This window comes from Micromonospora sp. NPDC005163, from assembly GCF_053599835.1.
Genome location: NZ_JBSFYP010000059.1, coordinates 1 through 42,530 on the forward strand (window position 1 = coordinate 1; position 42,530 = coordinate 42,530).

The 42,530-nt window shown below is 71.8% G+C and carries 43 protein-coding genes and 1 pseudogene; 30 read left to right on the top strand and 14 right to left on the bottom strand.

All coding sequences use genetic code 11. The features are described 5' to 3' along the window. Positions 1-40: 40 nt before the first annotated feature. Positions 41-1,006, bottom strand: coding sequence for a COX15/CtaA family protein (locus ACWD6N_RS29295; RefSeq protein ID WP_450005422.1), 966 nt, complete (start codon positions 1,004-1,006; stop codon positions 41-43). Between the two features lie 98 nt (positions 1,007-1,104). Between ACWD6N_RS29295 and ACWD6N_RS29300 the strand changes: the two genes are divergently transcribed. From ACWD6N_RS29300 to ACWD6N_RS29350, 11 genes are all read left to right on the top strand, one after another. Then, positions 1,105-1,905 (top strand): helix-turn-helix transcriptional regulator, encoded by an 801-nt coding sequence (locus ACWD6N_RS29300; protein ID WP_387330360.1) that lies wholly within the window; start codon positions 1,105-1,107, stop codon positions 1,903-1,905. Beyond that, entirely contained in the window at positions 1,902-3,332 is a 1,431-nt protein-coding gene (gene sufB / locus ACWD6N_RS29305) for a Fe-S cluster assembly protein SufB (RefSeq protein WP_074312771.1), read from the top strand. The genes ACWD6N_RS29300 and sufB overlap by 4 nt, the downstream gene beginning before the upstream one ends. A 97-nt stretch (positions 3,333-3,429) precedes the next feature. After that, positions 3,430-4,575 (top strand): Fe-S cluster assembly protein SufD, encoded by a 1,146-nt coding sequence (sufD, locus tag ACWD6N_RS29310; protein WP_450005424.1) that lies wholly within the window; start codon positions 3,430-3,432, stop codon positions 4,573-4,575. After that, a complete protein-coding gene (locus tag ACWD6N_RS29315) occupies positions 4,575-4,901 on the top strand; it encodes a non-heme iron oxygenase ferredoxin subunit (RefSeq protein ID WP_074312767.1) in 327 nt (108 codons plus the stop codon). Before sufD ends, ACWD6N_RS29315 begins: the two co-directional genes overlap by 1 nt. After that, positions 4,901-5,674: a Fe-S cluster assembly ATPase SufC gene (gene sufC, locus ACWD6N_RS29320; protein ID WP_354968147.1), complete on the top strand. Its 774-nt coding sequence runs from the start codon at positions 4,901-4,903 to the stop codon at positions 5,672-5,674. The genes ACWD6N_RS29315 and sufC overlap by 1 nt, the downstream gene beginning before the upstream one ends. A 20-nt stretch (positions 5,675-5,694) precedes the next feature. Further along, entirely contained in the window at positions 5,695-6,999 is a 1,305-nt protein-coding gene (locus tag ACWD6N_RS29325; RefSeq protein ID WP_354968146.1) for a cysteine desulfurase, read from the top strand. Next, a complete protein-coding gene (gene sufU / locus ACWD6N_RS29330; RefSeq protein ID WP_354968145.1) occupies positions 6,999-7,472 on the top strand; it encodes a Fe-S cluster assembly sulfur transfer protein SufU in 474 nt (157 codons plus the stop codon). Before ACWD6N_RS29325 ends, sufU begins: the two co-directional genes overlap by 1 nt. Beyond that, positions 7,469-7,930 carry a metal-sulfur cluster assembly factor gene (locus tag ACWD6N_RS29335; protein ID WP_450005426.1) on the top strand — a complete coding sequence of 154 codons (462 nt, stop codon included), beginning with the start codon at positions 7,469-7,471 and terminating at the stop codon, positions 7,928-7,930. Before sufU ends, ACWD6N_RS29335 begins: the two co-directional genes overlap by 4 nt. Before the next feature lie 198 nt (positions 7,931-8,128). Beyond that, positions 8,129-8,737 carry a TIGR03086 family metal-binding protein gene (locus ACWD6N_RS29340; protein ID WP_450005428.1) on the top strand — a complete coding sequence of 203 codons (609 nt, stop codon included), beginning with the start codon at positions 8,129-8,131 and terminating at the stop codon, positions 8,735-8,737. Positions 8,738-8,986: 249 nt separating this feature from the next. Then, positions 8,987-9,622, top strand: coding sequence for a LysE family transporter (locus tag ACWD6N_RS29345; RefSeq protein WP_450005430.1), 636 nt, complete (start codon positions 8,987-8,989; stop codon positions 9,620-9,622). 173 nt (positions 9,623-9,795) lie between these two features. Next, entirely contained in the window at positions 9,796-10,479 is a 684-nt protein-coding gene (locus tag ACWD6N_RS29350) for an acVLRF1 family peptidyl-tRNA hydrolase (RefSeq protein ID WP_450005432.1), read from the top strand. A 138-nt stretch (positions 10,480-10,617) separates the two neighbouring features. Here ACWD6N_RS29350 and ypfJ read toward each other — a convergent pair whose 3' ends face one another. After that, positions 10,618-11,538, bottom strand: a complete 921-nt coding sequence (gene ypfJ / locus ACWD6N_RS29355) for a KPN_02809 family neutral zinc metallopeptidase (protein ID WP_450005434.1) — start codon at positions 11,536-11,538, stop codon at positions 10,618-10,620. Positions 11,539-11,801: 263 nt separating this feature from the next. Between ypfJ and ACWD6N_RS29360 the strand changes: the two genes are divergently transcribed. Then, a complete protein-coding gene (locus ACWD6N_RS29360; RefSeq protein WP_450005436.1) occupies positions 11,802-13,406 on the top strand; it encodes an ABC-F family ATP-binding cassette domain-containing protein in 1,605 nt (534 codons plus the stop codon). A gap of 86 nt (positions 13,407-13,492) precedes the next feature. Here the strand turns inward: ACWD6N_RS29360 and ACWD6N_RS29365 are convergent, their stop codons facing one another. Beyond that, positions 13,493-14,092: a cadmium resistance transporter gene (locus ACWD6N_RS29365; RefSeq protein WP_354968138.1), complete on the bottom strand. Its 600-nt coding sequence runs from the start codon at positions 14,090-14,092 to the stop codon at positions 13,493-13,495. A 219-nt stretch (positions 14,093-14,311) separates the two neighbouring features. Between ACWD6N_RS29365 and ACWD6N_RS29370 the strand changes: the two genes are divergently transcribed. From ACWD6N_RS29370 to ACWD6N_RS29380, 3 genes are all read left to right on the top strand, one after another. Beyond that, positions 14,312-14,539, top strand: coding sequence for a helix-turn-helix domain-containing protein (locus ACWD6N_RS29370; RefSeq protein WP_007462679.1), 228 nt, complete (start codon positions 14,312-14,314; stop codon positions 14,537-14,539). A 46-nt stretch (positions 14,540-14,585) separates the two neighbouring features. After that, entirely contained in the window at positions 14,586-15,353 is a 768-nt protein-coding gene (locus ACWD6N_RS29375) for an enoyl-CoA hydratase/isomerase family protein (protein WP_354968137.1), read from the top strand. Positions 15,354-15,466: 113 nt separating this feature from the next. After that, positions 15,467-17,443 (top strand): ABC transporter ATP-binding protein, encoded by a 1,977-nt coding sequence (locus ACWD6N_RS29380; protein WP_354968165.1) that lies wholly within the window; start codon positions 15,467-15,469, stop codon positions 17,441-17,443. 26 nt (positions 17,444-17,469) lie between these two features. On the opposite strand, the gene mug is transcribed toward ACWD6N_RS29380, so the two are convergent. The 4 genes from mug to tnpA are packed head-to-tail and all read right to left on the bottom strand — an operon-like array spanning position 17,470 to position 19,825. Further along, complete coding sequence (gene mug, locus ACWD6N_RS29385) at positions 17,470-18,075, bottom strand: G/U mismatch-specific DNA glycosylase (RefSeq protein ID WP_354968136.1); 606 nt, start codon at positions 18,073-18,075, stop codon at positions 17,470-17,472. After that, a complete protein-coding gene (locus ACWD6N_RS29390) occupies positions 18,072-18,833 on the bottom strand; it encodes an SDR family oxidoreductase (RefSeq protein ID WP_354968135.1) in 762 nt (253 codons plus the stop codon). Before ACWD6N_RS29390 ends, mug begins: the two co-directional genes overlap by 4 nt. Further along, the gene (locus ACWD6N_RS29395; RefSeq protein ID WP_354968134.1) at positions 18,818-19,378 is read right to left on the bottom strand and encodes a hypothetical protein; all 561 of its coding nucleotides are present in this window, start codon (positions 19,376-19,378) and stop codon (positions 18,818-18,820) included. The genes ACWD6N_RS29390 and ACWD6N_RS29395 overlap by 16 nt, the downstream gene beginning before the upstream one ends. A 51-nt stretch (positions 19,379-19,429) precedes the next feature. After that, positions 19,430-19,825 (bottom strand): IS200/IS605 family transposase, encoded by a 396-nt coding sequence (tnpA, locus tag ACWD6N_RS29400; RefSeq protein ID WP_354968133.1) that lies wholly within the window; start codon positions 19,823-19,825, stop codon positions 19,430-19,432. A 41-nt stretch (positions 19,826-19,866) separates the two neighbouring features. Between tnpA and ACWD6N_RS29405 the strand changes: the two genes are divergently transcribed. Further along, the gene (locus tag ACWD6N_RS29405) at positions 19,867-21,057 is read left to right on the top strand and encodes an RNA-guided endonuclease InsQ/TnpB family protein (RefSeq protein ID WP_450005438.1); all 1,191 of its coding nucleotides are present in this window, start codon (positions 19,867-19,869) and stop codon (positions 21,055-21,057) included. Here the strand turns inward: ACWD6N_RS29405 and ACWD6N_RS29410 are convergent. From ACWD6N_RS29410 to ACWD6N_RS29420, 3 genes are all read right to left on the bottom strand, one after another. Beyond that, positions 21,054-21,872 carry a DUF692 domain-containing protein gene (locus ACWD6N_RS29410; protein WP_354968132.1) on the bottom strand — a complete coding sequence of 273 codons (819 nt, stop codon included), beginning with the start codon at positions 21,870-21,872 and terminating at the stop codon, positions 21,054-21,056. The genes ACWD6N_RS29405 and ACWD6N_RS29410 overlap by 4 nt on opposite strands. Next, positions 21,869-22,801, bottom strand: coding sequence for a TIGR04222 domain-containing membrane protein (locus ACWD6N_RS29415; protein ID WP_450005440.1), 933 nt, complete (start codon positions 22,799-22,801; stop codon positions 21,869-21,871). The genes ACWD6N_RS29410 and ACWD6N_RS29415 overlap by 4 nt, the downstream gene beginning before the upstream one ends. A 104-nt stretch (positions 22,802-22,905) precedes the next feature. After that, positions 22,906-23,478 (bottom strand): TetR/AcrR family transcriptional regulator, encoded by a 573-nt coding sequence (locus ACWD6N_RS29420; RefSeq protein WP_354968130.1) that lies wholly within the window; start codon positions 23,476-23,478, stop codon positions 22,906-22,908. A gap of 89 nt (positions 23,479-23,567) precedes the next feature. Here ACWD6N_RS29420 and ACWD6N_RS29425 point away from each other — a divergent pair, with 89 nt between their 5' ends. The 3 genes from ACWD6N_RS29425 to ACWD6N_RS29435 all read left to right on the top strand — a co-directional run bounded on the left by ACWD6N_RS29425 (position 23,568) and on the right by ACWD6N_RS29435 (position 26,273). Next, the gene (locus ACWD6N_RS29425) at positions 23,568-24,425 is read left to right on the top strand and encodes a carbon-nitrogen hydrolase family protein (RefSeq protein WP_450005442.1); all 858 of its coding nucleotides are present in this window, start codon (positions 23,568-23,570) and stop codon (positions 24,423-24,425) included. Between the two features lie 65 nt (positions 24,426-24,490). Further along, positions 24,491-25,135, top strand: a complete 645-nt coding sequence (locus ACWD6N_RS29430) for an HAD family hydrolase (protein WP_450005444.1) — start codon at positions 24,491-24,493, stop codon at positions 25,133-25,135. A gap of 205 nt (positions 25,136-25,340) precedes the next feature. Further along, positions 25,341-26,273 (top strand): serine protein kinase RIO, encoded by a 933-nt coding sequence (locus ACWD6N_RS29435; protein ID WP_354968127.1) that lies wholly within the window; start codon positions 25,341-25,343, stop codon positions 26,271-26,273. A 48-nt stretch (positions 26,274-26,321) separates the two neighbouring features. Here ACWD6N_RS29435 and ACWD6N_RS29440 read toward each other — a convergent pair whose 3' ends face one another. Beyond that, positions 26,322-26,570, bottom strand: coding sequence for a DUF2630 family protein (locus ACWD6N_RS29440; protein ID WP_328418721.1), 249 nt, complete (start codon positions 26,568-26,570; stop codon positions 26,322-26,324). 451 nt (positions 26,571-27,021) lie between these two features. On the opposite strand from ACWD6N_RS29440, the gene ACWD6N_RS29445 reads away from it, so the two are divergent. From ACWD6N_RS29445 to ACWD6N_RS29490, 10 genes are all read left to right on the top strand, one after another. Further along, the gene (locus tag ACWD6N_RS29445; protein ID WP_387330345.1) at positions 27,022-28,344 is read left to right on the top strand and encodes a cytochrome P450; all 1,323 of its coding nucleotides are present in this window, start codon (positions 27,022-27,024) and stop codon (positions 28,342-28,344) included. After that, positions 28,341-29,252: a terpene synthase family protein gene (locus ACWD6N_RS29450; protein ID WP_354968125.1), complete on the top strand. Its 912-nt coding sequence runs from the start codon at positions 28,341-28,343 to the stop codon at positions 29,250-29,252. The genes ACWD6N_RS29445 and ACWD6N_RS29450 overlap by 4 nt, the downstream gene beginning before the upstream one ends. Continuing rightward, a complete protein-coding gene (locus ACWD6N_RS29455) occupies positions 29,249-30,868 on the top strand; it encodes a prenyltransferase (protein ID WP_450005446.1) in 1,620 nt (539 codons plus the stop codon). The genes ACWD6N_RS29450 and ACWD6N_RS29455 overlap by 4 nt, the downstream gene beginning before the upstream one ends. A gap of 109 nt (positions 30,869-30,977) precedes the next feature. Beyond that, positions 30,978-33,581: a sensor histidine kinase gene (locus ACWD6N_RS29460; protein ID WP_354968123.1), complete on the top strand. Its 2,604-nt coding sequence runs from the start codon at positions 30,978-30,980 to the stop codon at positions 33,579-33,581. Between the two features lie 90 nt (positions 33,582-33,671). Continuing rightward, a complete protein-coding gene (locus ACWD6N_RS29465; RefSeq protein WP_354968122.1) occupies positions 33,672-34,094 on the top strand; it encodes a roadblock/LC7 domain-containing protein in 423 nt (140 codons plus the stop codon). 5 nt (positions 34,095-34,099) lie between these two features. After that, positions 34,100-34,486, top strand: a complete 387-nt coding sequence (locus ACWD6N_RS29470) for a DUF742 domain-containing protein (RefSeq protein ID WP_354968121.1) — start codon at positions 34,100-34,102, stop codon at positions 34,484-34,486. Beyond that, complete coding sequence (locus tag ACWD6N_RS29475; protein ID WP_354968120.1) at positions 34,467-35,078, top strand: GTP-binding protein; 612 nt, start codon at positions 34,467-34,469, stop codon at positions 35,076-35,078. Before ACWD6N_RS29470 ends, ACWD6N_RS29475 begins: the two co-directional genes overlap by 20 nt. Before the next feature lie 94 nt (positions 35,079-35,172). Next, positions 35,173-35,508 (top strand): YciI family protein, encoded by a 336-nt coding sequence (locus ACWD6N_RS29480; protein ID WP_387330337.1) that lies wholly within the window; start codon positions 35,173-35,175, stop codon positions 35,506-35,508. Positions 35,509-35,566: 58 nt separating this feature from the next. Continuing rightward, positions 35,567-36,793 carry an RNA polymerase sigma factor gene (locus ACWD6N_RS29485; protein ID WP_387330348.1) on the top strand — a complete coding sequence of 409 codons (1,227 nt, stop codon included), beginning with the start codon at positions 35,567-35,569 and terminating at the stop codon, positions 36,791-36,793. 78 nt (positions 36,794-36,871) lie between these two features. Continuing rightward, positions 36,872-37,417 (top strand): N-acetyltransferase family protein, encoded by a 546-nt coding sequence (locus tag ACWD6N_RS29490; RefSeq protein WP_450005448.1) that lies wholly within the window; start codon positions 36,872-36,874, stop codon positions 37,415-37,417. 56 nt (positions 37,418-37,473) lie between these two features. Here ACWD6N_RS29490 and ACWD6N_RS29495 read toward each other — a convergent pair whose 3' ends face one another. Together ACWD6N_RS29495 and ACWD6N_RS29500 are read right to left on the bottom strand one after the other, a co-directional pair. Next, positions 37,474-38,565, bottom strand: a complete 1,092-nt coding sequence (locus ACWD6N_RS29495; protein WP_450005450.1) for a winged helix DNA-binding domain-containing protein — start codon at positions 38,563-38,565, stop codon at positions 37,474-37,476. 106 nt (positions 38,566-38,671) lie between these two features. Further along, positions 38,672-41,524: an aconitate hydratase gene (locus ACWD6N_RS29500; RefSeq protein ID WP_450005452.1), complete on the bottom strand. Its 2,853-nt coding sequence runs from the start codon at positions 41,522-41,524 to the stop codon at positions 38,672-38,674. A 190-nt stretch (positions 41,525-41,714) separates the two neighbouring features. On the opposite strand from ACWD6N_RS29500, the gene ACWD6N_RS29505 reads away from it, so the two are divergent. Further along, the gene (locus ACWD6N_RS29505) at positions 41,715-42,371 is read left to right on the top strand and encodes a DedA family protein (protein ID WP_387330342.1); all 657 of its coding nucleotides are present in this window, start codon (positions 41,715-41,717) and stop codon (positions 42,369-42,371) included. A 65-nt stretch (positions 42,372-42,436) separates the two neighbouring features. Here ACWD6N_RS29505 and ACWD6N_RS29510 read toward each other — a convergent pair. Further along, positions 42,437-42,530: pseudogene (locus ACWD6N_RS29510) on the bottom strand (C39 family peptidase); the annotation flags it as partial.

Here is a 42,530-nt window from a genome sequence, read left to right on the forward strand (position 1 = left end):
CGCGGGGCGCGGGGCGCGGGGCGCGGGGCGCGGGGCGCGCTCAGGCGGTGGCCGGGACGGCTTCGGTGTCGGCGGGGGTGGTGGCCCGGGGTGCGGGGGCGACCGGGCGGCGTTCGCGGGTGGACCACTGCACCGAGAGGGTGGCCAGCAGCACCAGGCAGGAGCCGAACATGTGTGCGCCGACCAGGATCGCCGGCACGTGGGTGAAGTACTGCACGAAACCGATGAGGCCCTGACCCAGCTCCACCGCGAGCAGGACGACGGCGGCCCGGGTGGCCCGCTGTGCGCCGACCGCGCGGAACGCGAAGATCAGCGCCACCGAGAGACCGATCAGCAGGAAGACGCTGTCGGCGTGCACCTGGGAGATCGACTCCGGGTCCAGGCCGTTGCGGGCCGCGCCCTGGTCGCCGGCGTGCGGGCCGCTGCCGGTGACCCAGGTGCCGATGACCAGCACGGCGACGCCGACGCCCGTGGTGACCCGGGCCAGGGTGCGCAGCGGCGCCGGGACCACGGCCACCGTCGGCCCGTCCGGGTCGGCGATCCGCCGCCAGAGGGCGTACGCGGCGGCGATCACCCCCATCGAGGCGAGGAAGTGCAGCCCGACCACCCACGGGTTGAGGTTGGTGAGCACGGTGATACCACCGATCACCGCCTGGGCGGGAATGCCCAGGAAGACCGCGACGGCCAGCGCCAGCAGACCGGGCCGGCGTGGCCGGTGTGCCAGCACCGCCAGCACGGTGGCCAGCGCGATCAGGCCCACCGCGAAGGTCAGCATCCGGTTGCCGAACTCGATCACGCCGTGCCCGCCCATTTCCGACGTCGCGACGTACGACGCGTCCGTGCACCGGGGCCAGGTGGGGCAGCCGAGGCCCGAGGCGGTCAACCGGACGGCCCCGCCGGTGACGACGATGCCCACGTTCGCGATGATCGAGGTGAGCGCGAGGCGGCGCAGCAGGGTGCCGGAGACCGGACGGACGTATCGGTTCACGGCGCAAATCCTACGCACCGTAGTGATCGAGGTTCGTCCGACTCCGCCAGGTCGGTGGTTCGGATCACCGGGGCCCGGGTTTGCGACCCTCCGGGTAATTACGTAACGTTGGCGTTGTGAAAAACGTGGCGGCGCTCTCCGGGCAGCAGCCGACGGCCGGTCCGGCCGTCGGTGCGAGCGCGTCCGCGCCGGTCGTGACCACGTCAGCCGCGCTCAGCGGCACCGCGCCGACCGAGGTCTCCACCCGGGACCGGGTCACCCAGCTGCTGCTGGAGCGGGGGGCCACCACCGCCGCGCAGCTCGGGGAGGCGCTCGGGCTCAGCCCCGCCGCGATCCGCCGGCATCTGGACGCCATGCTCGCCGACGGTGACGTGGTCGCCCGCGAGCAGACCGTGCAGGGCAGCCGCGGTCGGGGGCGTCCGGCCAAGGTGTTCCTGCTGACCGAGGCCGCCCGGGTCCGCTGTGGCACCCACCACTACGACAACATGGCCACCGCCGCGTTGCGCTGGATCGCCCGCAGCGGCGGCTCGGGCGCGGTCGAGGCGTTCGCCACCGAGCAGGTGGCCGCCCTGGAGGCGCGTTGTCGGACCGCCATGGAGGACGCCGGCGACGACCCGCTCGCACGGGCGGAGGCACTCGCCGGAGCGCTCACCGCCGAGGGTTACGCTGCCAACGCGACCACGATCGCCTCCGGCGGCCAGCTCTGCCAGCACCACTGCCCGGTGGCGCACGTGGCCGCCGAGTTTCCTCAGCTGTGCGAGGCCGAGACCGCGGTGATCTCCCGTCTGGTCGGCACCCACGTGCAGCGCCTGGCCACCATCGCGCACGGCGACGGTGTGTGCACCACGCACATTCCGACCCAGCCGGGCCGCGTCCAATCCGGTAATCCCGTCACCACTGTGAGGACAGATAGATGACCGAGCAGATCGTCCAGCCCCTGACCCAGGAAGAGCAGCTCGCCGCTCTGGGTCGCTACGAGTACGGCTGGTCCGACCCGGACGCCGCCGGGGCGGTCGCCCAGCGCGGCATCAACGAGGCGGTGGTGCGGGACATCTCGGCGAAGAAGAACGAGCCGGCCTGGATGCTCGACCTGCGCCTGAAGGGTCTCCGGCTGTTCGGCCGCAAGCCGATGCCGGCCTGGGGCGCCGACCTCACCGGGATCGACTTCGACAACATCAAGTACTTCGTGCGGTCCACCGAGAAGCAGGCCACCAGCTGGGAGGACCTGCCCGAGGACATCAAGAACACCTACGACCGGCTGGGCATCCCGGAGGCGGAGAAGCAGCGGCTGGTCGCCGGTGTCGCGGCGCAGTACGAGTCCGAGGTCGTCTACCACAAGATCCGTGAGGACCTTGAGGAGCAGGGCGTCCTCTTCCTGGACACCGACACCGCGCTGCGTGAGCACGAGGACGTGTTCAAGGAGTACTTCGGCACGGTGATTCCGGTCGGCGACAACAAGTTCGCCGCGCTGAACACCTCCGTATGGTCCGGTGGCTCGTTCATCTACGTGCCGAAGGGTGTGCACGTGGAGATCCCGCTGCAGGCCTACTTCCGGATCAACACGGAGAACATGGGCCAGTTCGAGCGGACGCTGATCATCGTCGACGAGGGTGCGTACGTGCACTACGTCGAGGGATGCACCGCGCCGCTCTACTCCTCCGACTCGCTGCACAGCGCGGTCGTGGAGATCATCGTCAAGAAGAACGCGCGCTGCCGCTACACGACCATCCAGAACTGGTCGAACAACGTCTACAACCTGGTCACCAAGCGCGCCGTGTGCCACGAGGGCGCGACCATGGAGTGGGTCGACGGCAACATCGGCTCCAAGGTGACTATGAAGTACCCGGCGGTCTACATGACCGGCGAGCACGCCAAGGGCGAGGTGCTCTCGGTGGCCATGGCCGGCGAGGGCCAGCACCAGGACGCCGGCGCCAAGATGGTGCACGCTGCGCCGCACACCTCCTCGACCATCGTGTCGAAGTCGATCGCCCGGGGCGGTGGCCGCACCTCGTACCGGGGTCTGGTGCAGGTGCTGGAGGGTTCGCACCACAGCCGGAGCACGGTCAAGTGCGACGCGCTGCTGGTCGACACGATCTCCCGCTCGGACACCTACCCGTACGTCGACATCCGCGAGGACGACGTGTCGATGGGGCACGAGGCGACCGTCTCCAAGATCAGTGACGACCAGCTCTTCTACCTGATGAGCCGCGGCCTGAGCGAGGACGAGGCGATGGCCATGATCGTGCGTGGCTTCATCGAGCCGATCGCCAAGGAACTCCCCATGGAGTACGCCCTGGAGCTGAACCGGCTGATCGAACTCCAGATGGAGGGCGCGGTCGGCTGACCCGGCCGGCCGTCGCGCGGCGGCCCCGACCCGCCGCGCCGCGCCGGGACCAGCTCGACCGACCCTCCGATTAACCGCAGAACAGACCAAGGAAGACATGACTACCCAGGCTTCCGCGCCGCCGCCCAGCACCAAGTCGCAGGCGCTGCGCTCGTACGACGTCGCCGACTTCCCGGCCCTCACCGGCCTGGAGGAGGACTGGCGTTTCACTCCGCTCAAGCGGCTGCGCGGCCTCGCCGGTGAGGCGCTGGCCGCCACCGGCACGGTCCGGCACGAGTACGGCGACCTGCCCGAGGGCGTGGCCGTCGAGCGGATCGGCACCGACGACCCGCGGGTGGGCAGCGTGCTCACCCCGGTCGACCGGGTCAGCGCGCTCGCCTACGGCGGTGCCGGTCAGGCGCTGCTGCTCAGCGTGGCCAGCGACGTCGTGGTGGGTGCGCCGGTGAGCCTGCGGGTGGTCGGCGACAACGCCGAGGGCGTGGCCTTCGGGCACACCTTCGTCGAGGTGGGCCGGTTCGCCGAGATGACCCTGGTGCTGGAGCACGTCGGCTCGGTGACCCTGGCCGACAACGTCGAGGTCTCCGTGGCCGACGGGGCGAAGCTGACCCTGGTCACCGTCGCGGACTGGGCCGACGACGCGGTGCAGGCACAGCACCTCAAGATCAAGCTGGGTCGGGACGCCCGGGTGACGCACGTCCAGGTCAGCCTCGGCGGTGACCTGGTCCGGCAGTACACGTCGGTGGAGTACACCGGCCGCGGCGGCGAGGCCGAGCTGTACGGCGTCTACTTCGCCGACTCCGGCCAGCACCTCGAGCACCGGCAACTGGTGGACCACAGCGTGCCGGACTGCCGCAGCTACGTCGGTTACCGGGGCGCCCTGCAGGGCGAGAACGCGCACACCGTCTGGGTGGGCGACGTGCTGATCCGGGCCGAGGCGACCGGCACCGACACGTACGAGATCAACCGGAACCTGTTGCTCACCGACGGCGCGCGGGCGGACTCCGTACCCAATCTGGAGATCGAGACCGGCGAGATCGCCGGCGCCGGCCACGCCAGCGCGACCGGCCGCTTCGACGACGAGCAGCTCTTCTACCTGATGGCCCGGGGCATCCCGGAGGGCGAGGCCCGCCGCCTGGTGGTTCGCGGCTTCTTCGCCGAGCTGATCAACAAGATCCCGGTGGAGTCACTGCGGGAGCGTCTTGGCGACGCGATCGAGGCCCGGCTGACCAAGGCTGGCGCCTGATGATCCGGATCTGCTCCACCGAGGATGTGCCGAAGGGCACCGCGATCAGCGCGGACGTCGACGGCACCCCGATCGCGCTGGTGCACGGCGAGGACGGCCAGTTCTACGCCGCCTACGACGAGTGCTCGCACGCCTCGGTCGCCCTCTCCGAGGGTGAGGTCGACGGCTGCACACTCGAGTGCTGGCTGCACGGCTCGCGTTTCGACCTGCGCACCGGGCAGCCCTCCGGGTTGCCGGCCACCGAACCCGTACCCGTCTACCCCGTCGAAGTCCGCGACGGCGACATCTACCTCAGCCTGACGCCGAGTAATGGAGTGACCCGATAATGAGCACCCTGGAGATCCGCGACCTGAAGGTGTCGGTCAAGCTGCCCGAGGGTGAGCTCAAGCCGATCCTGTCGGGCGTCGACCTGACCGTCCGCTCCGGTGAGACCCACGCGATCATGGGCCCGAACGGCTCCGGCAAGTCCACCCTGGCGTACTCGATCGCCGGCCACCCCAAGTACGAGATCACCGGCGGCACGGTGACCCTCGATGGCGAGGACGTGCTCGCCATGACCGTCGACGAGCGGGCCCGCGCCGGCCTCTTCCTGGCCATGCAGTACCCGGTCGAGGTCCCCGGCGTCTCGGTGGCGAACTTCCTGCGCACCGCGAAGACCGCCATCGACGGCGAGGCCCCGAAGCTGCGCACCTGGGGCGGCGAGCTGCGCGGTGCCATGGAGCGCCTCCAGATGGACCCGGCGTTCGCCCAGCGCAACGTCAACGAGGGCTTCTCCGGTGGTGAGAAGAAGCGGCACGAGATCGTCCAGCTGGAGCTGCTCAAGCCGAAGATCGCGATCCTCGACGAGACCGACTCCGGCCTCGACGTGGACGCGCTGCGGGTCGTCAGCGAGGGCGTCAACCGGGTCCGTGACACCGGCGACACCGGCGTGCTGCTGATCACCCACTACACGCGGATCCTGCGCTACATCAAGCCGGACTTCGTGCACGTCTTCGTGGCCGGCCGGATCGTCGAGCAGGGCGGCCCGGAGCTGGCCGACAAGCTCGAGGCCGAGGGCTACGAGCGGTACGCCGCCGGGGCCGGCACGGCCCGGGCCTGAGCGGGAGAGGCGCTGCCGAGATGACCAGCATCGCGATCCCTTCGGGGATGCCGCAGTACGACGACGTGCCGCGTTTCGACGTGGCCCGGGTGCGCGCCGACTTCCCGATCCTGGAGCGGGAGATCAACGGGCACCCGCTGGTCTACCTCGACAGCGCCAACACCTCGCACAAGCCACGGCAGGTGCTCGACGTGCTCGGAGAGCACTACGCGCGGCACAACGCCAACGTGTCGCGTTCGGTGCACACCCTGGGCTCCGAGGCCACCGAGGCGTACGAGGGGGCGCGCGCCAAGGTCGCCGCGTTCCTCAACGCGTCGAGCTCGGACGAGGTGGTGTTCACCAAGAACTCCACCGAGGCGATCAACATCGTGGCGTACGCCTTCTCCAACGCCTCGCTGCGCCCGGACGCCGACCCCCGGTTCCGGCTCGGGCCTGGCGACGAGGTGGTGATCTCCGAGATGGAGCACCACTCGAACATCGTCCCGTGGCAGCTGCTCTGTGAGCGGACCGGCGCGACCCTGCGCTGGTTCCCGGTCACCGATCAGGGCCGGCTCGACGAGTCGGGCCTCGACGACCTGGTCACCGAACGGACGAAGATCGTCTCTTTGGTGCACATGTCGAACATCCTCGGCACGATCAACGCCACCGCCCGGATCACCGCGCGGGTCCGTGAGGTGGGGGCGCTGCTGCTGCTGGACTGCTCGCAGTCGGTGCCGCACCTGCCCGTCGACGTGGTCGACCTGGACGCCGACTACATCGTCTTCACCGGGCACAAGATGTGCGGCCCGACCGGCATCGGCGTGCTCTGGGGCCGGGCCGAGCTGCTGGCGGCGATGCCGCCGGTGTTCGGCGGCGGCTCGATGATCGAGACGGTCACCATGGCCCGGTCGACGTTCGCCGCTCCACCGGCCCGGTTCGAGGCCGGCACCCCGCCGATCGCCGAGGCGGTCGCGCTCGGCGCGGCGGTGGACTACCTCACCGGGATCGGGATGCAGGCCATCCAGTGGCACGAGAAGGAGCTGACGGCGTACGCGCTGGACGCCCTCGGTTCGGTGCGCGGCCTGCGGATCTTCGGCCCGACCGTGCCGGTGGGTCGGGGCGGCACCATCTCGTTCGCGCTGGGTGACGTGCACCCGCACGACGTGGGTCAGGTGCTCGACTCGCTCGGCGTGCAGGTGCGGGTGGGCCACCACTGCGCGAAGCCGGTGTGCAGCCGGTTCGGTGTCCCGGCGATGACCCGGGCCTCGTTCTACCTCTACACCACCACCGAGGAGATCGACGCTCTGGTGGCCGGTCTGGAGCAGGTGCGGAAGGTGTTCGACTGATGCAACTCGACCAGCTCTACCAGGAGATCATCCTGGATCACTACAAGCACCCGCACGGGCGTGGCCTGCGTGATGCCGACGACGCGGGCGACCAGGTCGCCGAGGCGCACCACGTCAACCCGACCTGCGGCGACGAGGTCACCGTCCGGGTGGCCACCGACGGCGCCGTGCTGCACGACATCTCGTACGACGGGATGGGCTGTTCGATCAGCCAGGCGTCGGCGAGCGTGCTGCACGAGTTGCTGCGCGGTCGGGGCGCTGGGGAAGCTTTCGAGGTGCACGAGGCGTTCGTGGAGTTGATGTCCGGGCGTGGTCAGGTCACGCCGGACGAGGACGTGCTCGGTGACGGGGTGGCTTTCGCGGGTGTGGCCCGCTACCCCGCCCGGGTCAAGTGCGCGCTGCTGCCGTGGATGGCGTTCAAGGACGCCGCGGCACGCGCCGGTGTGGGCGTGAGCCCGGAGGTGAAGGCATGAGCGAGAACACCGCTACCGCAGCGACGCCGGAGGCCGGTGACGCCACCGAGGCGGCGCAGACCGACGCCGTGACGACCGACGGTGCCGCGACGGCGGGTGCCGGCGACGCCGCCACCCCGACGACCGGCGTCAGCAAGGCCATGATCGCCGACGTCGAGGAGGCGATGAAGGACGTCGTCGACCCGGAGCTCGGCATCAACGTGGTCGACCTGGGCCTGGTGTACGGGGTGCACGTCGACGACGAGAACGTCGCGACCCTGGACATGACGCTCACCTCGGCGGCCTGCCCGCTGACCGACGTGATCGAGGACCAGGCCCGGCAGGCGCTGACCACCGGCCCCGGCGGCGGCCTGGTCAACGACATCCGGATCAACTGGGTGTGGCTCCCGCCGTGGGGTCCGGACAAGATCACCGACGAGGGTCGGGACCAGCTCCGTTCCCTCGGCTTCAACGTCTGACCCGTTTTCGTCTCACCTTCGTCGAGCGCGGCGCCCGTTTGGGTGCCGCGCTCGATGCGTTCTGAACCAGTGCGAACCAATAGTGGAACGGACCGTTCCGGTCTGATAGGCTGGTCTCAACACAACGGAGCGGAACATTCCGCTCCGCAGGCGAGTGGGAGTCGCTCGTTTGACGGCGTCGGCGGAGAGGTCAGGACGATGAGCGAGATGGCAGCTGGGCAGTGGCGGACCGTGCTCGACGAGGCGCACCAGGCGCTCCGGACGGTTGTCGAGAGGGTTCCGGCCGACGCCTGGGATCGGCCCACCCCGTGCGAGCGGTGGACGGTCACCCAGGTGCTTCAGCACGCGACCGGAGACCAGATCGCCTTCGCGGCGGCGATCGTCGGCGGGCCGGGGCCGGCGGAGGACCCGTTCTCACCCTCCGGCCGCGTCGACGGTGACAAGCTGGTCGGCCTACGCGCCGCCCTCGACGCGTCCGCACGAGCCTGGGCAGGTGTCGCCGACGACGACCCGCAGGTGCCCACGCCGCTGCCACAGGGCAAGCTGTCGGCCCAGGTTGGTGCCGTCGCGTGCGCCCTCGACGCGGCAGTGCACGCCTGGGACATCGCGGCGGCCACCGGGCAGCCGTCTCCGCTCAGCGACGAACTGGCTCGCCCCCTGCTGGTGGTCGCCCGGCAGATCGTCGAGCCGCTGCGAGCCTATGGCGCGTACGCCCCGGCGATCGATCCCGGGCCGGAGGCCGACGACGTCAGCGTCCTGCTCTCCTACCTCGGTCGCCACCCTCAGGGGCTCGCCGGAAGGCCCTGATCGGCCTGCCGGCCCAATCGGATCCCATGATCGTGCTCGATCCCGGAAAGAGTGCCTACCGCCAGTTGACGAGGCCACTACTTCCTGGATCGAGCACGATCTTGGCGCGGGGCGCGGAAATCCGGTGGCGGGGCGCGACCTCGGCGCGCAGGATGCGCGTGTGATTGAGGCGTACCCGAAGCAGGTTCCTGTCCGCGCGGCCACCGCCGCGCGCCGACAGCGCACCGTGCCCGGGCTCGCCTCGATCCGTTGCCCGTCGTCGTGAGCGGGGCGTTCCTCGCCGGCCTCGTGGCCGGCTACGGGGTCGCCATCCCCGTCGGCGCGATCGCGATCCTCATCCTGGGGCTCACCGCCCGTACCTCGTTTCGGGTCGGCGCGGCCGGCGCGCTCGGCGTCGCGACCGCCGACGGCCTGTACGCGGCTGTCGCCGCCGTCGCTGGTGCGGCTGTCGCGAGCGTCGTCGAACCGGTGGCCGGTCCACTGCGGATGGTGGCCGCCGCAGTGCTGCTCGCGCTCGCCGCGCACACCGCGTGGCGCGCCCTGCGGCCCGCGCCGGTGACCGATGCGCGGAGCCGTCGCGGGCTGGACACCCCGTTGCGCGCCTTCGCCGGCATTCTCGCGCTGACACTGCTCAACCCGGCGACGGTGTTTTACTTCGCCGCGCTGGTGCTCGGCCGGGGCGACGCCGCCGATCCGGGTGTGTCGACGGCTGTGCTGTTCGTGCTCGGCGCGTTCATGGCATCGGCAAGTTGGCAGCTACTCATCGCCGGCGGCGGCACCCTGGTCGGCCGGATCCTCACCAGCCCCCGCGGCCGACGGGCGACCGCCCTCACGTCCAGCGCCATCATCGCCGTCCTGGCCCTGACCGTCCTCCTCTCCACCTGACCCCACCCGGCCCGGCTCTGACCCCCTACCGTTGATCATGAAGTTAGCGTCCTCGATCTCGGCGTGTCGCGACGCTAACTTCATGATCACCGGTGGAAGCCCCGCGGGACGCAGCGCGGGGGACAGCGCGGGGTGGGGTCGGGGGTAGGGGGGTGGTGCCGTAGGTTCGGGGGATGTCCAGCCGACCTGCTGCCGGTGGTGGGCGTTGGGTGGAGGTTGATCCGGCTCGACTCGGTCGCTGGGTCGACGGCTTCGCCGAACGGCACGGTCCGCCCGCCGCGACCGCCCAGGGGTACGGTCTGCTGCTCACCGCCCCCGACGGCGCCACCGCGGAGCTGCACGCCCCGCCCGGCGCCGCCGGCGACCTTGCGTCTCCGGGCGCGGGGATCGGCGGGGGCCTGGACGGCTTTCTCGCCGCTGCCGCCGCGCCACGGCGGATCGGCCTGTTGCTGGCGCGCAAGAGCGCGGTGGCCATGGGCGTGGCGGCGGGGGAGGACCTGGTGGTCTCCAAGGTGGACAGCCGATACGTGCAGGGCCGTACCGCCGCTGGTGGCTGGTCTCAGCACCGCTTCGCCCGCCGGCGGGACAACCAGGCGAAGGCCGCCCTCGGCGAAGCGGTCGAGTTGGCGGTACGCCTGCTGCTGCCGGAGGCCGGCACGCTCGACGCCGTGGTGGCCGGCGGTGACCGGCGTACGGTCGACGGTATCCTCACCGATCGGCGCCTGGCCCCGCTCGCCGCGCTGCGGGCCGACCGGCTGCTCGACGTTCCCGAGCCCCGGCACGCTGTGCTGGTCGCCGCGGTGGCGGCTGCCCGGGCCGTCCGCGTCCTGGTCCGCGATCCCGCCCCGTCCGACTGACCTGCCGCACCACCGGCCGCAACGAGTGGTGCGGGAAACATCCGAGGAGGTTCCGGGTCGTCGCCCCGCCGGCTGCCTGGTCATGCGAAGGGCGCCTCGACGGTCGGTCCGGCCGTCGAGGCGCGCGCCGTGGATCCGTCAGAGCTGGTTGGTGCCGAAGGTGTCGCAGGTGTTCGGGTCGCCGCGGTCGTAGCCCTGCCGGAACCAGCGCTGCCGCTGCTCGGAGGTGCCGTGGGTGAACTGGTCGGGGTTGATCCGACCGCCGGAGCGCTGCTGGATGGTGTCGTCACCGATCGCCTCGGCGGTCTGGACCGCCTCGCTGATGTCGGTCTCGGTGACCGACTTGAACAGCGGCTCCTGGCCCGTCTTGTCCTTACTCTCGGTGGCGTGCTTCGCCCAGGCGCCGGCGTAGCAGTCGGCCTGCAGCTCCAGACGTACGGAGGCGGAGCGGGGCCCGCTCTGGTCGCCCTGGCCGGCCCGCTCGTTGGTGCCGAGCAGGTTCTGGACGTGGTGGCCGTACTCGTGGGCGAGCACGTACGGCGCGGCGAACTCGCCCTTGGCGCCGAACCGGGAGGCCAGCTCGTTGTAGAAGCTCAGGTCGATGTACACCTTCCGGTCGGCCGGGCAGTAGAACGGGCCGACGCCGGAGTCTGCCTGGCCGCACCCGGTGTTGACCGCGGCCTCGAAGTAGTTGGTGGTGGTCGGCTCGTACGTCCCCTTGCCCAGCTCCGGGTACGCCTTCTCCCAGTAGTCCTGGATGCTGTTGACGTAGAGCAGGTTGCGGCAGCGCACGTCCTCGAAGCGCTGGGCGTTGCTCGTGTCGCACCCCTCCAGCTGGGTGCCGCCGGCCTGCCCGCCGTCGTCGCCGTTGGTCATCGCGTTCAGGCCGAACCCGCCGCCGAGCAGCGCGACCAGCACGGCCACCACGATGCCGATGATCCCGCCCCGACCGCCGCCGCCGGGGATCGGGATGCCGATGCCGCCGCCGGATCCGCCGCCGCCCCGACCGAGGTCGTTGACCTGGGAGGTGTCGAGTTCGGCCCGCTCGTTGAGTTCCATGCTGACCCCGATCGCCGTATGCCGGTGATTGTCGTGTGAATGTCGTTGTGTCGCCTCAGTGCCGGACTGGTCCGGATAGCCGTTACCCGTACCCGATGATCTTGGCTGGTAATCCGGGCGGGACGTCCAGGAGCGCCCGGTACACTGGTTGGGTGCTGCGCTGCGAAGGCTGAACCGCCCCGCGCCGTCGGGCCACCGAGCCCGCCGGCCGTTTCGCGTGCCCCGAGTCAGCCTTCCAGACCCCGAGAGCGAGCCCCGAACAGATGATCACTGCCACCGGCCTGGAACTGCGTGCCGGCTCCCGGATCCTGCTGTCCGACACCACCCTGCGTGTGCAGCCCGGTGACCGGATCGGCCTGGTGGGCCGCAACGGCGCCGGGAAGACCACCACGCTGAAGGTGCTCGCCGGCGAGGGTCAGCCGTACGCCGGGCAGATCGACCAGCGCAGCGCCATCGGCTACCTGCCGCAGGACCCGCGCACCGGCGACCTGGAGGTGACCGGCCGCGACCGGGTCCTCTCCGCGCGCGGCCTGGACGTGCTGATGTCCCAGATGCAGGAGGTCGAGGCCCGGCTCGCCGAGGACGCCGACGAGAAGCTGGTTCGCCGCTACGGCGCGCTGGAGGACCAGTTCGCCGCCCTGGGCGGGTACGCGGCCGAGGCCGAGGCCGCCCGGATCTGCGCCAACCTCGGCCTGCCGGACCGCGCGCTGGCGCAGACCATCGGCACCCTCTCCGGCGGTCAGCGGCGGCGCATCGAGCTGGCCCGGATCCTGTTCCGGGACGCCGGCGAGAACGGCGGCGGCATCCTGCTGCTGGACGAGCCGACCAACCACCTCGACGCCGACTCGATCACCTGGCTGCGCGGCTTTCTCGCCAACCACAAGGGCGGCCTGATCGTGATCTCCCACGACGGCGCGCTGCTGGAGTCGGTGGTCAACAAGGTCTGGTTCCTCGACGCCACCCGGTCCGTGGTCGACGTGTACAACCTGGGCTGGAAGGCCTACGTGGAGGCGCGTGAGACCGACGAGCGGCGCCGCCGCCGGGAGCGGGCCAACGCGGAGAAGAAGGCCGGCGCCCTGATGGCGCAGGCCGACAAGATGCGGGCCAAGGCCACCAAGACCGTCGCCGCGCAGAACATGGCCCGCCGGGCCGAGAAGCTCATCTCCGGCCTGGAGGAGGTGCGGGTCGCCGACCGGGTGGCCAAGGTGCGCTTCCCCAGCCCCGCGCCCTGCGGCAAGACCCCGCTCACCGCGACCGGCCTGTCCAAGTCGTACGGCTCGCTGGAGATCTTCACCGACGTCAACGTGGCGGTGGACCGCGGCTCGCGGGTGGCCATCCTGGGGCTCAACGGCGCCGGCAAGACGACGCTGCTGCGAATGCTCGGCGGCCTGCTCACCCCGGACACCGGCGAGGTGCACGCCGGGCACGGGCTGCGGTTAGGCTACTACGCCCAGGAGCACGAGACGCTGGACGTGGAGCGGACGGTGCTGGAGAACATGCGCGCCGCCGCCGTCGAGCAGTCCGACACCGACCTGCGCAAGATCCTCGGCGCGTTCCTCTTCTCCGGCGACGACGTGAACAAGCCGGCCGGGGTGCTCTCCGGCGGCGAGAAGACCCGGCTGGCCCTGTCCACCCTGGTCTGTTCCGGCGCCAACGTGCTGCTGCTCGACGAGCCGACGAACAACCTCGACCCGGTCAGCCGGGAGCAGGTGCTGGACGCGATCGCCAACTACCCGGGCGCGATCGTGCTGGTCACGCACGACCCGGGCGCGGTGCTGGCGCTCAAGCCGGACCGGGCCATCCTGCTGCCGGACGGCGACGAGGACGCCTGGAGCGACGACCTGCTCGAGTTGGTCGAGCTGGCCTGACCGCTCCCGGTCGCTGCCTGTTAGGAAGGGCCCCTTCTTATCGCGAGGCGATAAGAAGGGGCCCTTCCTAACATCCGGGGCCGCCCTCAGCCGAGCAGGTCGACCAGCCGGCCGAGCACGCCGGAGCTGACCAGGATCACCACCCCGATGCCGACGAAGATCGCCGGCACCAGCCAGTGGCCGGCGCGCTCGACCAGCCGGACGATCCTGGGATGCCCGCCCAGCCAGGCCGCGACGGCGCACCACAGCGCGATGAGCAGCACGAAGACCAGCAGGAAGACCGCGCTGTCGGCGGGGCCGAGGGCCCGGAACACGGGTACGTAGACGGCCACGTTGTCGGCGCCGTTCGCGATCGTCACTCCGGCCACCCCGAGTGTGGAGGACACCACGACGGGTTCCTCGTCGCCGTCGCGCTGAACGAGAGCGCGGACCCCGAGCGCGATCGGCAGCAGCCCGAGCAGCCCGGTCCACGGGTCCGGCACCACCAGCAGGCCCGCGGCGACCACCACGCTGGCCAACGCCAGCGTCCCGATGCCGAGGTACTGCCCGGCCACGATCTGCCGGACCCGCAGTCGGCCGGTGCGGCGGGCGGTGACGAAGAACAGCGTCAGGATGACGATGTCGTCGATGTCGGTGGCCGCGAAGACCACGGCCGCCCCGGCCGCGGTGCCCAACAGGTCGGTCACGACCGCAGGGTACGGGTCGTCGACGGGCATCGTCGCGCGGCGATGGTGGTACGCCCGGCCGGTGCGGCGGGACCGATCGCCAGGATCACTCTATCGGGAAGCTGACATTGCATAGCGTGTCGGTTGGCGAAGAGTTGATATCTGGCGCATGATCGTTCGAGGCGGTCTAATAGGTGGGACCGTATCCGAACCGCACAGTCTGGGACGTGAGGACACAGCATGGCAGCCACTGGCACAGCCACCAGCACTGAGAAGGGTCGCCGGATCGTCGGAGCCGAGCGTCAGACGCTCGCCAAGGACCTGGTAAAGCGGTACACCTCGGGGGAGAGCATCCGCGCGCTGGCGGCCTCGACCGGCCGTTCCTACGGGTTCATCCACCGAGTGCTCACTGAGTCCGGGGTGCAGCTGCGCCAGCGCGGCGGTGCCCGGCGCCGCAAGAAGGCGTGACCCGCCCCCCAGCGTCGTCCGACAGCTCCGCTCCCCGGGCCGCCCGGTGACCGCCGAGGCGACCGGGGTCCGGCTGACCTGCGACGGGCCGGTCGCCACGGTGACGTTGTGCCGGCCCGACGTACTCAACGCCCAGACTCCCGCCATGTGGCGGGCGATGAGCGACTTCTCCCGCGACCTGCCCGGTGACGTGCGGGTGGTCGTCGTCCGGGGCGAGGGGCGTGCCTTCTCCGCCGGTCTCGACCTCTCCGTCGCTGGCGCTTCCGGCCCGGGGTCCTTCGCCGAGCTGGCCACGCTGCCCGAGCAGGAGTGCGCGGACCGGATCGCCGAGTTCCAGGCCGGTTTCACGTGGCTGCACCGCCCGGATGTCATCTCTGTCGCGGCCGTGCAGGGGCACGCGATCGGCGCCGGGTTCCAGCTCGCGCTCGCCTGTGACCTGCGGGTCCTGACCACCGACGCGAAGCTGTCGATGGCCGAGGTGACCCTCGGTCTGGTGCCCGACCTGGCCGGCACGAAGCGGCTCGTCGAGCTGGTCGGCTATGCCCGGGCGCTGGAGATCTGCGCGACCGGCCGTCGGCTGGACGCCGCCGAGGCGGACCGGATCGGGCTGGCCACCCTCGTCGTGCCGCCGATCGACTTGGACGGCGCGGTCCGTGACCTGACCGCCGGCCTGCTCGCGGGCGCCCGGGACGCGGTGGTGGAGATCAAGGCGTTGCTCGCCGGGGCCGCCGGGCGGTCGCACGCCGACCAGCAGCGCGCCGAGCGGGAGGCACAGACCCGCCGGCTGCGTGATCTCGCCGGCCAGGGAGAATAGTAAGGACCGTACGGGAAGATCCGGGTTACGACCGAGGTTGTCACAGTCGTCGGGAGAATTGACCTGACGATGCGGTCTGCCCGACAACCCGGAGGTGAACGGTGTCCAACCCGATGTCCGGCGGTGGCATGGCGGGCTGGAGCATGCTCCGGTCGATGCGTAACCGGGACGAGGTCTCCACCCACCGGCTGAAGCACGGGGTGGCCAGGCGGATCGTCGCCTTCGCCCAGCCCTACCGGCGCGACATCGTGGTCTTCCTGGCCACCGTGGTGCTGGCCGCCATCATCGGCGTGGCCACCCCGGTGCTCGCCGGCGACGTGATCAACGCGATCAACCGGGGCGGCACCGAGGCCGGTCGGCTGGTGGTCAAGCTGGCCCTGTTCATCGCCGCGCTGGCGGTCGCCGACGCGCTGCTCTCGCTGGCCCAGCGCTGGTATTCCGCCCGGATCGGCGAGGGCATCATCCTCGACCTGCGCACCCGGGTCTACGACCACGTGCAGCGGATGCCGCTACAGTTCTTCACCCGCACCCAGACCGGCGCGCTGGTGAGCCGGCTCAACAACGACGTGCTCGGCGCCCAGCGGGCGTTCACGTCCACCCTGTCCGGGGTTGTCAGCAACGTCATCCAGCTGGTGCTCACCGCCGCGGTGATGTTCACGCTCTCCTGGCAGATCACCGCGCTGTCGCTGGTGCTGCTGCCGATCTTCATCATTCCGGCCCGCCGGGTGGGCCGGCGGTTGGCCGACATCACCCGCGAGGCGTACAACCTCGACGCCAAGATGAACGCGACGATGACCGAGCGGTTCGGGGTGGCCGGCGCGCTGCTGGTGAAACTCTTCGGCCAGCCTGAGATCGAGGCCCGCCGGTTCGCCGGCCGGGCCGAGCGGGTGCGCGACATCGGCATCCAGTCCGCCATGTACTCGCGGACGTTCTTCGTGGCGATGCTGCTGGTCGCCTCGCTGGCCCAGGCGCTCACCTACGGCCTCGGCGGCTGGCTCGCGGTGACCGGCGGTGTCAGCGCGGGCACGGTGGTGACCCTCGCGCTGCTCCTCACCCGCCTGTACGGCCCGCTCACCGCGCTCTCCAACGTCCGGGTGGACGTGATGAGCGCGCTGGTCTCCTTCGACCGGGTCTTCGAGGTGCTGGACCTGAAGCCGGGCATCGTGGAGAAGCCCGACGCGGTGCCGGTGCCCCGAGGCACCGGCCGGGTCGACTTCCGCGACGTGCGGTTCCGCTACCCGAGCGCCGCCGAGATCTCCCTCGCATCACTGGAGGAGGTCGCGACGCTCGACCGCACCGTCAACGAGCCGGTGCTCAAGGGTGTCTCGTTCAGCGTCGAGCCGGGGCAGATGGTCGCCCTGGTCGGCCCGTCCGGCGCCGGCAAGTCGACGCTGTCCATGCTGATCTCCCGGATCTACGACGTCACCGACGGGCAGGTGCTGGTCGGCGGGGTGGACGTGCGGGACGCGACGCTCGCCTCCCTGCGCGACGAGATCGGCGTCGTCACCCAGGATTCGCACCTGTTCCACGAGACGATCGCCGAGAACCTGCGCTACGCCAAGCCGGACGCCACCGACGACGAGATCTGGGCCGCGCTGGCCGGCGCCCAGGTCGCCGACCTGGTCCGGTCGCTGCCCGACGGGCTCGACACCACCGTGGGGGAGCGCGGCTACCGGTTCTCCGGCGGCGAGAAGCAGCGCATCGCCATCGCCCGGCTGCTGCTCAAGGCCCCGTCGATCGTGATCCTCGACGAGGCGACGGCACACCTGGATTCGGAGAGCGAGGCGGCGGTGCAGCGGGCGCTGTCGGTGGCGCTGGCCGGGCGAACCGCGCTGGTGATCGCGCACCGGCTCTCCACCGTCCGCGACGCCGACCAGATCCTGGTTCTGGACGGCGGGCGGATCGTGGAGCGCGGGCGGCACGAGGAGTTGGTCGCGGTCGGCGGGCTCTACGCCGAGCTGTACCGGACCCAGTTCGCGATCGCCGACTCGCCCACCCCGTACGTGGACGCGACCGGCCCCGAGCCGGTGATCATGCCGCTGGGCACCTACGTCGCCGACGAGGCGCTGCCGCCCGCGGCGGCGAACTGACCCACCGGCCCCGGCGGCGCGCCGGCTCAGCCCGGGCGGCGGTCCGGCAGCCCGGTCGCCAGGCGCAACTCGGCGAACGCGACGCCCAGGGTCACCGGCGTGAAATGTGCGTTCAGCCCGCTCGGGTTGGGCAGTACCCACAGCCGTGCCCCGGCCAGCGACTCCGGCTGCGGCCCGAAGGTGGCCTTCGGCCGGCCGAACCCGATCCGGTACGCCGTCACACCCACCACCGCCACCCAGCGCGGCCGGTACCGGTCCACCGTGGCGGTGAGCAGCCGGGCACCGTCGAGCAGTTCCTCGGTGGTCAGCTCGTCGGCGCGGGCACTGGCCCGGGCGGCCATGTTGGTGATGCCGAGGCCGAGAGCGCGCAGCTCGTCCTGCTCGCTCGGGTGCAGCAGTCGAGGGGTGAACCCTCCCCGGTGCAGCGCCGGCCAGAACCGGTTACCGGGCCGGGCGAAGTGCCAGCCGGTCGAGGCCGACCAGAGACCGGGGTTGATGCCGACGAAAAGCACCGCCATCCCCGGCGCGAGAACGTCGGGGATGGTCCGGTCCGCGGCGGCGGCCAGCTCCGCCCGGGTCGGCCGGGGGTGCCCGGCCGCGTCGCTGGCTCGCCGGAGCGCGTCGGGCGTCACAGCCCGCGCAGCGCGCCACCGTCGACCGGCACGGTGAGGCCGGTCAGGTAGCTCGCGGCGGGGGAGAGCACGAACGCGGCCACGCGACCGAACTCGGCCGGGTCGCCGATGCGCCGCAGCGGGATGCCGGCCTCCGCCTCCGTTCGGGCCCGCTCCGGGTCGCCCGTCAAGGCGAACAGCTCCCGGTTGCGGTCGGTCAGGATACGGCCGGGCAGCAGCCCGACCACCCGCACTCCACGCGGGCCGTAGTCGTCGGCAACGTCCTTGGCGACCCCCACCAGACCGGGCCGCAGGCCGTTCGAGATGCCCAGGCCGGGCACCGGGCCGCGGGCCGAGGTGGAGAGCACCAGCCCGATCGCGCCGCCCTCGGGCAGCGCGTCAGCGACCGTGCGTACCGCGCGGACGGTGCCCAGGAAGACGGTCTCGAAGGACTGCCGCCACTGCTCGTCGGTGACCGACGCGGCGTTGCCCGCGGGCGGGCCGCCGACCGAGATGAGTGCGCCGTCGAGCCGACCGAAGTGTTCCCGGGCCGCCGCGACGAGCTGACCGGGGGTCTGTGGGTCGGCCAGGTCCGCGGCCAAGCCGACCGCCCGCTCCGGGCCGCCCAACCGCTCGGCGGCGGCGGCCACCGCGTCGGCGTCCCGGGCCGAGAGCACCACCCGGGCCCCGTCGGCGACCAGGCACTGCGCCGTCGCGTAACCCAGGCCGCGGGAGGCGCCGGTGAGCACGTACACCCGGTCGGTCAGTCCGAGATCCATGCCGCCGATCCTGCCGCATCCGGTACGCCGTCGCCACCGGCGGGCTGCGGCGCCGGGGGACGCGGGGCAGGCCGCAGCAGGCGTACCCGGCCGGCGATCTGCACCGCGACGGCGCCGCCGGCGCGGGCGACCGCCGGCAGCCGACGGGGACGCGGCGCCTGATGCCCGTCGTAGCGCAGGCGCGACTCCCGGACGGCCAGCTCCTCGGCGGCCGCCGGGGGCAGCGCACGCTGCTCGTCCAGCGCACGGGCCAGGTCCCAACCGTCGCACAGCGACCCGGCGGTAGGTCGCCGGTCGGCCCAGCCGGCGAATGTCGTCGACCACCCGGCGCCGAGGCCGGCGGCGAGCAGTGGCCAGTGCCGGGCCACCTCGCCGGCACGTTTGCGCAGCAGGGCCGCCCGCGTGGCGGCGAGCTGGGTCGGTGCGAACCCCGGCGGTGGCGGCCCTCCGCCGACCAGGGTCGCCACCAGCTCCGCCTGCCGGTCGGCGAGCCTTGTGAGATCGACGGGTGGCCGCGTGCCGGTGCCGTCGCGTGCGTCGGTCATCGGGTCGGTCCCGAGAAACCCGGCTTTTGCCGTGAGAGGTAAGAGACCGTTTCACACGTCGCGCTGGTTTTCGACATAGCGTTTGACCACCTCTGAGGTCGCGCCGCCGGTTGTGGCGACGAAGTAGCTGTTGGTCCACAAGGTCGGAAGCCTGGATTTGAGGTGCGGAAATTCTTGCCGCAGAAGTCGCGACGACCTGGCCTTGATCTGCTTGACGAGTCGGTGGATGCCGTACTGCGGGTCGCAGACGACCAGCAGGTTGACCTGATCGGGCATGGTCTCGATTGCCTCGATGGGAGCGTCTCGTTCGGCGCACACCTCGCGAATGATCTGTCTGAGCCGGTCGTCCACTGCCCCGGTGAGGACGGGGCGGCGGTACTTCGGGCACCACACGACGTGGTATTTGCAGCGGTAGACGACGTTGTTGTTGGATCTGACCTCATCCATCCCGGCACTATATAGCGCTGTGCTTTATAGTGATTGTTGTGATGGAGACAGTGCGCTACACCTACCGGCTGCGCCCCGGCGCGACCGCGACGGCCGCACTGCTCGCCGAATGGGGTCGCTGCCGATTCCTGTGGAACGAGGCTGTGCACCAGCAGAAGATCGGTGCGAAGCCCACCTTCGGCGGCCTGTCCAAGATGCTCACCGAAGCCCGTGCCCGAAACGTGTGGTTGCGTGACGGCTCGCAAGTCGTCCAGCAACAAGCGCTGCGCACCTACGCGGGCGCGCTGCGCCACTCGTTCACCGTGAAAGGCCGTGGGCGGCCGACGGTGAAAACCCGCAAACGGTCGCTGCCCAGCATGGAATACACCCTGCGTGGCTTCACCGTCGCCGACGGGCGGCTGCGTCTTGCCGGTGGCATCCTCGTGCCCGTCGTGTGGTCGCCGGATCTGCCGTCCCCGCCGACCAGCGTGCGCGTCTACCAAGACAGCCTCGGGCACTGGTACGCGTCGTTCGTCGTGCGCCGCGAGGTGGCCGCCACGCCCGCGGTGTCCGGGGCGATCGGTATTGACTGGGGTGTGAAGACCACCGCCACAACCACCGACGCCCGATTCGACCTGCCGCACCTCGGGCATCGCAAGCGGTGCGCCGCCGAACTGGCCAAAGCGCAGCGAAAGATGTCCCGTCGCCGCCGACCCAACGGGCATGGACAGTCCAACGGCTACCGCAGGGCCAAGCGTGCGGCGGCGAAGCTGCACAAGAAATCCGCCCGGCAGAACAGCCACGACTCCCGGCAGTGGGCGAAACGGATCGTCGACCACCATCAGGTGATCGCCGTGGAGGATTTCAAACCGACGTTCCTGGCCAGGTCCACGATGGCACGTAAGGCCGCTGACGCCGCGATCGGCGCGGCCAAGCGGGAACTGATCCAGCAGGGCATGCGGGCGGGCCGGAAGGTGGTGCTGGTTCCGCCCGCCTACACGACCATGACGTGTTCCTCGTGCGCGGCGAGAGCCAAGCAGCGCATCGGGTTGAATGTCAGAGTGTTCGAGTGCGCGGCCTGCGGTTTCACCGCCTGCCGTGACCTCAACGCCGCAAGGACGATCCTCGCCACGGTAGAGCGCGACCGTGCCGGTGCTGACGACGTGAGACATGCGATCACCTCCCTACGGGATGAGGGGTCGAATGCGGTCCGAGCCGGAAATCCCCCGGATTCATCCTTGGGGAAGCGTTAAGTCACGACCGGGAAGCTCGCGGCGGCGGACAGGGCGTCCAGCTCGGTGCGGAGCCGGGCCGCGGGCGGGTAGTCACCGTCGCGCTCCAGCAGCAGCGCCGGCGGTCGTCGCCGGGCGCAGAGCGCGCCGACCAGCTCCAGCACCGCCGGCGGCACCGGGTCGGTGTGCGTGTCGTGGTAAAAGCCGCCACGCTCCGCGCCCCCGGCCACATGCACGTATCCGACCCGGTCCAGCGGCAGCCGATCCAGCAGAGCCAGCGGGTCGGTGCCCCGGTTGCGGGCGTTGGCGTACACGTTCGCCACGTCCAGCAGCAGCAGCGCCCCGGTCCGGTCCAGGATCTCGGTGAGGAAGTCCGCCTCGTCCAGCTCGTCGTCGGGCCAGTCGACCAGTGCGGCGATCGGCTCCAGCGCGATGGGCACCGGCAGGTCGGCCTGTGCACGGGCGACGTTGGCGCAGACCGCGTCGACCGCCTCCCGGCTGCGCGGCAGCGGCAGCAGGTGCCCGGCCTCCAGGCCGCCGGCCCGGACGAAGGCGATGTGCTCGCTGACCAGCGGGGCGTCGACCCGCTGCGCCACCGCGGCCAGGTGGGCGACCCGGGCCGGATCGACCGGCTCAGCGCCGCCGAGGGAGAGCCGCACCCCGTGCGGTACGACGGTCACCGCGCGCTCGCGCAACTGCGCCAGGCCCGGTGGCAGTGGCCCGGTCGCGGACACCGACTCGGCCACCACCTCGACGAAGCGCAGGCCGGGCAGCTCGGCCACGAAGCCGGCGATCTCCGGGCGCCAGCCGATGCCGACGCCGTACGGACCGGTCATCCGCCGCACCCCCCGCCGCCGCATCCACCGCCACCGCCACCGCCGCACGAGCTGCCACCATTGCACGAGCTGCCCCCGCCGTCGCCCGACGTGCCGCCGCTGGAGCCCGACGACCAGCCGCTGCTGGACGCCGCCGCCTGGCGCTGGATCTCGGCCTGCTCGGCGAAGCCCGGGTCGAGGGCCCACAGCGACACGGTGCCGTACAACGCCACGCCCATCGCCGCGCCCGCCGCACCGTAGGTGGCGAACGCGGGGGACGAGGCGGGGGACAGGTGGGCGTGCTGACGTCGCAGGTCGCGCAGTGCGGCCCGACCGGCCCGGGTAAGGTTCGGCACCCGCCACAGCACCAGCGCCGCCGCCAGCACCGCGACCATGGCGAGCAGCAGGTAGCCGACCGGGCGTCCGTTGGAGAGCCCGGCGAAGAGCCGGTATCCGCCGATGGCCAGCAGGCCGACGAGGCCCAGGGTCCAGTGCCGGGCTGCGGCGCGCCGCTCGTGGCTCAGCAGCAGTCCACGCTGTTCCAGACCGGCGCGGAGCTGGTCGAGCGCGGTGCGGACCCGTTGGTCCCCAGGCAGGTCGCCGGCTCGGGCGCGCTGGTGGGCGGCCCAGTGCACCGCCTGGTCCAGTGGGGTGAGCCCGGTCGGCGCCGGGCCGGTGGTGAGCAGCCGGCGGTCCGGGCCGACGCCGATCGCGCCAGCGCCGCGCAGGCCGCCGACCGCGGCGTGCACGGCGAGGCGGGGACCGCCGTTGAGGTACGCGGCCTGCTGCGGACTGAGCGGCTCCGACACGCTGACCGAGGCGCTGGCCGGCCGGCGGAACCGGTGCCACACCGCGAGCGCGACCATCACGGCGGTCGCCACGAGGTAGAGCCGGAGGAAGGTCGGGCCGGGGATGCCCCAGGTGTCGCCCGACGCGGCGAGGTCGGTCATTGGCTGCTCCTGTCGCCGGAGGGATCGGCGGCCTCATTGTGGAGCAGCGCCGCCACGGTCGGGGACCCGGCGTCCGGGCTGGACGCTCAGCGGCGGCGGTCCGCTCAGCGGCGGCGGACCGCCTCCTCGACCAGGTCGAGCACGGGGCCCAGGTCGCCGGCCGGTCGGCCCATCGCCAGGTGCAAAACCAGGCCGTCGTAGGCCAGCTCGAGGAACTGGGCCAGCACGTCGATCGGCACGTCCTCGCGCAGCACCCCGGCGTCGCGCTGGCGGGCCAGCCGGTCCCGGGTCGCCTCGGCGATCGCCGCGGACCGCTCCGCCCAGCGCCGGGCGAACGCCGGGTCGGTGCGCAGCCGGCGGGAGACCTCCAGCTGGCTGCCGAGCCAGCCGGTGGTGTCGGGTGACACGGCGCCGGCCAGCAGGTCGCGCATCACCTGCACCAGACCGTTGCGGGCCACCGTCTCGACCATCGCCGCGGCGTCGTCCTCGGCGACGGCGAGGAAGAGGGAGTCCTTGTCCCGGAAGTGGTGGAAGATGGCACCCCGGGAGAGCCGAGTGGCCTCCTCGAGGCGGCGTACGGTCGCCCCCTCGTAACCGTGCCGGGCGAAACAAGCCCGCGCGGCGGCGAGGATTTCCTGCCGGCGCGCGTCGAGCTGGTCCTGGCTTACTCTGGGCACGCGTCGATCGTCGCAGGTCACCCCGCGTCACGCAAACCGTACGTACGGCTTGGTATATCGCCCCGAGTCGGCACCGCTACCATCGCCCGGTGACCCCGCCCCGCACCCCCGCTGCCCCGCTGACCGTCGCCACCGTCCAGGCCACGCCGACTCCCGGCGACGTCGCCGGCAACGCGGTCGCCGCCGCCGATTTGGTCCGCCGGGCCGGTGGGCAGGGCGCCCGGGTGGCCGTCCTGCCGGAGCTGTACCTCTGCGCGTACCACCCGCCGACCCTCGCCGCCGATCCGGCCGGCACCGACGTCACGGTCGATGCGGCCGGGGCGGTCGCCGACCCCCGGCTCGATCCGCTGCGCGCGGCGGCGCGCGAGGCCGGCGTCACCGTCGTCGTCGGCGCCGCGGCCCGGCACGCGGACGGCCGGCGGACCATCGCCGCGCTGGTGATCGACCGGGTCGGCGTGGTCCGCGTCGGGTACGACAAGCAGCAGCTGTGGGGCGGTGAACGCGACCTCTTCAGCCCCGGTGGGCGGGGCGCCACGCTGCTCGTCGACGACTGGCGGCTCGGGCTGGGCATCTGCTACGACGGCTGCTTCCCCGAGCACGGCCGCGCCGCCGCCCTCGACGGCGCGCACGGTTACCTGTGCCCCAGCGGCTACCTGGCCGGCTCCGAGCACCGCCGGGACCTGTACTACGCCGCGCGCGCTCTGGACAACACGATGTTCGTGGTCTTCGCCAACGCGGTCGGGGGCGTCGACCCGTGGCGCTTCAACGGAGGCGCGGCGATCTACGACCCGCAGGGGCGGGCGTTGGCCCGGGGCGCCGACGAGGGCACGGCGGTGCTGGTGGCCACGCTGGATCCGGCCACGCTCGCCGCCACCCGCGCGGCCCATTCGATGCTCGCCGATCGACTGCCGGACCAGGGCGGCCAGCGGGTGTCGATGTCCGGTTGAGCCCACCGTCAGGTCGACACCCGCCGGCCCTGTTGGCGGACACGTCGGTCCCGTAGGGTGCCCGAGTGCCACTGCTCCTGCTGGACCTGGACAACACCCTGTTGGATCGGGCTGGGCCGTTCCGCCGCTGGGGTGTGCGCTTCCTGGACGGCATCGGAGCGCCCCCCGCCGACATCGACTGGCTGGTCTCGATCGACGCCGACGGGTTGACCGACCGCTGGGATCTGGCCGACGCCATCCGGGACCGCTACGAGCTGCGCATTCCCTCGATCGATCTGGTGGAGGAGCTGCACGACGGGGTGGTGGCGCAGACCCGGCTCGATCCGCTGACCGCATGCGCCCTGCGGATCGCCGACGACGCCGGCTGGGTGCCGGTGGTGGTCTGCAACGGCACGGTACGCGTGGAGGACGCCAAGATCCGCCAGACCGGCCTGGACCGCTACGTCGCCGACTGGGTGATTTCCGAGGAGGCCGGGGTCAGTAAGCCGAACCCGCGGATCTTCGCGCTCGCCGCGCAGCGGGTCCGGATGCCGCTGCGCGGCGCCTGGGTGATCGGCGACGGCCCGGAGGCGGACATCGGCGGCGCCGCCGCGGTCGGACTGCCCAGCGTCTGGCTGCACCGGGGGCGTACCTGGTCGGACACCCGGTTCGCGCCGAGCCGATCCGTGGACGGGCTGATCGCCGCGGTCGCCATCGTGCTCGGCGGCTGACGGGCCGCCCGCGCGTCGCCGCCCGTGCCGCTCGCGGTGGGGTTTCGGTAATTCGGTTGACCGGCTGCCGTGGCGACGGCGAGCATGGTCGACGCATCGTGCACCCGGGCGTGCGCCCGGTCGAGGAGAGGGGGTCGGTCATGGCCGTCTTCGCAGGTCGCTTCCAGCTGCCTTCATCAGCCTCGACCAAGGGAACCTCACCACAGTGCGCGATCATGACCTTCCGGCGCTGGAGCGCCGGACCCGCGGCAAGAGTCGTTTCGACGACGACGAGCCGCAGTTTCTGAAGCGCGGGCGGCCCACTGAGCCGCCCGCCGACCCGGACGGCGAACCTGACCCGGACACCGGCGACCACTGGTCGACCTGGGACGACGCCGTGCACGGCCCGCAGCCGTACCCGGACTGGCTGGTCACCGAGCTGGCCGCCAAGGACACCGAGCTGGGTGTTCTCAAGACCGGCAAGGAGGCGGACGTGCACCTGGTCCGTCGGGCGGTGCCCGACACGGACCGGTCCTGCCTGCTGGCGGTCAAGCGCTACCGGGACGCCGAGCACCGGCTGTTCCATCGGGACGCCGGCTACCTGGAGGGCCGGCGGGTGCGCCGGTCCCGCGAGAACCGGGCGATGGCCGGCCGGACGGCCTTCGGCCGGCAGATGATCGCCGGGCAGTGGGCAGCGGCCGAGTTCACCGCCCTGGCCCGGCTCTGGGAGATCGGCGCCGGCCACGACCGGATCGCCGTGCCGTACCCGGTGCAGCTGCGGGGCACCGAGTTGATGTTGGAGTTCGTCGGCGACGCCGAGTCGGGGCAGGCCGCGCCCCGGCTGGCCCAGCTGCGGCCCGGTCCGGCCGAGCTCCGCGACCTGTGGGGCCAGCTGGTGGAGGCGCTGCGGGTGCTGGCCCGGGCCGGCTACGCGCACGGCGACCTGTCGCCGTACAACCTGCTCGTGCACGACGGCCGGCTGGTCGTGATCGACCTGCCGCAGGTGGTCGACGTGGTGGCGAACCCGCAGGGGCCCGAGTTCCTGGCCCGGGACGTGCGCGTGGTCGGCACCTGGTTCGTGGCCCGGGGGTTGGCCGCCGAGCAGGTCGATCCCGCCGCGCTGACCGGGGAGCTGCTGCGTGAGGCGGGCGTTCGCTGACCGGGACGGGTCGGGCGGCCCCACCGGCCGCCCGACCCTCCGCGCCGGTCACTGCAGGTAGCGCTCCACCTCGGGCTTGGGGCGTTCGCCCTGGGAATCCGGGTCGCCGTGGGTCTGCCGGGCGGCCCGCCGGCGGCGCAGCAGGTCCCAGCACTGGTCGAGGGACTCCTCCAGGTTGCGCAGCCGCTCGCTGGCCTCGCCTTCGGTGCCCGACTCGTGGGCCTGAGCCGCCGCGCGCAGCTTGTGTTCCTCGTCGACCAGTTCGGAGATCCGGTTCAGGATGGTCTTGTCGTCCATGACAAGAGCCTGGCACAGGGTGCCGGGTGTCGCCCGGATTCGGTCGTTCCGCCGGGTCGGCGCGCATGGCGCGGGTGACGAGTGACGCGGTCCCGGGCCGAGCCGGCGCGTCCCTGGGCAGGCCCGCTTCAGGGGCGGCGAGTGAGTGATGTTCGTCACTATCGAGCGCCTCGGATGCCGGCTGGTCGTCGCGACCACCGCTACCTGCGGGATCTGTGGCACGCGCACTTCCCGCGGATTGAATCCTGCGGAGGCGCGATCCTTGCGCATGAAAATTTCACGTACTGCGCCTAGAGAAAGGTGACCGAGCGATGGCATGCTCCACGAACACCTAACTCCGCATAGTCGTTCCGCGACGCAGAGCATCCACAAGGGAGTGTCGGTTCTCGTGGCAGCACCTCGGACAGTGCCGGTTCAGCCGCGACGGGCGGGCTCGGTCCCGCTGCGCCATGTGGTGCCCAATCTGTTCCGCGATCCGGCCCGCACCCTGGTCGAGTTGGGCGAGCGGTCGCAGGGCGAGGTGGTAAAGCTCAGCCTCGGCGCGTTCCGGCCCTACCTGATAACGCGACCGGAGCACCTGCAGCGGGTTCTGCGCGAGAAGTCCGACAACTACGTCCGCGCCGGCGACGGTCTCCAGTGGCGTCCGCTGAAGCGGTTGTTCGGCGACGGCATCCTCAGTGACGGCGATTACTGGAAGAACAGCCGCCACGTGCTCCAGCCGCTGTTCACCGCTCGGCGGGTCGACTCGCTGGTCGACCGGCTGGCCGAGGCGATCGAGGAAGTGGTCGACGAACTGGACGAGCCGGCCCGCGCCGGCCAACCCGTCGACATGGGCACCGTGCAGGCCCGGATCGTCTGCTCGGCGATCATGCGGGTCTTCTTCGCCGACAAGATCTCGGTGCCGCAGGCGATGCGCATCATGGAGGCGCAGGACGCGATCGCCTGGTCGGTGATGCCGCGGCTGATGGTGCCGTGGGCGCCGTTGGCCATGCCGATGCCCGGCGACCGCGCGTTCCGTCGGGCAGTTCGACTCATCGACGACACTGTGCTCCCGATCGTCCGCGCCGCCCGGGGAACGGCCGAGACCGATGGCGACGACATCATCGCCACGCTGTGGCGGGGCCGCACGGAGGCTGGCGGCCGGCTCGACGAGCGGCAGGTCCGTGACGACACCGTCTCCATGGTCGCCACCACCACCGAGACCACGATCAGCGTACTGACCTGGCTCTGGCCGCACATCGCTCAGGACGAACAGATCGCCGAGCGACTGTACGAGGAGATCGACCGGGTGGTCGGCGACGCGCCGGTCCGGCGCGAGCACCTGCGCGAGCTGCGTTACACCCGGCAGGTGCTCGACGAACTGCTGCGACTCTATCCGATCGGCTGGCTCTTCCCGCGCCGCGCCTTGGAAGCCGACGTGATCGGCGGCGTACGCATCGAGGCCGGCGCCACTCTCGTGGTCAGCCCGCTGATCACCCACCGGATGTCCGCGTTCTGGGACCGGCCCGAGGTCTTCGACCCCGACCGCTTCGACCCCGAGCAGGTCCGCAACCGGCACCGGTACGCGCACTTCCCGTTCGGCGGCGGCCCACACCAGTGCATCGGCATGCACCTGTTCTACCTGGAGGCGATGCTGATCGTGGCCACCGTCCTGAGCCGGTTCCGGTTCCGCCTGGAGCGGCAGGCTCTGCCCGGTATCAAGGTGGCCGCCGCGCTGCGGCCCCTCGAGCGTGTCGAGGTGACCCTACAGCCGGTACGGAGTGTCTCCGCATGACCGCTGGGCTCGCGTCGCTGCCGGGTACCGGTGGCGACCAGATGGCGCTGGCCGCGGAGCAGGGCCGGATCTGTGCCCTCGCCGCAAAGGGCCAACGTGACCTGGCCGAACGTGCTGCGGCGTACCCCGATCTCTTCCCGGCGCGACCGTTCGACCCGGCGCTGTTCGGCAACGTCGCGATGGCGATCGCATTCGGGGCGCCCTGGTGTGACCTTGCCCAGTTGCGCGTCACGAACCGGGCCGTGCTGTGGGGCTTCGCGGTCGACTGGCTCGTCGACCACGAGGCGCGTACCCGTGACGAGATCGACCGATTGGCGGCGGGCTGCCTCGCCGTGGCGGAGGGCGGGAAACCGGCGGAGGACGACTCTCTCGGCCGTTTTCTCGCCGAATTGCACGACGAACTGGCCGCCGTGCCGGCGTACGCGACCCACGGGGCGGTATGGCGGAACGAGTTGCGGACGATGCTCGACGCCATGGCGCGAGAGTGGGACTGGAAGCAGACCGCCAGCACCGGCGTGCTGCCCACCCTGGACGAGTACCTGGCCAACGCGGCGAACCTGGCCTGCACGGTGGTCAACGTCGTGCACTGGATCCACTCCGGCGATCCCGCGACGCTGACCCACCTCGACGCGCTCGTCGCGGCCAGTGACCAGGTGCAGCGGATCCTCCGACTCGTCAACGACCTCGCGACCTACGAACGCGACCAGCGGTGGGGCGACCTCAACGCGTTGATGTTGGTGCCGGAGCGGGCCGACATCGAGCGCCAGATCACCGGCCTGGTGGCGTACGCCCGCGAGCTGCTCGACCCGCTGCGCACAAGCTGCCCGGTGCAGGCCGACTACCTCGCCCGCCAGATCGGCTTCAGCACCGGCTTCTACCGGTCGACCGACTTCTGGGGCGTGCTGTGACCACCTCACCAGCCGCCGCCGATGCCGGGGACGAGTCCGACGTGGCCGCATCGGCCCGGGAGTTGCTCGCCGCCATGGTGCTCGAGCCGGCGGGCCGGGTCACCCCGTCGGTGTACGAGACCGGCCGGGTCGTCGCGGACGCGCCGTGGCTCACCGGGCATGACCGGCGGCTGCGGTATCTGCTGGGCGAACAGCGTTCCGATGGCGGGTGGGGTGGCGCCAGCGGCTACGCCGTGGTGCCGACGGTGAGCGCGGTGGAGGCGCTGCTCGGCACGCTGCGGGGCACCCAGGGCTCCTCTCGGCCCGAGCTGGCCGCCGCGGCGAGCCGCGGGCTGGGCGTGCTCGCCGACTGGCTCGGAAGGGGCACGCCGCTCCCAGACACGCCGGCGGCCGACCTCATCGTGGCGGCCCTGGTGCAGCGGATCAACGACCACCTCACCTTCTTTGCCGCACGCCCCGGTCGGGGGTTTGTCGACGGGGTCCGCGCCCTGCCCGGCGTGGACCGACGGCGGCTCGACGCGGTACACGCGCTGGTGGGCGCCGGACATCCGGTGCCGCAGAAGCTGCTGCACGCCTTCGAGGCGCTCGGACCGGTCGCGCGCCGGCACGGCGGCGTGTCCCCGGTCGCCGGGGCCGTCGGTGCCTCGCCGGCGGCCACCGCCGCCTGGATCGGCGACCCGGCGACGCCCGGCGCGGACCCGGAGGCGCTGGCCTACCTGGGGGCGGCTGTCGGTCTCCTCGACGGACCGGTGCCCTGCTGTACGCCGATCACGGTGTTCGAGCGGGCTTGGGCGCTGAGCAGTCTGGCCCGAGTGGGGGTGCCGGTCCGGCCCGCGCCGAAGCTCATCGCCGAGTTGGCCGCCGCGCTCGGGCCGCATGGCACGCCGACCGGGCCAGGACTACCGGCCGACGCGGACACCACCTCGGTCGCTCTCTATGCTCTCGCCCGCCTCGGTCACCCGGTGGATCCGGCGAGCCTGCTCCACTTCGACCTCGGCAGCCACTTCTGCACCTGGCGGGGGGAGGACGGGCGGTCGGTCACCACGAACGCGCACGTGCTGGAGGCGCTCGGCTGGCACGCCCGTCACACGTCGGCGGCCGCGAGCCGCTACGGCGGCCGTGCGGCGGCGCTGGCCGGGTGGCTGGGCGACGAGCAGCAGCCCGACGGCTCCTGGGTGGACCGCTGGCACGCTTCGCCCTACTACGCCACCTCGTGCGTCGTGGCAGCCCTCGACCGGTACGCCCCGGCCGGGATCGCCGGATCGGCGGTGGATCGCGCCGTCGACTGGTTGGTCGCCACCCAACGGGCGGACGGGGCGTGGGGACGCTGGGCGGGCACCGTGGAGGAGACCGCGTACGCCCTGCACGTGCTGCTGGGGGTCCATCGACCGGCCCGGCCGGGCGTACGGGAGGCGATCGGTCGCGGGTTGCGTCACCTGACCGAGGTAGACGATCACCACGATCATCCTCCATTGTGGCATGACAAAGATCTCTACACACCTGTGCTGATCGTCCGTGCGGCCATTCTCGCGGTCCGGCACTTGGCCCTGACCAGATCCGACCTGGTCAACGAGATGGACAGGGCCCCGCTCCGGCCACGTACGGTGGTCTCATGATCAGCAGCGCTTGAGCGCGGCCCCGGACGCTGCTAGCGTGCGCCGGGTCGATGCGTGCACTCCGCACTTCTGACTGATCAATCACACAGGTCGCGCCAGGGACGGTGTAATGGGTTCCCGCAGTACGAATCTGCGTACCAAGGTCGTTGCTCTACTGGTCTCACTCGTGGCGCTCTGGGGCTTTACGGCCTGGGTCACCGTCCGGGACGGGGTCAACCTGCTCGGCGTGCAGACCCTGGACACGAAGGTCTTCGATCCCACCGAGCCGCTGCTGTTGCAGTTGCAGTTGGAGCGTCGGACGTCGCTGACCTACCTCGGTCGACCCGACGACGCGCAGCGCGCCACGCTGGCGCAGATGCGGCAGCGCACCGACCAGTTGGCGGCGAAGTTTACGAAGTCCACCGAGAACTGGCAGGTCGACGCGCTGGGCAGCGACACCCTCGACCAGCGGATCAAGGCTCTCATCACCGGGCTGAACGACCTGGACAAGACCCGTACGGCGGTCGACGACCGGAGCATCGACCGGGCCGGGGCCATCGCGACCTTCACCGGAGTGATCGAGTCGATCTACCGGGTGTACGACGCGCTCGGCAACCTCGACGACGAGCAGGTCGCCGAGGACACCGCCGCGCTGATCGGCCTCAACCGGTCCCGGGAGCTGCTGTCCCAGGAGGACGCGCTGCTGGCCGGCGTGCTGGCCGCCGGGCGCATCACTACGGCCGAGCGGGCGGAGTTCACCCGGATCGTCGGCGCCCGACAGTTCGTCGCCGCCTCGGCACTGGTCCGGCTCCCCGGCACCGACCAGCGCCGCTACGAGACGATGTCGACGGGCGACACCTTCAGCCGGCTGACCGCCCTGGAGACCCAGGTGATGCAGGGCGGTGGTGCCGGCCGGCCGTCCGTGACCGCGACGGAGTGGACCGACACCATTGCTCCGGCGCTGACCGAGATCAGTGACGTCGTGCTGGCCGGTGGCGACGGCGTGGTCGACCGGGCGACCCCGGTCGCCATCGGCGTCGTCGTCCGGTTGGCGCTGGCCACCGGCCTCGGTCTGCTCGCCGTCATCGCCTCGATCGTCGTGTCCATCACCACCGCCCGCTCCCTGGTACGGCAGCTGGAACGGTTGCGTGGCGCGGCCTTCCGCCTGGCCAACGAGCGGCTGCCCAGCGTGGTCGAACGGCTCGGTCGCGGCGAGGAGGTCGACGTGGCCACCGAGGCGCCACCCCTGGAGTTCGGCACCGACGAGATCGGCCAGGTCGGCAAGGCGTTCAACGCGGTCCAGGAGACCGCTTTGCGCACCGCCGTCGAGCAGGCCGACCTGCGCCGCAACGTCCGCGAGGTCTTCCTCAGCCTGGCCCGGCGTACCCAGGCGCTGGTGCACCGCCAGCTCACCCTGCTGGACGCGATGGAGCGGCGCGAACAGGACGCGGAGGAACTCGAGGACCTGTTCCGGGTCGACCACCTGGCCACCCGGATGCGGCGCAACGCGGAAAACCTGATCGTGCTCTCCGGCTCCACCCCGGGCCGGGCCTGGCGGCGCAACGTGCCGATGGTCGACGTGGTGCGCGGCGCGGTGGCCGAGGTGGAGGACTACACCCGGGTCAACGTGCTGCCGCTCGGGCCGGTCTCGCTGGCCGGCCGCGCGGTCGGCGACATCATCCACCTGCTCGCCGAGCTGATCGAGAACGGCCTGTCGTTCTCCCCGCCGCACACCACGGTGGAGGTTCGTGGCCAACTGGTGGCCAACGGGTTCGCCATCGAGATCGAGGACCGGGGCCTCGGCATGAGCGAGGAGGACCTGGCCGCGGCGAACCACCGGATCGTCGACCAGTCCGAGCTGAACCTCGCCAACGCCGCCCGCCTCGGCCTCTACGTGGTGAGCCGGCTGACCGAGCGGCACGGCGTGCGGGTCCGGCTCAAGGAGTCGGCGTACGGCGGCACCACCGCCGTCGTGCTGATCCCACTGGAGCTGGTCACCGAGAACGGCGCTGCCCCGGAGGACTCCGGCGCGATGCGGGCCGGGTCACCGGCCATCCCGCTGGCCCCGTCGTCGACCGGAGGTCCCGCCGACAGCGGTCGCCCGAGCCTCCTCGCGCTGGCCGCGCCACCGGCGGCAGCGGGTACGACGGCGCCGGACGTACCGGATCTGGTGACCCCGACCGCCCCGGCGGCGGTTCCGGCCGACGCACCGGCGACGACCGACACCACCAGCCCGACGGCGCAGACCGACGCGACCGATGTGGACGCCGCTCTGCCCACCCGCCAGCGGACGACGCCCGCTACCGGGTTGTCGGAGCTGCCCAGCCGGGCCCGGCGCACGCTGGGCCAGCCGGCCCTGGAGGGCCCGACGGTGCCCACCGGCCTGCCCGCCTTCGACCGTGCCGGACCAGCGGACAGCACCAGCGTCGGCGAGCCGGGCGCGGACGGCGGGCCACTGCCCGCCCAGGCCGAGGCGGACCGGACGGACTCGGGCCTGCCGGTGCGGGTCCGGCAGGCGAGCATCGTGCCCGAGCTGCGCGACGACCCGGCGGCGACGGAGACCGACGAGGAGGACGTGGCGCGCCCGCCCGAGCAGGTGCGCCGGATGATGAGCTCCTACCAGAGCGGCACGCGGCGAGGTCGGACCGACGCGGCACGACTGCTCGACGGCGCTTCCGGCGCCCCGCCAGCGGAGACGTCCGAGCCGACCGACGAGGACCCGCGCACCACCTGATCGGACGCCGGCAATGCGGGTTTCCGCGCGGCGTGATGGTCAGCCCCAGACGAGCACGGCGACAACAGCCGGGGGAGAAGAGGACGACGAGTGGCCCAGAAGACGGCTTCGAGTGCCGACCTGACGTGGTTGCTGGATGATCTTGTGGGCCGGGTGAAGCAGGCCGAGCATGCGGTCGCGCTCTCCACCGACGGGCTGTTGATGGCCTCCTCGCAGGGGCTGAGCCGGGACGACGGTGAGCACCTCGCGGCGATGGCGGCCGGCATCCAGAGCCTGGCCCGGGGCGCCGGCAAGCGCTTCGGTGGCGGGCAGGTGCAGCAGACCATCATCGAGATGCAATCGTCGTTCCTGTTCGTCACCGCGGCCGGGCGCAACGCCTGCCTGGCGGTGCTGGCCAGCGAGGACACCGACGTCGGCCTGATCGCCTACGAGATGGCGATGCTGGTCACCAGGGTCGGCAAGTACGTTGCCTCCCCATCCCGCGGCGCCGACCAGCCGGCCGGCGAGAAGTAGCGGCCATGACGGTGCAGGGAGAGTCCGCGGACCATCAGTGGGTGGATGACCATGCGGGCCCGGTGGTCCGCCCGTACGCGGTGACGCGCGGGCGCGCCCGCCCGGTCACCGGCACGTTCGACCTGATCTCCCTGGTCACCGCGACCCGAGGCGACGTCACACCGGAGGTCGGCCTCGGTCCGGAGCACCTGGCGATCGTCGGACTGTGCCAACGAATACAGTCCGTCGCCGAGATCGCTGCCCATCTCGACCTGCCGGTGGGCACCATCCGGGTGCTCCTCGGCGACCTGGCGGCCCGCAGCCTGGTGCAGGTCCGCGAACCACAGACCACGGCCGGTCTTCCCGACAACAGCATCTTCGAGGCGGTAATCAATGGACTACGGGCACTCTGACCGGCCGGCGGGAGCGACCCCACTGCCCACCGCGATCAAGATCCTGGTCGCCGGTGGCTTCGGCGTCGGCAAGACCACCATGGTCGGCGCGGTGAGCGAGACCCGGCCGTTGCGCACCGAGGAGGTGCTGACCGAGTCCGGGGTCGGCATCGACGACCTGTCCGGGGTGGAGGAGAAGACCACCACCACCGTGGCGATGGACTTCGGTCGGATCACCATCAGTGACGACCTGGTGCTCTACCTGTTCGGCACGCCGGGGCAGGACCGGTTCTGGTTCGTCTGGGACGAGCTGGCGCTGGGCGCGATCGGCGCGGTGGTGCTGGCGGACACCCGCCGGCTGGCCGACTGCTTCCCGTCGATCGACTACTTCGAGGGCCGGGGCACCCCGTTCGTGGTCGCGGTGAACTGCTTCGAGGGGTCCCGGCAGTACCGGCTCGACGAAGTGCAGTCCGCGCTGAACCTGGACCCGGGGGTCCCGGTGCTGCTCTGCGACGCCCGTCAGCGCGCGTCCAGCAAGGAGGTGCTCGTCACGTTGATGGAGCACGCCATGAAGACCCGGGAGGCCCGACGCCGCGCCGCCGGCGCGAACTGACCGACAACCCGCGAGGTTTTCCGGCACCCGGTGTCCGGAACGGCCGCGGCCGATCGTCATGCTGGCGATACCCGGACACACCAGGGAGCGCCAGATGAAGTACATGATGTTTGTCTGCACCGACGCCGAGCCGGACACCGACCCGACCGACGTACCCGACATCCACGCGTGGGTGGCCGAGAACGACGCCCGTGGCCGCCGCCTCCAGGGCGACGAGCTGGCGCCGAGCACCGCGGCCACCACGGTCCGGGTGCGCGGCGGCGAACTGCTCATCTCCGACGGGCCGTTCGCCGAGACCACGGAGGTGATCGTGGGCTTCGACCTGCTCGACTGCGCCGACCTTGACGAGGCGATCGAGGTGGCGCGGGCCCACCCGATGGCCCGGCACGGCCGACTGGAACTGCGCCCCTTCGCGGGCCTGCCCGGCTGATCGGGTGACCCGCACCGAAACGCCGGCCGGTGAGCGGCACGAAAACGCCGGCCGGGCGATCGGCACGGGTGCGGCTGCGGCGGCGGAGGCCGTCGCGGCCGCCGGCGCCGAGGCGTACCCACGGATCGTCGCGACCCTGATCCGGGTGACCGGGGACTGGGCGTTGGCAGAGGACTGCGCCCAGGAGGCGCTGACCGTCGCCCTGGAGCGCTGGCCCGGTGACGGCGTGCCGGCCAACCCGGGCGGCTGGCTGATGACGGTGGCCCGCAACCGGGCGATCGACGTGCTGCGCCGGGCCGCCGTGGAGCGCCGCAAGCTGCACGACCTGGCGGTGCTCGCGCCGGCGGACGCGGAGCCCGCGCCCGGGGCGGGGGAGGACGTGGTGGACGACCGACTACGGCTGATCTTCACCTGCTGCCACCCGGCGCTGGCGCCGGAGGCGCGGGTGGCGTTGACGCTGCGTACCGTCTGCGGGGTGTCGACCGCCGACATCGCCCGGCTCTTCCTGGTCACCGAGTCGACGATGACCCGGCGGTTGACCCGGGCCCGGACCCGGATCAAGGAGGCCGGCATCCCGTACCGGGTGCCGGCCGGGCCGGCGCTCGCCGAACGGCTGCCCGGTGTGCTGGCCGTGCTGTACCTGCTCTTCACCCGCGGCTACGTCGCCGACGGCGAACCGGCCTTCGCCGACGAGGCGATCCGGCTGGCCCGGCTGCTCGACCGGCTGATGCCGGGGCAGTCCGAGGTGGCCGCCCTGCTCGCGTTGTTCCTGTTCCAGCACTCGCGCGCCGACGCCCGCCGCGACGCCGCCGGCTACCTGCTGACCCTGGAGCGGCAGGACCGCGGCCGGTGGGACCGGGCCGCCATCACCGAGGGACTGGACGCGCTGGCGCGGGTACACCACGACGGGCCGTACGCGTGGCAGGCCCGGATCGCGGCCTGCCACGCCACCGCCGCGTCCGCCGAGGCCACCGACTGGCCGGCGATCGCCCGGGCCTACGACAGCCTGGCCGGCGATCGGCCCTCGCCGGTGGTCGGGTTGAACCGGGCCGTGGCGCACGGCTACGCGTACGGGCCGGCGGCCGGGTTGGCGCTGCTCGGCGCGGCCCGCGCCGGGGGCGCGTTGGACGGCTACCCGCTCGCCGTCGCGGTGGAGGCGGACCTGGTGGCCCGGCAGGGCGACCGGGTCCGCGCCGCCACCCTGTTCCGGAGGGCCGCGGCCGAGGTGACATCCGCCGCCGAGCGCCGCGCCCTGCTCGACCGTGCCGCCGACCTCGCCTCGTAGCCGGGTGGGACGCGCACCCCGGGCCGGCGGGATCGGCAGGTCCTCCTCGCCGAGGGGATTCGTGAGAGGATCCCGCGCATGATCGACCTGAATGTGCGGCCGATGTCCCGCGCGGAATTCGACCGGTGGCAGACCGACGTCGTCGCCGCCTACGCGCAGGACCACGTCGAGGCCGGCACCTGGACGGCCGACGAGGCTCTGCGCCGCTCCGAGGAAGCCAACAGAGCCCTGCTGCCACAGGGGATGGCCACGCCCGGCATGATCTTCCTGCTCGGCGTGCTGGCCGACGGCACACCGGTCGGACGCCTGTGGATCGGGCTGACGCATCCGCGCGGCGTCGCGCACTGCGCCTACCTCTACGACATCGAGGTGGTCGCCGAGCGCCGCGGGCAGGGTCTGGGGCGGGCACTGCTCACGGCCGCCGAGCGGACGGCTCGCGAGGAGGGCGCCCACGCTCTCGAACTCAACGTGTTCGGGTACAACACGACGGCGCTCAACCTGTACGACTCGTCGGGGTACCGGGTGACGACCCAGCAGATGCGCAAGGACCTCCGCACGTCGACCCGGCAGGAGCCGGACGCGGAAGCGGCGACCGAGGTGGGTGATCCTCGCGCAGGTGGGTGACGCTGCGTCCGTGGGCTGCAACTGGCCGCGCCGCTCGCGACGCGTCCGGTCCGTCGTCAGTCCAGGAACTCGACGCCGGCGAGAGTGGCGGCGCGGTGCGCCGCGAGGCGCTCGGCCTGCTCGATGACGGCCCTGCGCCTGCTCTCGGGCAGCTTCTGCCAGGGCTGGACGGCGACTGTCATCCTGGCGCCCGACTTGCGGGGCCGCCAGGTGCCGACCAGCTCACCGTCGACCAGGACGGCGCCGGGGCGACCCAGCACCGGCCACAGCTCCTTGGCGCGCGCGGCGTCGGGCACCAGCGTCGCCCGGTCTCTGGCCTGGAGGAAGAGGTCGAAGGGACCGAGCAGGCGGGTCACCGCCGCTGCGGCCGACGCCAGCGACTGCTCGTCGGCGGCCAGGAGCGAGCGCCTCTCGCCGTCGACCGTCACCTCGATCACGTCCTCGGGCCATCGTGCCTTGACTTCCCGGACCGGGGCATCGAGGTAGGTGGCCACGTGGCCGGGGGTGGCCGGACCCAGCAGCCGCAGGTACGCGCGCACGAGGTCGAACCGGTCGCCCGCGCCGGCCGCCGCACGGAACCCGGGGATGCGCCGCAGCACCGGCGGCGACGTGTCGCGCTGCAATTCCAACCCGGCGCGCACCGCGGCCAGCCGCAACGGCATCTCGAAGATGTGCGTGGCGTCGCAGGGGCGGCAGAACCGCAGGTACGGCTCGGGCAGCACCGCGCTCAGGCGGCCCGACACGTCGCCCTTGACCATCGGCTCGGTGACGGTGGCCCGCAGCTCGGCGGCCACTGTGTCGAGAGCCTCCAGGTTGGCGATGCCGGCCGCCCTCAACGGCTTGGCGGCGTCGTAGATGCGCTTGCCCGCGTCGGCGTCGGACCAGGGTGCGACCGCGGACGCCACCTCCCCCGCGTCAGCGCGGCGGTAGAGGTGGGGCGCGCCGCGCACGGTCCACAGCAGCACCAGGTCGGCCCCGGACGACGCCGCCCGGTCGACCCCGCGCAGCGCCAGCGCCCAGCGGCCGCCGTCGGGGCCGGTGTCCTGCACGCCGGCGTCGAGCACGGCGGTGTCCGCCAGCGTGCCGTGCGCCCGGGCGAGCTGCTGTGCCTGGACGCGGAACCTCATCACCTGACGCCGGTCGACCACCCCGACACCATAGGGGGTCACCCCGACAACGGGCAGCATGGCCGGCCAGGACGCCGCAGGGCCCCTCCCCGTCGAGGCGGGAAGGGGCCCTGGTGGACGCGGTACGTCAGTTGGCGATCATGCGGCGCAGCACGTACTGCAGGATGCCGCCGTGCCGGTAGTAGTCCGCCTCGCCCGGGGTGTCGATCCGGACCACCGCGTCGAACTCGACGCCGGTGTCGGTGGTGACCTTCACCGTGCGCGGGGTCTCGCCGTCGTTGAGCGCGGTCACCCCGGTGAAGGTGAACGTCTCGGTGCCGGTGAGGCCGAGCGACTCGGCGGTGGTGTCCACCGGGAACTGCAGCGGCAGCACGCCCATGCCGATCAGGTTGGAGCGGTGGATCCGCTCGTAGGACTCGGCGATGACCGCCCGGACGCCCAGCAGCATGGTGCCCTTGGCCGCCCAGTCCCGCGACGAGCCCGAGCCGTACTCCTTGCCGGCCAGCACGACCAGCGGGATGCCGGCCTCCTGGTAGGCGACCGAGGCGTCGTAGATCGAGGTCTGCTCGCCGGTGAGGTGGTTGACGGTGAAGCCGCCCTCCACCCCGGGGACCAGCTGGTTGCGCAGCCGGATGTTGGCGAAGGTGCCCCGGATCATCACCTCGTGGTTGCCCCGGCGGGAGCCGTACGAGTTGAACTCGTGCCGCGGCACGCCGTGCTCGGCGAGGTACTGACCGGCGGGGGAGTCGGCCTTGATCGAGCCGGCCGGCGAGATGTGGTCGGTGGTCACCGAGTCACCCAGCTTGGCCAGCACCCGGGCGTCGGCGATGTCGGTGACCGGGCTCGGCTCCTGCTGCATGCCCTCGAAGTAGGGGGGCTTGCGCACGTAGGTGGAGTCGTCCGCCCAGGCGAAGGTGTCGCCGGTCGGGGTGGGCAGCGACTGCCAGCGCTCGTCGCCGGCGAAGACGTCGGCGTACGCGGCGCTGAACCCGGTGGCGCCGATCGCCTGGGCGATGACGTCCTGGATCTCGGCGCTGTTCGGCCAGATCTCACGCAGGAAGACCGGGTTGCCGTCGCTGTCCTCGCCGATCGGCTCGTTGGCCAGGTCGATGTCCATCGTGCCGGCGAGCGCGTACGCGACCACCAGAGGCGGGGACGCCAGGTAGTTCATCTTGACGTCCGGGTTGATCCGGCCCTCGAAGTTGCGGTTGCCGGAGAGCACCGAGACGACGGCGAGGTCCTTCTCGTTGACCGCCGCCGAGACCTCCTCGGGCAGCGGGCCCGAGTTGCCGATGCAGGTGGTGCAGCCGTAGCCGACCAGGTTGAAGCCGAGCTTGTCCAGGTACGGCGTGAGGCCGGCCCGCTCGTAGTAGTCCATGACGACCTTGGAACCGGGCGCCAGGGTGGTCTTGACCCACGGCTTGCGGGTCAGGCCCTTCTCGACCGCGTTGCGGGCCAGCAGTGCGGCGCCGATCATCACCTGGGGGTTGGAGGTGTTGGTGCAGGAGGTGATCGCGGCGATCACGACGGCGCCGTGGTCCAACTCGTACTCGACGCCGTCGGCGCCGGTGACCCGGATCGGGTCGGTGGCCCGACCGCCGGAGCCGACGGCCGCGGTCTCCAGGTCGCGCGGCTCGTCGGCCGGGTCGCTGAACTCGTTGGCCGGCGGGTCGCTGGCCGGGAAGGACTCGGCGCTGGCCTCGTCGGCCGGGCCGTTGGCACCGCGCGGCAGTTCCTCACGGGGCACGCCCGGCTTGAGGTCACGCTCACCGACGGAGTCGTCGGCGACGTAGTCGGTCAGCGCCGAGCGGAACAGCGTCTTGGCGCTGCCCAGCGGCACCCGGTCCTGCGGGCGCTTCGGGCCGGCCAGCGAAGGCTCGATGGTGCTCAGGTCGAGCTCCAGGCGCTCGGAGTACTCCGGCTCCGCGTCCGGGTCGTGCCAGAGGCCCTGCTCCTTGGCGTACGCCTCGACGAGCGCGACCTGCTGCTCGTCGCGACCGGTCAGCTTCAGGTAGCGGACCGTCTCGGCGTCGATCGGGAAGATCGCCACGGTGGAGCCGTATTCGGGGGACATGTTGCCGATGGTGGCGCGGTTGGCCAGCGGCACGGCGCTGACGCCGGGGCCGTAGAACTCGACGAACTTGCCGACCACGCCGTGCTTGCGCAGCATCTCGGTGATGGTCAGCACCAGGTCGGTGGCGGTGGTGCCGGCCGGCATCTCGCCGTGCAGCTTGAAGCCCACCACGCGGGGGATCAGCATGCTGACCGGCTGACCGAGCATCGCGGCCTCGGCCTCGATGCCGCCGACGCCCCAGCCGAGCACGCCCAGGCCGTTGACCATCGTGGTGTGCGAGTCGGTGCCGACCACCGTGTCGGGGTACGCCTGGCCGTTGCGCTCCATGATGGTGCGGGCCAGGTACTCGATGTTGACCTGGTGCACGATGCCGGTGCCCGGCGGGACGACCTTGAACTCGTTGAACGCGGTCTGGCCCCAGCGCAGGAACTGGTAGCGCTCCTTGTTGCGCTCGTACTCCAGCTCGACGTTGCGCTCGAAGGCGTCCTCGCGGCCGAACAGGTCGGCGATGACGGAGTGGTCGATGACCAGCTCGGCCGGGGCGAGGGGGTTGACCTTGGTGGCGTCGCCGCCCAGGTCGCGCACCGCCTCGCGCATGGTGGCCAGGTCGACCACGCAGGGCACGCCGGTGAAGTCCTGCATCAGCACCCGCGCCGGGGTGAACTGGATCTCCACGCTCGGGGCGGCGGTGGAGTCCCACCCGCCGAGCTGGCGGATGTGGTCGGCGGTGATGTTCGCGCCGTCCTCGGTCCGCAGCAGGTTCTCCAGCAGGATCTTCAGGCTGTACGGCAGCCGGTCGTGGCCGTCCACCTTGTCGATCCTGAAAATCTCGTAGCTCGCGTCTCCGACGCGTAGCTGGGTCTTCGCACCGAAGGTGTCGAGGCTCGCCACGTCGTACTCCTTCACACCAGCGACCGTGAGTAGTCCTGAGCAGTGTGTCGCACCGGCCAGGGTGCCGCCGAGGTTAGGTGACACTTACCGCCGATTCCGCTCTCAACAAAACCGTACGTCCGTCTTGCTAGTTGCGCAACCCGACGTCGGGTCCGAGCGACCGGCCGACGGTAGGGTTCGAGGCCGGACGGGGAGGGGGTCGACGGTGTTCGACGTTCAGCACTGGCTCGTGTCGCTGCCGCCGATCGCGGTCTACCTGCTCGTCGGCGGGGTCATCGGCGTGGAGAGCATGGGTGTCCCACTGCCCGGCGAGATCGTCCTGGTCAGCTCCGCCCTGCTCGCCGCCACCGGTGTGGTAGAACCGGAGTGGGTCGCCACCGCCGCTGCCGCCGGAGCGATCATCGGGGACTCCGTCGGGTATGCGGTGGGCCGCCGGGGTGGCCGTCCGCTGCTGGCCCGGCTGGGCCGGCGCTTCCCCCGACATCTCGGCCCCGCACAGCTCGCCCGCGCCGAACAGAGCTTCGCCCGGTACGGCGTCTGGGCGGTCTTCTTCGGCCGGTTCGTGGCACTGCTGCGGATCCTGGCCGGGCCGCTCGCTGGGGCACTGCACGTGCCGTACCGGCGGTTCCTGCTGGCCAACGCGGCCGGCGGCCTGGTCTGGGCGTTCGGCACCACCTACCTGCTCTTCACCGTGGGCCGTGCGGCCGAGCACTGGCTCAAGGACATCTCCTGGGCCGGGCTGGCCCTCGCGGTGCTCGCCGGTCTCGCCAGCACGTGGTGGCTGCGCCGACGGGCCCACCGGTTCGAGGCGACCGAACCGACCCCGGACGCCGAGCCGATCCGCGCGGGCAGCGAACACTGACCCGGGCATGACGAAGGGCCGGACCCCTGGTTGGGGTCCGGCCCTTGTCGTTGTTGGTGGTTGGGTCAGCTGGTGGCGTAGCCGCGGGTGGCGATCCAGTCGGCGAGGTGCTCGACGGTGACCTCGTAGGAGGCGGTGTTCGCATCGGCGGAGTCGGCG

What these genes read in the sequence shown, in the direction of transcription:
- sufB (WP_074312771.1), top strand. Translation starts at nt 1,902, where the DNA reads ATGACCGAGCAGATCGTCCAGCCCCTGACCCAGGAAGAGCAGCTCGCC.
- sufD (WP_450005424.1), top strand. Translation starts at nt 3,430, where the DNA reads ATGACTACCCAGGCTTCCGCGCCGCCGCCCAGCACCAAGTCGCAGGCG.
- ACWD6N_RS29315 (WP_074312767.1), top strand. Translation starts at nt 4,575, where the DNA reads ATGATCCGGATCTGCTCCACCGAGGATGTGCCGAAGGGCACCGCGATC.
- sufC (WP_354968147.1), top strand. Translation starts at nt 4,901, where the DNA reads ATGAGCACCCTGGAGATCCGCGACCTGAAGGTGTCGGTCAAGCTGCCC.
- ACWD6N_RS29325 (WP_354968146.1), top strand. Translation starts at nt 5,695, where the DNA reads ATGACCAGCATCGCGATCCCTTCGGGGATGCCGCAGTACGACGACGTG.
- sufU (WP_354968145.1), top strand. Translation starts at nt 6,999, where the DNA reads ATGCAACTCGACCAGCTCTACCAGGAGATCATCCTGGATCACTACAAG.
- ACWD6N_RS29335 (WP_450005426.1), top strand. Translation starts at nt 7,469, where the DNA reads ATGAGCGAGAACACCGCTACCGCAGCGACGCCGGAGGCCGGTGACGCC.
- ACWD6N_RS29340 (WP_450005428.1), top strand. Translation starts at nt 8,129, where the DNA reads ATGAGCGAGATGGCAGCTGGGCAGTGGCGGACCGTGCTCGACGAGGCG.
- ACWD6N_RS29350 (WP_450005432.1), top strand. Translation starts at nt 9,796, where the DNA reads ATGTCCAGCCGACCTGCTGCCGGTGGTGGGCGTTGGGTGGAGGTTGAT.
- ypfJ (WP_450005434.1), bottom strand. Translation starts at nt 11,538, where the DNA reads ATGGAACTCAACGAGCGGGCCGAACTCGACACCTCCCAGGTCAACGAC.
- ACWD6N_RS29360 (WP_450005436.1), top strand. Translation starts at nt 11,802, where the DNA reads ATGATCACTGCCACCGGCCTGGAACTGCGTGCCGGCTCCCGGATCCTG.
- ACWD6N_RS29370 (WP_007462679.1), top strand. Translation starts at nt 14,312, where the DNA reads ATGGCAGCCACTGGCACAGCCACCAGCACTGAGAAGGGTCGCCGGATC.
- ACWD6N_RS29380 (WP_354968165.1), top strand. Translation starts at nt 15,467, where the DNA reads ATGTCCGGCGGTGGCATGGCGGGCTGGAGCATGCTCCGGTCGATGCGT.
- ACWD6N_RS29390 (WP_354968135.1), bottom strand. Translation starts at nt 18,833, where the DNA reads ATGGATCTCGGACTGACCGACCGGGTGTACGTGCTCACCGGCGCCTCC.
- ACWD6N_RS29395 (WP_354968134.1), bottom strand. Translation starts at nt 19,378, where the DNA reads ATGACCGACGCACGCGACGGCACCGGCACGCGGCCACCCGTCGATCTC.
- tnpA (WP_354968133.1), bottom strand. Translation starts at nt 19,825, where the DNA reads ATGGATGAGGTCAGATCCAACAACAACGTCGTCTACCGCTGCAAATAC.
- ACWD6N_RS29405 (WP_450005438.1), top strand. Translation starts at nt 19,867, where the DNA reads ATGGAGACAGTGCGCTACACCTACCGGCTGCGCCCCGGCGCGACCGCG.
- ACWD6N_RS29410 (WP_354968132.1), bottom strand. Translation starts at nt 21,872, where the DNA reads ATGACCGGTCCGTACGGCGTCGGCATCGGCTGGCGCCCGGAGATCGCC.
- ACWD6N_RS29415 (WP_450005440.1), bottom strand. Translation starts at nt 22,801, where the DNA reads ATGACCGACCTCGCCGCGTCGGGCGACACCTGGGGCATCCCCGGCCCG.
- ACWD6N_RS29440 (WP_328418721.1), bottom strand. Translation starts at nt 26,570, where the DNA reads ATGGACGACAAGACCATCCTGAACCGGATCTCCGAACTGGTCGACGAG.
- ACWD6N_RS29450 (WP_354968125.1), top strand. Translation starts at nt 28,341, where the DNA reads ATGACCGCTGGGCTCGCGTCGCTGCCGGGTACCGGTGGCGACCAGATG.
- ACWD6N_RS29460 (WP_354968123.1), top strand. Translation starts at nt 30,978, where the DNA reads ATGGGTTCCCGCAGTACGAATCTGCGTACCAAGGTCGTTGCTCTACTG.
- ACWD6N_RS29470 (WP_354968121.1), top strand. Translation starts at nt 34,100, where the DNA reads ATGACGGTGCAGGGAGAGTCCGCGGACCATCAGTGGGTGGATGACCAT.
- ACWD6N_RS29475 (WP_354968120.1), top strand. Translation starts at nt 34,467, where the DNA reads ATGGACTACGGGCACTCTGACCGGCCGGCGGGAGCGACCCCACTGCCC.
- ACWD6N_RS29480 (WP_387330337.1), top strand. Translation starts at nt 35,173, where the DNA reads ATGAAGTACATGATGTTTGTCTGCACCGACGCCGAGCCGGACACCGAC.
- ACWD6N_RS29490 (WP_450005448.1), top strand. Translation starts at nt 36,872, where the DNA reads ATGATCGACCTGAATGTGCGGCCGATGTCCCGCGCGGAATTCGACCGG.